Source organism: Ramlibacter sp. Leaf400 (assembly GCF_001424545.1).
In the GTDB taxonomy this organism is placed as follows: Bacteria; Pseudomonadota; Gammaproteobacteria; order Burkholderiales; family Burkholderiaceae_C; genus Ramlibacter.
On sequence record NZ_LMQL01000008.1, the window covers coordinates 107,193 to 162,166 of the forward strand.

General features: G+C 70.1%; 52 protein-coding genes and 1 riboswitch (2 of these 53 cut by a window edge). Of the genes, 25 read left to right on the forward strand and 27 right to left on the reverse strand.

Annotated features, from left to right (window positions below):
• Nucleotides 1-529, forward strand: the 3' portion of a protein-coding gene (locus ASG30_RS06735; protein ID WP_156385447.1) for a hypothetical protein. The gene continues 140 nt to the left of window position 1, outside the view; only the last 529 of its 669 coding nucleotides appear in the window; its start codon lies off the left edge, out of view; its stop codon occupies nt 527-529.
• A 104-nt stretch (nt 530-633) separates the two neighbouring features.
• Here the strand turns inward: ASG30_RS06735 and ASG30_RS06740 are convergent, their stop codons facing one another.
• From ASG30_RS06740 to ASG30_RS06750, 3 genes are read right to left on the reverse strand one after another with little or no spacing between them, the layout of a single operon-like run.
• Nucleotides 634-2,157 (reverse strand): ammonium transporter, encoded by a 1,524-nt coding sequence (locus ASG30_RS06740; RefSeq protein ID WP_055894257.1) that lies wholly within the window; start codon nt 2,155-2,157, stop codon nt 634-636.
• A 30-nt stretch (nt 2,158-2,187) separates the two neighbouring features.
• Nucleotides 2,188-2,526: a P-II family nitrogen regulator gene (glnK, locus tag ASG30_RS06745; RefSeq protein WP_055894259.1), complete on the reverse strand. Its 339-nt coding sequence runs from the start codon at nt 2,524-2,526 to the stop codon at nt 2,188-2,190.
• A 31-nt stretch (nt 2,527-2,557) separates the two neighbouring features.
• Nucleotides 2,558-3,286: a TorF family putative porin gene (locus tag ASG30_RS06750; RefSeq protein WP_055894260.1), complete on the reverse strand. Its 729-nt coding sequence runs from the start codon at nt 3,284-3,286 to the stop codon at nt 2,558-2,560.
• 218 nt (nt 3,287-3,504) lie between these two features.
• On the opposite strand from ASG30_RS06750, the gene ASG30_RS06755 reads away from it, so the two are divergent.
• Nucleotides 3,505-5,031: a YifB family Mg chelatase-like AAA ATPase gene (locus ASG30_RS06755; RefSeq protein ID WP_055894262.1), complete on the forward strand. Its 1,527-nt coding sequence runs from the start codon at nt 3,505-3,507 to the stop codon at nt 5,029-5,031.
• Nucleotides 5,032-5,111: 80 nt separating this feature from the next.
• Here ASG30_RS06755 and ASG30_RS06760 read toward each other — a convergent pair whose 3' ends face one another.
• The 3 genes from ASG30_RS06760 to metH form a co-directional block, all read right to left on the reverse strand.
• Entirely contained in the window at nt 5,112-6,395 is a 1,284-nt protein-coding gene (locus ASG30_RS06760) for an NHL repeat-containing protein (RefSeq protein ID WP_055894264.1), read from the reverse strand.
• Between the two features lie 158 nt (nt 6,396-6,553).
• Nucleotides 6,554-7,552 (reverse strand): YihY/virulence factor BrkB family protein, encoded by a 999-nt coding sequence (locus ASG30_RS06765; RefSeq protein ID WP_082521936.1) that lies wholly within the window; start codon nt 7,550-7,552, stop codon nt 6,554-6,556.
• Nucleotides 7,553-7,646: 94 nt separating this feature from the next.
• Nucleotides 7,647-10,400 carry a methionine synthase gene (gene metH / locus ASG30_RS06770; protein ID WP_268793571.1) on the reverse strand — a complete coding sequence of 918 codons (2,754 nt, stop codon included), beginning with the start codon at nt 10,398-10,400 and terminating at the stop codon, nt 7,647-7,649.
• 8 nt (nt 10,401-10,408) lie between these two features.
• Nucleotides 10,409-10,478: riboswitch (S-adenosyl-L-homocysteine riboswitch) on the reverse strand.
• 68 nt (nt 10,479-10,546) lie between these two features.
• On the opposite strand from metH, the gene ASG30_RS06775 reads away from it, so the two are divergent.
• A complete protein-coding gene (locus ASG30_RS06775; protein WP_082521938.1) occupies nt 10,547-11,524 on the forward strand; it encodes a Bug family tripartite tricarboxylate transporter substrate binding protein in 978 nt (325 codons plus the stop codon).
• A 108-nt stretch (nt 11,525-11,632) separates the two neighbouring features.
• Nucleotides 11,633-11,815, forward strand: a complete 183-nt coding sequence (locus tag ASG30_RS06780) for a hypothetical protein (protein ID WP_055894265.1) — start codon at nt 11,633-11,635, stop codon at nt 11,813-11,815.
• Nucleotides 11,816-11,852: 37 nt separating this feature from the next.
• On the opposite strand, the gene ASG30_RS06785 is transcribed toward ASG30_RS06780, so the two are convergent.
• Nucleotides 11,853-12,899, reverse strand: coding sequence for a homocysteine S-methyltransferase family protein (locus ASG30_RS06785; RefSeq protein ID WP_055894267.1), 1,047 nt, complete (start codon nt 12,897-12,899; stop codon nt 11,853-11,855).
• On the opposite strand from ASG30_RS06785, the gene recQ reads away from it, so the two are divergent.
• Nucleotides 12,889-14,811, forward strand: coding sequence for a DNA helicase RecQ (gene recQ, locus ASG30_RS06790; RefSeq protein ID WP_442965671.1), 1,923 nt, complete (start codon nt 12,889-12,891; stop codon nt 14,809-14,811). The two genes, ASG30_RS06785 and recQ, sit on opposite strands and share 11 nt — an antisense overlap.
• Nucleotides 14,812-14,946: 135 nt before the next feature.
• On the opposite strand, the gene ASG30_RS06795 is transcribed toward recQ, so the two are convergent.
• Nucleotides 14,947-17,247, reverse strand: a complete 2,301-nt coding sequence (locus ASG30_RS06795) for an ATP-binding protein (protein WP_055894271.1) — start codon at nt 17,245-17,247, stop codon at nt 14,947-14,949.
• Between the two features lie 114 nt (nt 17,248-17,361).
• Here ASG30_RS06795 and ASG30_RS06800 point away from each other — a divergent pair, with 114 nt between their 5' ends.
• The 4 genes from ASG30_RS06800 to ASG30_RS06810 all read left to right on the forward strand — a co-directional run bounded on the left by ASG30_RS06800 (nt 17,362) and on the right by ASG30_RS06810 (nt 21,387).
• On the forward strand, nt 17,362-18,561 hold the full coding sequence (locus ASG30_RS06800; protein ID WP_055894272.1) for a threonine ammonia-lyase: 1,200 nt from the start codon (nt 17,362-17,364) through the stop codon (nt 18,559-18,561).
• 25 nt (nt 18,562-18,586) lie between these two features.
• On the forward strand, nt 18,587-18,991 hold the full coding sequence (locus ASG30_RS06805) for a PaaI family thioesterase (protein WP_055894274.1): 405 nt from the start codon (nt 18,587-18,589) through the stop codon (nt 18,989-18,991).
• A 54-nt stretch (nt 18,992-19,045) separates the two neighbouring features.
• The gene (locus ASG30_RS22850) at nt 19,046-19,198 is read left to right on the forward strand and encodes a hypothetical protein (protein WP_200947263.1); all 153 of its coding nucleotides are present in this window, start codon (nt 19,046-19,048) and stop codon (nt 19,196-19,198) included.
• A 338-nt stretch (nt 19,199-19,536) separates the two neighbouring features.
• Entirely contained in the window at nt 19,537-21,387 is a 1,851-nt protein-coding gene (locus tag ASG30_RS06810) for a phosphoenolpyruvate carboxykinase (GTP) (RefSeq protein WP_055894276.1), read from the forward strand.
• Nucleotides 21,388-21,456: 69 nt separating this feature from the next.
• Here ASG30_RS06810 and ASG30_RS22455 read toward each other — a convergent pair whose 3' ends face one another.
• On the reverse strand, nt 21,457-21,609 hold the full coding sequence (locus ASG30_RS22455; protein WP_156385448.1) for a hypothetical protein: 153 nt from the start codon (nt 21,607-21,609) through the stop codon (nt 21,457-21,459).
• A 9-nt stretch (nt 21,610-21,618) separates the two neighbouring features.
• Entirely contained in the window at nt 21,619-22,059 is a 441-nt protein-coding gene (locus tag ASG30_RS06815) for a hypothetical protein (protein WP_055894277.1), read from the reverse strand.
• A gap of 109 nt (nt 22,060-22,168) precedes the next feature.
• Between ASG30_RS06815 and ASG30_RS06820 the strand changes: the two genes are divergently transcribed.
• Complete coding sequence (locus ASG30_RS06820; RefSeq protein ID WP_055894805.1) at nt 22,169-23,134, forward strand: LysR family transcriptional regulator; 966 nt, start codon at nt 22,169-22,171, stop codon at nt 23,132-23,134.
• 25 nt (nt 23,135-23,159) lie between these two features.
• Here ASG30_RS06820 and ASG30_RS22460 read toward each other — a convergent pair whose 3' ends face one another.
• On the reverse strand, nt 23,160-23,306 hold the full coding sequence (locus ASG30_RS22460; protein ID WP_156385449.1) for a hypothetical protein: 147 nt from the start codon (nt 23,304-23,306) through the stop codon (nt 23,160-23,162).
• Nucleotides 23,307-23,538: 232 nt separating this feature from the next.
• Here ASG30_RS22460 and ASG30_RS06825 point away from each other — a divergent pair, with 232 nt between their 5' ends.
• A complete protein-coding gene (locus ASG30_RS06825; protein ID WP_055894807.1) occupies nt 23,539-24,381 on the forward strand; it encodes a metallophosphoesterase in 843 nt (280 codons plus the stop codon).
• On the opposite strand, the gene ASG30_RS06830 is transcribed toward ASG30_RS06825, so the two are convergent.
• Nucleotides 24,359-24,973, reverse strand: a complete 615-nt coding sequence (locus tag ASG30_RS06830) for a TetR/AcrR family transcriptional regulator (RefSeq protein ID WP_055894279.1) — start codon at nt 24,971-24,973, stop codon at nt 24,359-24,361. The genes ASG30_RS06825 and ASG30_RS06830 overlap by 23 nt on opposite strands.
• Nucleotides 24,974-24,983: 10 nt before the next feature.
• On the reverse strand, nt 24,984-25,898 hold the full coding sequence (locus ASG30_RS06835; protein ID WP_055894280.1) for a LysR family transcriptional regulator ArgP: 915 nt from the start codon (nt 25,896-25,898) through the stop codon (nt 24,984-24,986).
• Nucleotides 25,899-25,971: 73 nt separating this feature from the next.
• On the opposite strand from ASG30_RS06835, the gene ASG30_RS06840 reads away from it, so the two are divergent.
• Both ASG30_RS06840 and ASG30_RS06845 read left to right on the forward strand, forming a co-directional pair.
• A complete protein-coding gene (locus tag ASG30_RS06840; RefSeq protein ID WP_055894282.1) occupies nt 25,972-27,297 on the forward strand; it encodes a D-amino acid dehydrogenase in 1,326 nt (441 codons plus the stop codon).
• A 57-nt stretch (nt 27,298-27,354) separates the two neighbouring features.
• Nucleotides 27,355-28,362 carry a metal-dependent hydrolase gene (locus ASG30_RS06845; protein WP_055894284.1) on the forward strand — a complete coding sequence of 336 codons (1,008 nt, stop codon included), beginning with the start codon at nt 27,355-27,357 and terminating at the stop codon, nt 28,360-28,362.
• Nucleotides 28,363-28,372: 10 nt separating this feature from the next.
• On the opposite strand, the gene ASG30_RS06850 is transcribed toward ASG30_RS06845, so the two are convergent.
• From ASG30_RS06850 to ASG30_RS06865, 4 genes are all read right to left on the reverse strand, one after another.
• Nucleotides 28,373-30,715 (reverse strand): xanthine dehydrogenase family protein molybdopterin-binding subunit, encoded by a 2,343-nt coding sequence (locus tag ASG30_RS06850; RefSeq protein WP_055894286.1) that lies wholly within the window; start codon nt 30,713-30,715, stop codon nt 28,373-28,375.
• Between the two features lie 177 nt (nt 30,716-30,892).
• On the reverse strand, nt 30,893-32,149 hold the full coding sequence (locus ASG30_RS06855) for an acyl-CoA dehydrogenase family protein (protein ID WP_156385450.1): 1,257 nt from the start codon (nt 32,147-32,149) through the stop codon (nt 30,893-30,895).
• 43 nt (nt 32,150-32,192) lie between these two features.
• Nucleotides 32,193-32,981 carry an alpha/beta fold hydrolase gene (locus tag ASG30_RS06860; protein ID WP_055894287.1) on the reverse strand — a complete coding sequence of 263 codons (789 nt, stop codon included), beginning with the start codon at nt 32,979-32,981 and terminating at the stop codon, nt 32,193-32,195.
• Nucleotides 32,978-34,021, reverse strand: coding sequence for a hypothetical protein (locus ASG30_RS06865; RefSeq protein ID WP_055894288.1), 1,044 nt, complete (start codon nt 34,019-34,021; stop codon nt 32,978-32,980). The genes ASG30_RS06860 and ASG30_RS06865 overlap by 4 nt, the downstream gene beginning before the upstream one ends.
• A gap of 50 nt (nt 34,022-34,071) precedes the next feature.
• Between ASG30_RS06865 and ASG30_RS06870 the strand changes: the two genes are divergently transcribed.
• The 4 genes from ASG30_RS06870 (at nt 34,072) to ASG30_RS22075 (ending at nt 37,269) form a co-directional block, all read left to right on the forward strand.
• Nucleotides 34,072-34,581: a flavin reductase family protein gene (locus tag ASG30_RS06870; protein WP_055894290.1), complete on the forward strand. Its 510-nt coding sequence runs from the start codon at nt 34,072-34,074 to the stop codon at nt 34,579-34,581.
• On the forward strand, nt 34,578-35,030 hold the full coding sequence (locus ASG30_RS06875; protein WP_055894292.1) for a MarR family winged helix-turn-helix transcriptional regulator: 453 nt from the start codon (nt 34,578-34,580) through the stop codon (nt 35,028-35,030). The genes ASG30_RS06870 and ASG30_RS06875 overlap by 4 nt, the downstream gene beginning before the upstream one ends.
• A 62-nt stretch (nt 35,031-35,092) precedes the next feature.
• Nucleotides 35,093-35,995, forward strand: a complete 903-nt coding sequence (locus tag ASG30_RS06880) for a DMT family transporter (RefSeq protein WP_055894293.1) — start codon at nt 35,093-35,095, stop codon at nt 35,993-35,995.
• Nucleotides 35,996-36,279: 284 nt separating this feature from the next.
• A complete protein-coding gene (locus tag ASG30_RS22075; RefSeq protein WP_162243717.1) occupies nt 36,280-37,269 on the forward strand; it encodes a lactonase family protein in 990 nt (329 codons plus the stop codon).
• Between the two features lie 126 nt (nt 37,270-37,395).
• On the opposite strand, the gene ASG30_RS06885 is transcribed toward ASG30_RS22075, so the two are convergent.
• Genes ASG30_RS06885 through ASG30_RS06895 form a run of 3 tightly spaced genes read right to left on the reverse strand, consistent with a single transcriptional unit; the run spans nt 37,396 to nt 40,491 of the window.
• The gene (locus ASG30_RS06885) at nt 37,396-38,379 is read right to left on the reverse strand and encodes a Bug family tripartite tricarboxylate transporter substrate binding protein (protein ID WP_055894295.1); all 984 of its coding nucleotides are present in this window, start codon (nt 38,377-38,379) and stop codon (nt 37,396-37,398) included.
• A 44-nt stretch (nt 38,380-38,423) separates the two neighbouring features.
• A complete protein-coding gene (locus ASG30_RS06890) occupies nt 38,424-39,374 on the reverse strand; it encodes a PDR/VanB family oxidoreductase (protein WP_055894301.1) in 951 nt (316 codons plus the stop codon).
• Between the two features lie 7 nt (nt 39,375-39,381).
• Complete coding sequence (locus ASG30_RS06895) at nt 39,382-40,491, reverse strand: aromatic ring-hydroxylating dioxygenase subunit alpha (protein WP_055894302.1); 1,110 nt, start codon at nt 40,489-40,491, stop codon at nt 39,382-39,384.
• 118 nt (nt 40,492-40,609) lie between these two features.
• On the opposite strand from ASG30_RS06895, the gene ASG30_RS06900 reads away from it, so the two are divergent.
• Entirely contained in the window at nt 40,610-41,515 is a 906-nt protein-coding gene (locus ASG30_RS06900) for a LysR family transcriptional regulator (protein WP_055894304.1), read from the forward strand.
• Nucleotides 41,516-41,522: 7 nt separating this feature from the next.
• Here the strand turns inward: ASG30_RS06900 and ASG30_RS06905 are convergent, their stop codons facing one another.
• Both ASG30_RS06905 and ASG30_RS06910 read right to left on the reverse strand, forming a co-directional pair.
• The gene (locus ASG30_RS06905; protein ID WP_055894306.1) at nt 41,523-42,068 is read right to left on the reverse strand and encodes a GNAT family N-acetyltransferase; all 546 of its coding nucleotides are present in this window, start codon (nt 42,066-42,068) and stop codon (nt 41,523-41,525) included.
• Nucleotides 42,065-44,164: an acetoacetate--CoA ligase gene (locus tag ASG30_RS06910; protein WP_055894307.1), complete on the reverse strand. Its 2,100-nt coding sequence runs from the start codon at nt 44,162-44,164 to the stop codon at nt 42,065-42,067. The genes ASG30_RS06905 and ASG30_RS06910 overlap by 4 nt, the downstream gene beginning before the upstream one ends.
• A 105-nt stretch (nt 44,165-44,269) precedes the next feature.
• Between ASG30_RS06910 and ASG30_RS06915 the strand changes: the two genes are divergently transcribed.
• The 4 genes from ASG30_RS06915 (at nt 44,270) to ASG30_RS06930 (ending at nt 47,784) form a co-directional block, all read left to right on the forward strand.
• Nucleotides 44,270-44,872 carry a TetR/AcrR family transcriptional regulator gene (locus ASG30_RS06915; protein WP_055894308.1) on the forward strand — a complete coding sequence of 201 codons (603 nt, stop codon included), beginning with the start codon at nt 44,270-44,272 and terminating at the stop codon, nt 44,870-44,872.
• Nucleotides 44,873-45,073: 201 nt separating this feature from the next.
• A complete protein-coding gene (locus tag ASG30_RS06920; protein WP_055894310.1) occupies nt 45,074-45,958 on the forward strand; it encodes an alpha/beta hydrolase in 885 nt (294 codons plus the stop codon).
• A gap of 69 nt (nt 45,959-46,027) precedes the next feature.
• On the forward strand, nt 46,028-47,362 hold the full coding sequence (locus tag ASG30_RS06925; RefSeq protein WP_055894313.1) for a solute carrier family 23 protein: 1,335 nt from the start codon (nt 46,028-46,030) through the stop codon (nt 47,360-47,362).
• Complete coding sequence (locus ASG30_RS06930; RefSeq protein ID WP_055894314.1) at nt 47,362-47,784, forward strand: hotdog fold thioesterase; 423 nt, start codon at nt 47,362-47,364, stop codon at nt 47,782-47,784. The genes ASG30_RS06925 and ASG30_RS06930 overlap by 1 nt, the downstream gene beginning before the upstream one ends.
• Before the next feature lie 11 nt (nt 47,785-47,795).
• Here ASG30_RS06930 and ASG30_RS06935 read toward each other — a convergent pair whose 3' ends face one another.
• Nucleotides 47,796-48,368, reverse strand: a complete 573-nt coding sequence (locus tag ASG30_RS06935; RefSeq protein WP_055894316.1) for a cob(I)yrinic acid a,c-diamide adenosyltransferase — start codon at nt 48,366-48,368, stop codon at nt 47,796-47,798.
• Between the two features lie 157 nt (nt 48,369-48,525).
• On the opposite strand from ASG30_RS06935, the gene ASG30_RS06940 reads away from it, so the two are divergent.
• The 3 genes from ASG30_RS06940 to ASG30_RS06950 all read left to right on the forward strand — a co-directional run bounded on the left by ASG30_RS06940 (nt 48,526) and on the right by ASG30_RS06950 (nt 51,300).
• The gene (locus ASG30_RS06940) at nt 48,526-49,401 is read left to right on the forward strand and encodes an EF-hand domain-containing protein (protein WP_055894317.1); all 876 of its coding nucleotides are present in this window, start codon (nt 48,526-48,528) and stop codon (nt 49,399-49,401) included.
• Nucleotides 49,402-49,472: 71 nt separating this feature from the next.
• On the forward strand, nt 49,473-50,897 hold the full coding sequence (locus tag ASG30_RS06945) for an FAD-binding oxidoreductase (protein WP_055894319.1): 1,425 nt from the start codon (nt 49,473-49,475) through the stop codon (nt 50,895-50,897).
• A 7-nt stretch (nt 50,898-50,904) separates the two neighbouring features.
• Entirely contained in the window at nt 50,905-51,300 is a 396-nt protein-coding gene (locus ASG30_RS06950; protein ID WP_055894322.1) for a glycine zipper 2TM domain-containing protein, read from the forward strand.
• Nucleotides 51,301-51,468: 168 nt separating this feature from the next.
• Here the strand turns inward: ASG30_RS06950 and ASG30_RS06955 are convergent, their stop codons facing one another.
• The 4 genes from ASG30_RS06955 to ASG30_RS06970 all read right to left on the reverse strand — a co-directional run.
• Nucleotides 51,469-52,911, reverse strand: a complete 1,443-nt coding sequence (locus ASG30_RS06955; RefSeq protein WP_055894324.1) for a tetratricopeptide repeat protein — start codon at nt 52,909-52,911, stop codon at nt 51,469-51,471.
• Nucleotides 52,912-52,974: 63 nt separating this feature from the next.
• On the reverse strand, nt 52,975-53,832 hold the full coding sequence (locus tag ASG30_RS06960) for a hypothetical protein (protein ID WP_055894325.1): 858 nt from the start codon (nt 53,830-53,832) through the stop codon (nt 52,975-52,977).
• A 26-nt stretch (nt 53,833-53,858) separates the two neighbouring features.
• The gene (locus tag ASG30_RS06965; protein ID WP_055894327.1) at nt 53,859-54,341 is read right to left on the reverse strand and encodes a hypothetical protein; all 483 of its coding nucleotides are present in this window, start codon (nt 54,339-54,341) and stop codon (nt 53,859-53,861) included.
• 11 nt (nt 54,342-54,352) lie between these two features.
• Nucleotides 54,353-54,974, reverse strand: partial view of a penicillin-binding protein activator LpoB gene (locus ASG30_RS06970; RefSeq protein WP_055894330.1) — the 3' portion only. Its footprint extends 17 nt past the window's final position; only the last 622 of its 639 coding nucleotides appear in the window; the start codon falls outside the window, past its right edge; the stop codon is at nt 54,353-54,355.

The following is a 54,974-nucleotide window of genomic DNA, read 5'->3' on the forward strand; positions in this document are numbered from 1 at the left end:
GCTGGAGCGCCGCCTGCGCATGCCCACGCCCGACATGGCCCAGGTGAACGACAGCGTGGCCAAGATCAACGGCCTGTCCAAGGCCGCCGCGCAGGACTCGCTGGACGTCATCACCTGGATGGCGCCCGAACCCGGGGCGACCGCGCCGCTCGACACGGTGGTCAAGGACACCGTGTCCCTGCTGCGCGGCAACTTCAGCTTCCGCGGCTTCTCGCTCAAGAGCGAGGGACCGGACCTTTCCCAGCCCGTGGGCCGCGCCGCGGCGCGCATGCTGCTGCCGGCCGCGCTGCTGGCGCTGACCGACCCGCGCGAAGGGCCGGCCGAAGTGGTCATTTCCGCGCGGCCCGGCGAGGACGTCGTGGTCGTCGAACTCGAAGTGCGCCGTGGCGAGGGCGAAGGCGGCTTCGAGAACCAGCTGTCGTACCGCGCCATCCAGTGGAACGAAGTCCAGGCCCTGGCCGGCGCCGAGGACGTCGAGGTCTCGCACACCGAAGACCGCGCGACCCTGACCTTCAACGTCCTGGAGTGAAGCTCCCCGGATGAAAAAAAGGGCCCGCCGAAGCGGGCCCAACATCCAAAGGAGAACTTGCTTTTCTCTCAAGCGCCCCGCCCTCGGCGGGACGCACCTGCCTCTCAGCGGTTGTACGCCGTCTCGCCGTGCGACGAGATGTCCAAGCCCTCGCGCTCTTCCTCTTCGGACACGCGCAGGCCGATCACCAGGTCGACGATCTTGTAGGCGATGAAGGCGACCACGGCGGACCAGACCACGGTGGTGAGCACGCCCTGGAACTGGATCCACACCTGGCCGGCGATGGAGTAGTCGGGGTTGACCTTGTTGGCCACGTAGTCGTACACGCCCGAGCCGCCCAGCGAGGGCGAGGCGAACACGCCGGTCAGCAGAGCGCCCAGGATGCCGCCCACGCCGTGCACGCCGAACACGTCCAGCGAGTCGTCGGCGCCCAGCAGGCGCTTGAGGCCGTTGACGCCCCACAGGCACAGCAGGCCGGCCAGCAGGCCGATCACGATGGAGCCCATCGGGCCGACGAAGCCGGCGGCCGGGGTGATGGCCACCAGGCCGGCGACGGCGCCGGACGCGGCGCCCAGCATCGAGGCCTTGCCCTTGGACAGCGCCTCGCCGGCGATCCAGGACAGGGTGGCGGCCGCGGTGGCGAACAGCGTGTTGACGAAGGCCAGGGAGGCGACACCGGTGGCTTCCAGGTTGGAGCCGGCGTTGAAGCCGAACCAGCCCACCCACAGCAGGGACGCACCCACCATGGTCAGCGTGAGGCTGTGCGGGGTCAGCGATTCCTTGCCGTAGCCGATGCGCTTGCCCAGCACGTAGGCGCCCACCAGGCCCGCCACGCCGGCGTTGATGTGCACCACGGTGCCGCCCGCGAAGTCGAGCGCGCCCTTGGCCCACAGCCAGCCGGCATTGGCCGTCACGGTCTCCAGCGTCTTGGCGTCGGTGATCGCATCCGGGCCGTCCCAGTACCAGACCATGTGCGCGATCGGCAGGTAGCTGAACGTGAACCAGAGGACCACGAAGAACAGCACCGCCGAGAACTTGATGCGCTCGGCGAACGAACCGACGATCAGCGCGCAGGTGATGGCCGCGAAGGTCGCCTGGAAGGCCACGAAGCTCAGCTCGGGGATGACCACGCCCTTGCTGAAGGTCGCGGCCACCGAGTCCGGCGTGATCCCGGCCAGGAACAGCTTGCTGAAGCCGCCCATGAACGCGCTGCCGCCCGTGAACGCGACGCTGTAGCCGTAGACGGCCCACAGCACGAAGATCAGGCAGCTGACGACGAACACCTGCATCAGCACCGACAGCATGTTCTTGCTGCGCACCAGGCCGCCGTAGAACAGCGCCAGGCCGGGCAGGATCATCAGCAGCACGAGGACCGTGCTGAACGTCAGGAACGCGGTGTCACCCTTGTTGGGCACGGGGGCCGCGGCAGCGGGGGCGGCCGCCCCCGGAGCAGCCGCGGCGGCGGCCGGGGCCGCCGTCGATGCCGCCGCCGGCGCCGCAGCGGCCGGTTCGCTGGCCGCTGCCGCGGGCGCGGTCGCGGCAGGAGCGGCCGGTGCCTGCGCCATCACGGCGGCGGACCCGGCCAGCAGACCCAGGCCCAGGGCCAGGGATGCGAGAAGCTTTCTCATGGTGGTCGTCTCTTTTCTGGGGATGGGGGACTACAGGGCGTCCTTGCCGGTCTCGCCGGTGCGGATGCGCACGACCTGCTCGAGGTCGTAGACGAAGATCTTTCCGTCGCCGATCTTCCCGGTGCGGGCAGCGCCCTCCACCGCTTCGATGACCCGGTCGACCAGGTCCTCGGACACGGCGGCTTCGATCTTCACCTTGGGCAGGAAATCGACCACGTACTCGGCGCCGCGGTACAGCTCCGTGTGGCCCTTCTGCCGTCCGAAGCCCTTGACCTCGGTGACCGTGATGCCCTGCACGCCGATGGCCGAGAGCGACTCGCGCACCTCGTCCAGCTTGAAGGGTTTGATGATGGCGGTGACCAGTTTCATGCGTTCTCCTTTCGGCAGTGGCTGCCGGAAATCAGAAGGAGTACTTGACGCCCAGCACCACGCCGGAGCGACCGAGGTTCTTGCCGTTGGGCGCCAGGTAGACGCCGCTGCTGTCGGTGTCGACCAGCGCCGCGCTGGCGGCCAGGCCGTTGCCGAAGTCCTTGTTCAGCGTGACCGAGTAATCGGTGTAGTCGGCCGCGCTGGTGTTCTTGACCTTCTGGTAGCCGATGTGCGGCACCACCGACCAGCCGCTGCCCATGTCGAAGGTGGCCGACAGGTCGACGTAGTAGCTGTTCTTGCTGTCGGCGAAGCCGAACAGGTTGCTGAAGGAGTGCGAGTACTTCAGCGTGGCCGGGCCGAAGGTGCCGGCGATGTAGCCTTCCTGCGTGTTGGGGCTGGTGGCCAGGCTGTGGTCGGGGTAGTTGTAGGTCAGCACGCCCACGTCCAGGCCCAGCGGGCCGGCGCCGAACTTGTAGCCGCCGTACACGTCGATCTCGACGTCCGCGCTGCCGCCGGCGTCCTTGATCCACTTGATGGTGGACGCCCAGGTGCCCACGTAGAAGCCGCTCTTGTGCGCGAAGTCGGCGCCGCCCTGCAGGGCTGGCTTCAGCCGCGACTGGGAGATGCCGCGGTAGCGGTAGTCGGTCACTGCGCCGACGTTGAAGGACAGGGTGTAGTCGGGTTCGGCCGCCTTCTGGGCGAGCGCGGCGCCGGACAGCACCAGGGAGGACAGCAGCACGGTGGCCTTGAGTTTCAGCATTGGGGTTCTCTCTCCGTCTTGAAAAAGTTTGTGCCTGCCCCACAAGCACGAGCCGTGCCACTCATCACAAGCCGGGTTGCAAAGACCAGCCCGACCGCAGCACGATCCTTAATGGGGCGTGTGACGGCCGCCTTCGGCCGGTCGCACCACGCAAGTGCGGCAACGCGCCTTGGTGCGCACCAACCGCGCCCATGCACGGAAAACGGGAGGATTCAAAGATGAGCTTGGCGCTGGTGCGCAGCCGCGCACTGCTGGGCCTGGAGGCCGCGCGGGTCGAGGTCGAGGTCCACTTGGCCAACGGGCTGCCGAGCTTCAGCCTGGTCGGGCTGGCCGATGTCGAGGTGAAGGAAGCGCGCGAGCGGGTGCGCTCGGCGCTGCAGACCTGCGGGCTGGATTTCCCGCACAACAAGCGCATCACGGTGAACCTGGCGCCGGCCGACCTGCCCAAGGATTCGGGCCGCTTCGACCTGCCGATCGCGCTGGGCATCCTGGCCGCGAGCGGGCAGCTCGACGGTGCGCGGCTGGCGGACTACGAGTTCGCGGGCGAGTTGTCGCTCTCGGGCGAGCTGCGGCCGGTGCGCGGCGCGCTGGCGATGAGCCTGGCCCTGCACGGCGCCGGTGAAGGCGCGCAACTGGTGCTGCCCTCGGGCAGCGCGGAGGAAGCGGCGCTGGTGCCCGGCTCACGCGTCTGGCGGGCGCGGCACCTGATGGATGTCGTGGGCCGGTTCCAGAACGGCGAGCCCGCCGAGCCGGGCGAGGGCTGGGTGCGGGTGGAGACACGGCCCCCGCCGGGACATGCCACCTATCCCGACCTTTCGGACGTCAAGGGCCAGGGCGGTGCCAAGCGCGCGCTGGAGATCGCCGCGGCCGGAGGGCACAGCGTGCTGCTGATCGGGCCGCCCGGGTCGGGCAAGTCCATGCTGGCGCAGCGTTTCGCGGGGCTGCTGCCGCCGATGGAGGTAGGCGAGGCGCTGGAGAGCGCGGCGCTCGCGAGCCTGGGCGGGCGGTTCAGCCTGGAGCGCTGGTCGGTGCGGCCGACGTGCAGTCCGCACCATTCGGCCAGCGCCGTGGCCCTGGTCGGCGGCGGCTCGCCGCCGCGGCCGGGCGAAATCTCGCTGGCGCACCGGGGCGTGCTGTTCCTGGATGAGTTGCCGGAGTTTCCGCGCGCGGCGCTGGAGGCGCTGCGCGAACCGCTGGAGACGGGGCACATCACCATCGCACGGGCGGCACGGCGAGCCGAGTTTCCGGCGTGCTTCCATTTGATTGCGGCGATGAACCCTTGCCCGTGCGGCTGGCTGGGGGCGCCGCACCGCAACTGCCGCTGTGCGCCCGATCAGATCAGCCGGTACCAAGGCAAGCTTTCGGGTCCCCTGCTGGACCGGATCGACTTGCATGTGGAGGTGCCGGCGATCGCGCCGCAGGAGTTGCTGTCGGCGACGGCGGGCGAATCGACGGGGCAGGTGCGGGCGCGCTGCATTGCGGCGCGCAACCGCGCGCTGGTGCGCCAGGGAAAAGCGAACCACGAGCTGCAAGGCGCGGAAGTCGACCAGCATGTGCGACTGGATCCCGCCGCGGCCGCGTTCGTGGACCATGCCGCGGCACGCCTGGCGTGGAGTGCGCGGGCGACGCACCGGGCGTTGAAGGTGGCGCGCACGATCGCAGACCTGTGCGCTTGTGATCGGATCGAAGTCGCGCACGTCGCGGAGGCGGTTCAGCATCGGCGAGGCTTGCTGGCCGCCCAGTAGCCTCCCCAAAAACCGACGCCCGGCGCACATCGCGTGCGCCGGGCGCCAGCAGCCACCGGATCGGGCGGCTATCGAGCCACTCAGTTCTGCTTGAAGACGAGAAGGCGGTTGTTGCCTTGGTCGATGACCAGAAGCTTGCCCTGATGGAAGGTGATGCCGTAGGGGCTGTCCAGCGACTGGGCCGACTCGAACGAGTTATCGAGGTCGTTGCGCAGGAAGTCTCTCTGGCCAAGGACGACGTTGGCCGCTTGCCCGTCCTGGGCGGGCCACCCATTCCAGATCAGGACCCGGTTCTGGCCGTCGGAGACGGCAAGGTGCTTCTCGTCCGCGGCGACCGCGCGGGGGAACTCCAGCGAGTCGTCCTGGGGTCCATTCCTGACCGCCGAGTCGAAGTCCGCCTGACCCAGAACGCGACTCGCGTTCTGGCCAAGCTGGATCCCGCGGATGTCGTCCCAGAGCAGCACCCGATGGTTGCCCGAGTCCACCACGGCCAGCCGGGTGTCATCGCTCCAGATCCCGTCCGGAGCACGAAGGGTGTTCCTATGGGGAGTGAAGCCGCCGCCACGGTTCGGGGCACAGTTGCCAAAGCTGCTCTGTCCGAGCACCGTGTCCGCGCGCCGGCCCTGTTCTTCGACCGTGGGGACACTGTTCCAGATCAGCACCCTCGAGTTTCCGGTATCGGCCACGATCAGCTTGCCTTGGGGCGTGACATACGCCGCCCGGGGCCCGTTGAGGCTGAAGCCATCGCATTCCGGATCACGCGAGTCCATGTTTGGCTGGCCGACAACCACCGTCGGCCTCGCGCCGAAATCCGTCGGAACGGCTTCGTAGATGAGGACGCGGTGCGCCGAGGTGTCCGCCACCACCATTCTTCCCGCGCGCACGGAGACGGAATTCGGCGAGGCAAAGCCGTCCGGCAGTCCGTTGTCCCCTCCGCTGAGAGCGTCCGGCTGTCCCACTACGAATGCCGCACCTTGCTGCTGCCCGTCCGGAACCTGCGCGAGGACCAGCACACGCTGGTTCGCGGTGTCGGCTATGAACACCTTTCCATCATCGGCCACGGCGATGCTGGCCGGATCGAACAGTGTCGCCCCGCTCGGCATGTCCGCGCCCCCATTCGGACCGGCGGACTCGAAGCCTTGCTGTCCAAAGACAGCCGCGGCGGCCGCGAAACTCTGGAAGCTCGTTGCCGGAGGCTCCACGGGCGGCGGGGCCACGGGGGGCGGAGCGCCAGCCCCGCCATCGCCGCCCCCATCCCCCCCACCGCCGCCGCCACATGCGGTGACGGCAACGCTCAAGCCGACGGTAAGGAAAAGCAGGCTGAGGGCCGACGCTGTGGTCCGCCGGGCTACCGACTTCTGCATGGGAGGACTCCTGTGAATGAAAAGCCCAGGAGCTTCTTTGCCGCTGGCCCTCTCCCCAAGTCAGAAGGTCACGGCGACGCGCGCGAGCGCTCGGCAAAGGCGCTCAAGAACGACGCCAGAGGAGCCGCAGAGGGGGAATGCCGACGAAGCGAATCCCGTCAGCGGTAGCGAGCGTCTCGCCGGGACTGTGCACGCGCTCCAGCCAAGCGAGTGCCACCCACCGCTCGCAGGTGCGGCTTCCCGCCTGGCGCCAGCGGAGGCTCCTCCCGCGAGTGCGAGGCCGTGTTCCGCCTCCACGTCTCCTGCGACGCCTTCGCGCAACTCGCCGCGAACAGCAGCACGGCCGAAGAGAAGTAGATCCACATCAGCAGCACCACCAGCGCCCCTGCCGCGCCATAGGCCGACACCACGGCCGCCGTCGCCAGGTACAGCGCCAGCAACTGCCGCCCGACGCTGAACAGCACCGCCCCCATCACCGCGCCTAGCACCAGAAACCGCAGGCGCGGCTTGGGTCCCGCGCTCAGCCGCATGAGCGACACGAACAGCGCGGTGCACAGCCCGAACGCCACCGCCTCGTTCACCACGCGCAGCAAGGTCTCCAGCAGGAAGAACCGCCCCAGCCAGCCGGAGAACACGGTGATCAGCGTGGACACGACCAGCGACACCAGCAGCAGGAACCCGAAGGCGAGGATGTAGGCCACGCCGCGCAGCCGCAGCGAAGCCGAATGCCGCCAGCCCGGCCGCGCGGGGGGCCCGCCATCGGCCCACACGCGCGCGAAGGCCTCCTGCAGTTCGCCGAACACGCCGGTCGCGCCGAACAGCAGCACGCCGAAGCCGGCCAGCGTCGCCACCAGGCCCTCGGAGGGTTGCTGCGCACTGTCCAGCGCCTGTTGCACCACGGCCGCGCCCTGCGGCCCGACGATCGAGCCGATCTGGGCCACCAGGGTCTGCGCCAGCATCTGCCGGTCCATCCACCAGCCCAGCACGCCCACCATCACCAGCAGCAGCGGCGCCAGGCTGAGGATGCCGTAGAAGGACATGGCGGCGCTCATGCGCATGCCGCCGGCGTCGCTCCAGAGCTGCGCCGCGTGGTACAGCGGCTGGGCCGGGCGCGCCGCGCGACGCAGCCAGGGGGGCACGAGATCCTTCGGAGCCATGCCGCAGCTTGCGCGGCACGCGGGGGGCACGCTATCGGCGGTGGCTAGGGGATCGAGTCGGACCGCGCCGACGCCAGCGGCGCGCCGGGGCGCGTCAGAGGTTGGGCGCCAGCATCCGCTCGAGCTGGGCCATTTCCTCGCCGCGGCGGCGGGCCTGGTCTTCCAGCTGGTCGCGGCCGATGCGGCCCACGTTGAAGTACGTGCTGTCCGGATGGCTCAGGTAGAAGCCGCTGACGCTGGCCGCGGGCGTCATCGCCATGCTCTCGGTCAGGCCCATGCCCACGTCCTGCGCCTGCAGCAGGCGGAACATGTCGCCCTTGACGCTGTGGTCCGGGCAGGCCGGGTAGCCCGGCGCGGGGCGGATGCCCTTGTACTTCTCGCCGACCAGGTCCTCGTTGGACAGGTGCTCGTCGGCCGCGTAGCCCCAGAGATCCTTGCGCACCCGCTCGTGCAGGCATTCGGCGAAGGCCTCGGCCAGCCGGTCGGCCAGGGCCTTGAGCATGATGGCCGAGTAGTCGTCGTGGTCCTTGAGGAAGTACTGCTCCTTGGCGTCGGAGCCGATGCCAGCGGTGACCGCGAAGACGCCGACATAGTCCTCGCGCACGCCCCGGGGCGCGACGAAGTCGGCCAGCGACCGGCTCGGGCGCATCACGCCGTCGATCGCCTGCTTCTCGGCCTGCTGGCGCAGCCCGTACCAGGTGAGCGCGACCTGCTCGCGCGACTCGTCGGTGTAGAGCTGGATGTCGTCGTCGTTCACGCTGTTGGCCGGCCAGAAGCCCATGACGGCGTTGGCCGTGAGCCAGCGGCCCTCGACCAGCCGCTTGAGCATGCGCTGGCCGTCGGACAACACCCGCACCGCCTCGCTGCCCACGACCTCGTCCTTGAGGATGCCCGGGAACGACCCCGCCAGGTCCCAGGTCTGGAAGAACGGGCCCCAGTCGATGTACCTCACCAGCTCGGCCAGGTCGAAGTTGCGGAACAGGCGCCGGCCGATGAACTTGGGCCTGGGCGGCGTGTAGGCCGACCAGTCCACCGGCGTCTTGTTGGCGCGCGCCTTGGCCAGCGGCCACAGCGGCACCTGCTTCTTGCTCGCGTGCAGCTGGCGCACCTTCACGTAGTCGGCCTCGACCTCGGTGATGAACCGGGCCGCCTGCTCGGACAAGAGGTTCTGCGCCACGCCCACGCTGCGCGAGGCGTCCGGCACGTAGACCACCGGGCCTTCGTAGTGCGGCGCGATCTTCACCGCCGTGTGCACGCGGCTGGTGGTGGCGCCGCCGATCAGCAGCGGGATCTTGCGCAGTCGGAAGTGGTCGTCCTTCTGCATCTCGCTGGCGACGTACTGCATCTCCTCCAGCGAGGGCGTGATCAGGCCCGACAGGCCGACGATGTCCGCGCCCTCGACCTTGGCCCGGGCCAGGATCTCGTGGCAGGGGACCATCACGCCCATGTTCACGACTTCGAAGTTGTTGCACTGGAGCACGACGGTCACGATGTTCTTGCCGATGTCGTGCACGTCGCCCTTGACGGTGGCGATGATGATCTTGCCCTTGGCCCGCACGTCCTGGCCCGCGGCCTCCTGCTGCTGCTTCTCTTCCTCGATGTAGGGGATGAGGTGCGCCACCGCCTGCTTCATCACGCGCGCCGACTTCACCACCTGGGGCAGGAACATCTTGCCGGCACCGAACAGGTCGCCCACGATGTTCATCCCGTCCATCAGCGGCCCCTCGATCACGTGCAGCGGGCGCCCGCCGTCCTTGAGCACGGCCTGGTAGACCTCTTCCGTGTCCTCGACAATGTGGTCGGTGATGCCGTGCACCAGCGCGTGGGACAGGCGCTGGCCCACCGGCAGCTGGCGCCACTCGTTGCGCTTGCCCTCGTCGCGCGCCGCGCCCTTGGCCTGCTCGGCGATCTCCACCAGCCGCTCTCCGGCGTCCGGGCGGCGGTTGAGGACCACGTCCTCGACCCGCTCGCGCAGCTGCGGCTCGACGTCGTCGTACACGCCCACCATGCCGGCGTTGACGATGCCCATGTCCATGCCGGCCTGGATCGCGTGGTAGAGGAAGACGGTGTGGATGGCCTCACGCACCGGGTCGTTGCCGCGGAAGGAGAAGCTCACGTTCGACACGCCGCCCGACACCTTGGCGCCGGGCAGGTTCTTCTTGATCCAGCGGGTGGCCTCGATGAAGTCCACCGCGTAGTTGTTGTGCTCCTCGATGCCGGTGGCGATGGCGAAGACGTTGGGGTCGAAGATGATGTCCTCGGGCGCGAAGCCCACTTCGTCCACCAGGACCCGGTAGGCGCGCTCGCAGATCTCGATCTTGCGTTCGTAGCTGTCGGCCTGGCCCTTCTCGTCGAAGGCCATCACCACGGCCGCGGCACCGTAGCGCCGCACCAGCGTGGCCTGGCGCCTGAACTCGGCCTCGCCTTCCTTCATGGAGATCGAGTTGACGATGCCCTTGCCCTGCAGGCAGCGCAGGCCGGCTTCGATCACCTCCCACTTGGAGCTGTCGACCATCACCGGCACGCGGGCGATGTCGGGCTCGCTGGCGATCAGGTTGAGGAAGCGCACCATGGCCGCCTTGCTGTCCAGCATGGCCTCGTCCATGTTGACGTCGATGACCTGGGCGCCGTTCTCCACCTGCTGCCGCGCCACGGCCAGCGCCTTCTCGAACTCCCCCGCCAGGACCATGCGGGCGAAGGCCTTGGAGCCGGTGACGTTGGTGCGCTCGCCGACGTTGACGAACAGGCTGCCGGGGCCGATGGCGACCGGCTCCAGGCCGGCAAGCTTCAGCGGGGGGGCGTGGGGGGTTGGGGACATCTTGCTCACCTTCGTCTGGACCTGCGGCAGGCGCCGCGTCGAGGTGAGCGTCGTTGTGGGTCTCAAGCCTGACGCCGGCGGGACCGGCGCTGCAACGCTCCTTGAGAGCCCGTCATTTTAGCTACAGGGTCGGCGTGCAGAATCCGGCGCAGTCTTTGTCCCCAGGAGCCTCAATCATGTCCTTTCGCATGGGCCGCCGCCGCCTGCTCACCGCCGCCGCCGCCACGCTCGCGCTGCCCGCCTTCGCCCAGTCGGGTGGCAGCGGTTCGCCGATCCGCATCCTGGTGGGCTTCCCGCCTGGCGGCGGCACCGACGCCATCGCCCGCACGCTGGCCGACAAGCTGAAGGACTCGCTCGGCCAGCCGGTCGTGGTGGACAACCGCGCCGGCGCCGGCGGGCAGATCGCCGCGCAGGCGCTCAAGGCCGCGCCCGCGGACGGGCATACGCTTTTCCTGTCGCACGACCACACCATCTCCATCCTGCCGCTGGTGACGAAGAACCCGGGGTTCGACCCGGCGCGCGACTTCGTGCCGGTGGCCGGCTTCGCCACCTTCGTGAACGCGCTGGCGCTGTCGGGCGGCACGCCGGCGAAGACGATGCCCGAGTACGTGAGCTGGGTGAAGTCGCAGGGCGGCCGCGGCAACGTGGGCGTGCCCGCGCCGGCCTCGGTGCCGGAGTTCGCGGTCAAGGTGATCGGCCAGAAATACGGCCTGGACCTGCAGGCCGCGCCCTACCGCGGCAGCGCGCCCATGATGGCCGACATGCTGGGCAACCAGATCGGCGCCGGTGTCGGCTCCATCCCCGACTTCATCGAGAACCACAAGGCCGGCAAGATCCGCGTGGTGGCGGTGATGGGCAGCGCCCGCCAGGCCGCCGTGCCCGACGCACCCACCTTCGCCGAGCTGGGCATTTCCGGCTTCAAGAACGTGCCCTACTACGGTCTGTTCGCGCCCGCGGGCACGCCGCAAGCGGCGATCGATCGCGTAGGCGTGGCGTTGTCCGAGGTGATCGCCATGTCCCAAGTGCGCGAGCGCCTTACCGGCATGGGCCTGAACGTGGGCTACCAGTCGCAGCAGCAACTGGCCAGCCGCGAGCGGGCCTACACCGAGGCCTGGGCCAGGATCATCAAGGCCAGCGGGTTCCAGCCACAGTGAGGCTCGCCGGCGCGGGCGCCGCAAACGGCCTCGTCGTCGGCGGACCTACAGCGCCGCCCGACGCCGCCTGACAGACGTTTTCAGGGCCGCGGCCAGAGACTGGCCCCCATGGGTCTCCCCGACCTGCCCACTTACGCCTGGCCGTTCATCCTGGCCGTGGTGGCGGCTGTGTACGGAAGGCTGGTTGCGGATCGGGTGGACGACGACACCGGCTCCCTGCCGGGCTGGATCCTGTACGCCGTCGCGGTGGGGTGCCTGGTCGCCGGCCTGGCCACGTGGTGGCTCAGCTAGCACGCATAGTCCCGGCCCGCGGGCCGGGACGGCCAGATCAGGCCGCTTCCTTGTAGAAGAATTCGCGCTGCCGGCTGCGCGCCGGCAGCGGCGCGACGGCCTCGCCGATCGCCGCGATGTGCTCGGGCGTGGTGCCGCAGCAGCCGCCCACGATGTTGACCAGCCCCTCGGCCGCGAACTCGCGCAGCAGCCGAGCGGTGACGTCGGGCGTCTCGTCGAAGCCGGTTTCGCTCATCGGGTTGGGCAGGCCGGCGTTGGGGTAGCAGCTGATGAAGGTGTCGGGCGCGGCCTTGGCCAGCTCCTGGATGTAGGGGCGCATCAGGGCCGCCCCCAGCGCGCAATTGAGGCCCACGGCCAGCGGCTGCGCGTGGCGAACGCTGTACCAGAACGCGGTGACCGTCTGGCCGCTGAGGATGCGGCCCGAGGCGTCGGTGACCGTGCCGCTGATGATGACCGGCAGGCGCTCGCCGCTGCGCTCGAAGTACTCGTCGATCGCGAACAGCGCCGCCTTGGCGTTGAGCGTGTCGAAGATGGTTTCCACCAGCAGCAGGTCGACGCCGCCGTCCACCAGGCCTTCGACCTGCTCGTAGTACGAGGCGCGCAGCTGCTCGAAGTCGACGTTGCGTGCGCCGGGGTCGTTCACGTCCGGGCTGATGCTGGCGGTGCGCGGCGTGGGGCCGAGCGCGCCGGCGACGAAGCGGGGCTTGTCCGGGGTGCTGAACTTGTCGGCGGCCTCGCGCGCGATGCGCGCGGACTCGAGGTTCAGCTCGCGCGACAGGTGGCCCAGGCCGTAGTCGTCCTGCGCCAGCGCGTTGGCGCCGAAGGTGTTGGTCTCGATGATGTCCGCGCCCGAGGCCAGGAAGCCTTCGTGGATGTCGCGGATCACCTGCGGCCGCGTGAGCACCAGGATCTCGCCGTTGTTCTTCAGGTCCTTGGCGTGGTCGCGGAAGCGCTCGCCGCGGAAGTCGGCCTCGGTGAGCTTGAAGCGCTGGATCATGGTGCCCATCGCGCCATCCAGGATGAGGATGCGCTGCTCGAGCAGCGCCGGCAGGGTCTGGCCGCGGGTGTAGGCGATGGACTTCATGTTGCCACCGATTGTAGGAAGACGGCATCGACCACGCCGCAGCAGGGAGAATCGCGCCATCGTGACCACCGCCTCCACCGTCCTTCGCGAAGTCTTCGGCTACGAGAGCTTCCGCGGCCCGCAGGCCGAGATCGTCGACCACGTCGTCGCCGGCGGCGACGCCCTCGTGCTCATGCCCACCGGCGGCGGCAAATCGCTGTGCTACCAGGTGCCGGCCATCGTGCGGCAGCGCGCCGGCCAGGGCGTGACCATCGTGGTCTCGCCCCTGATCGCGCTGATGCACGACCAGGTGGGCGCACTGCACGAGGCGGGCGTCGCCGCGGCCTTCCTCAACTCGTCGCTCGGCTACGAAGAGGCGGCCGACGTCGAGCAGCGCCTGACCCGCGGCGAGATCACGCTGCTGTACGCGGCGCCCGAGCGGGTGACCACGCCGCGCTTCCTGGCGCAGCTGGACGCGTTGCAGTCGCGCGGGCAGCTGGCCCTGTTCGCCATCGACGAGGCGCATTGCGTCAGCCAGTGGGGCCACGACTTCCGGCCGGAGTACCGCGGCCTCACGGTGCTGCACGAGCGCTACCCGCGCGTGCCGCGCATCGCCCTGACCGCCACCGCCGACGCGCTCACGCGCGAGGACATCGTCGAGCGGCTGCAGCTGCAGGAGGCGCGCAAGTTCGTCAGCAGCTTCGACCGGCCCAACATCCGCTACCGTATCGCCGAGAAGAAGGAGCCGTCGGCCCAGCTGGCGCGCTTCATCGCCGAGGAGCACGAGGGCGACGCCGGCGTCGTGTACTGCCAGTCGCGCAAGCGCGTGGAGGAGACGGCGCAGATGCTGTGCGAGCGGGGCGTGGACGCCCTGCCCTACCACGCGGGGCTGGACGCCGCGGTGCGCCAGCGCCACCAGGACCGGTTCCTGCGCGACGACGGCGTGGTGATGGTGGCCACCGTCGCCTTCGGCATGGGCATCGACAAGCCCGACGTGCGCTTCGTCGCGCACCTGGACATGCCCAAGAACATCGAGGGCTACTACCAGGAGACCGGCCGCGCCGGGCGCGACGGCCTGCCGTCCCAGGCGTGGATGCTGTACGGGTTGCAGGACGTGGTGAACCAGCGCCGCATGATCGACGAGAGCCCGGCCGGCGAGGAGCACAAGCAGGCCATGCGCGGCAAGCTCGATGCGCTGCTGGCGCTGGCCGAGGCCACCGACTGCCGGCGCGTGCGGCTGCTCGCCTATTTCGGCGAGGCATCGCAGCCTTGCGGCAATTGCGACAACTGCCTGGCGCCGCCGCAGGTGTGGGACGGCACGGATGCGGCCCGCAAGCTGCTGTCGACCGTCTACCGCGTGCAGCAGGCCAGCGGCATCGGCTTCGGCGCCGGCCACATCATGGACATCCTGCGCGGCAAGACGACCGAGAAGGTGACGCAGTACGGGCACGACCGCGTCTCCACCTTCGGCCTGGGCGCCGCCTTCAGCGAGCAGCAGCTGCGCGGCGTGATGCGCCAGCTGATCGCGGTCCGTGCGCTGGCGGTGGATTCGGAGGCGTTCAACACGCTGCGGCTGACGGAAGGATCGCGCGCCGTGCTGCGCGGCGATCTTCCGGTGCTGCTGCGGGAATCGGTGGCCCAGCCGGGCGGGCGCAAGCGGCGGGAGCGCACGGGGTCTTCGCCAGGCAGCGCCGTGGCCGCGGGCCTGAGCGACAGCGGCCAGGCGCGCTTCGCGGCGCTCAAGGCCTGGCGCGCGGAGGTGGCGCGCTCGCACAACCTGCCGGCGTACGTGATCTTCCACGACGCGACGCTGGCGGCCATCGCGGCGCTGGCGCCGACGTCGGTGGAGCAGCTGGAAGGTGTCAGCGGGATCGGGGCGCGCAAGCTGGAGGCGTATGGGGAAGAGGTGATACGGGTGCTGCAGGGCGTTTGAAAAACACCGTCGCCCCCTGATCCGTCATTCCCGCGAAGGCGGGAATCCAGGGGGCGCAGGGCACAAAAAGTCGGAAGCACTGGATGCCCGCCTTCGCGGGCATGACGGGGAGTTGGGACGGACCGAAGCCGAACCTCAGCTCGTGAACCCGATGCTGCGCGACTCGCGCACTTCCGGCTTGATGCGGTGCTCGGCCTCGAGCTGTTCCAGGAATTCCAGCGGCCCGAAGTCGGGGGCCGCCAGGATGTCCACCTGCCGTTTCACCGCCGCGAAGTCGCCGGGGCACAGCTGGTCCAGTCGCGCGAGCCGGCCGCGGATCTCCCCGTTCAACGCATCGACGTCGCCGCCCAGCGCCTCGTTGATGAACATGGTTTCGCGCTGGGCCGCCGTCAGCGGCTTGAAGCGGATCTTGAAGGTGAAGCGCCGCAGCGCGGCCTGGTCGATGCGGTCCAGCAGGTTGGTGGTGCAGACGAAGATGCCGGCGAAGCGCTCCATGCCCTGCAGCATCTCGTTCACTTCCGTCACCTCGTAGGTGCGCTGCGCGCCGCGGCGGTCCTGCAGGAAGCTGTCGGCCTCGTCCAGCAGCAGCACCGACTTCTCGTCCTCGGCCTCGCGGAACATGGCGGCCATGTTCTGTTCGGTCTCGCCGACGAACTTGCTCATGAGGTCGCTGGCCTGCTTGACCAGCAGCGGCCGGTCGACCTGGCGCGCGATGTGTTCGGCCAGCGCTGTCTTGCCGGTGCCCGGCGCGCCGTAGAAGCACAGGGTGCCGTGGCCGCGCGCCTTGAGCGCCTCCACGATGCGCGTCACCTCGAAGCGGCTCTCCACGTTCAGCATCCCCAGGTCGTAGGTGGTGACACTGGGGCGCTGGGCGCCCGGCGCGCGGTTGCCCAGCGCCTGGTCGGCGTTGCGCAACTGGCGCTCGATCAGCTGCTCCACCGGCGTGGCCGTCCCCGAGGCGAGACCCGCGAAGCGCACCGCGGTGCGGATCTGCGCCGGCGTCAGGCCCTTGCGTTCCGTCAGCTTGGCGACGAAGTCGTCGGACACGGCCACGCCCTCCAGCGTCTTGCGCACCAGGCCTTCGCGCGCGCCGGGCGGCGGCGACGTCAGCTCCAGGTGGTAGGCGAAGCGGCGGCGGAAGGCCGGGTCGATCTGCTCGATGCGGTTGGTGACCCACAGCGTGGGCACCGGGTTGGACTCCAGGATCTGGTTGACCCAGGCCTTGCCGCTCACGCTGCCGTTGGACGGCGCGGCCACCTGCTCGGCGCGCGCGATCAGCTGCGCGGCCTCGGAGCTGATGGGCGGGAACACGTCCTCGACCTCGTCGAACAGCAGGGCCGCCTGAGCGCTGCCCTTGAGGAACACCTGCGCGATCTGCAGCGAGCGGTAGCGGTCGCGGCCGGACAGCGAATTCCCGTCGCGGTCCGCGTACTCCACCTCGAACAGCTCCAGCCCCGCGGCCTGCGCCACCACCTTGGCCAGCTCGGTCTTGCCGGTGCCGGGCGGGCCGTACAGCAGCACGTTGACGCCCGGTTCCTTGCGGTCGACCGCGTTGCGCAGCAGCGCACACAGCACCTGCGCGTCCTCCTGCACGAAGGCGAAGTCGGCCAGGGCCAGGTCGCTCTTGGCGCTGGGGCGGGTGAACACCGCCATCAGCTCGCTCTGGTCGCGGTATTCGCGCATCAGCACCGGTGGCAGCTTCTCGCTGACCTTCATCAGGTCGGCCAGGTCGGTGATGTTGTGCTCGGAGATCAGGTTCTCCACCAGCCCGATGCGCTCCAACCGCGAGCCGGCCCGCAGCGCCTCGCCGACGTCCGCGGCGTTGACGCCGGCGATGTCGGCGATGGCGGCATAGGCCTCGGGCGCGTTGTTCACCTTGAACTCGACCAGGATGCTGCGCAGGTCGCGCTGGTAGCGCGCCAGCGTGCCGTACAGCAGCAGCGCCCGCTCGGCCTTGTTGAGCTGCAGCAGGCCGGAGAGCGCGTCGATGTTCTTCTCCACCAGGGTGGACTGCTTCTTCAGCGCATGGGTCAGCCATTCGCCGGTGACGGTGAGCACCGAAAGCAGGTCCTTGGGCTGGTCCTTGGCGTACTCGTCCAGGTAGAAGAAGAGCGTGCCTTCCTCGTAGGGCCCGCGCCAGACGCCGTGGCGGTCCAGGAACTCGGGGGTGGACAGCTGCTCGTGGCCGCGCCAGAACTCGTTGTCCTTGCAGCGGCGCCCCAGGAATTCGCGCAGCCGGCCCAGCGCGGGGGCCGGCCACACCAGGTGCCGGCCGGCCAGCGCCAGCAGGCCATTGAGGTCGCGGCGCACGTTGAACTTGCCGCCCTGCTTGGCCGCCAGCGTCAGCACGAAGTGCGAACACATGAGGTCGAGCACGGGCGCGTCCTTCAGCCCCGGCGAGGGAAGCATCTGCAGATCGACCGTACGCTTGACCATGAGGCCGGGCTCCAGGGTTCAGGATTCGCGACGCCTACGATAACTCGGCTTCACCCCGCGTGGAAGGCATTCGCCGCCGCCGGTCGCCCCGCCCGGCCGCACGACAATGCGGCCATGCTCGAACTCGCCGACATCCGCGCCGCCGCCGGCCGCCTGCAGGGCCAGGTGCTGCGCACGCCCTGCGTCGCTTCGCAGACGCTTTCACAGCTCACCGGGGCCCGCGTCTTCCTCAAATTCGAGAACCTGCAGTTCACCGCCTCCTTCAAGGAGCGGGGGGCCTGCAACAAGCTGACCCAGCTCAGCGAGACGGAACGCGCCCGCGGCGTGATCGCGATGAGCGCCGGCAACCACGCGCAGGGCGTGGCGTACCACGCGCAGCGGCTCGGGCTGCGGGCGGTGATCGTCATGCCGCGATTCACGCCCGGCGTGAAGGTGGAACGCACCCGGGGCTTTGGCGCTCAGGTGGTGCTGCATGGCGACACGCTGGACGAGGCGCGCGGCCATGCGCTGAAGCTGGCCGAAGAACAGGGCCTGACCTTCGTCCACCCGTACGACGACGAGGCCATCGTCGCCGGCCAGGGGACGGCAGCGCTGGAGATGCTGGAAGACGTGCCGGAGCTCGAGACCCTGGTGGTGTCGGTGGGCGGCGGCGGGCTGATCGCGGGCATGGCGCTGGCCGCCAAGGCCCTCAAGCCCGGCATCGAGGTCGTGGGCGTGCAGACCCTGCGCTTTCCCAACATGTACAACGCGGTCAAGCAGGCCACGCTGCCGCAGGGCGTGTCCACGATCGCCGAGGGCATCGCGGTGGGCACGCCGGGCAAGATCCCGCGCGCCATCATCGAGCGCTTCGTCGACGACATCCTGCTGGTGGACGAGGGCGACATCGAGCAGGCCATCGTGCTGCTGCTGGAGATCGAGAAGACCCTGGTCGAGGGCGCCGGCGCCGCGGGCCTGGCGGCGATGCTCAAGCACCCCGAGCGCTTCCGCGGCCGCACCGTCGGGCTGGTGCTGGGCGGCGGCAACATCGACCCGATGCTGCTGGCGGCCATCATCGAGCGCGGCATGGCCCGCGCCGGGCGGCTGGCCCGCATCCGGGTCTGCGCCCGCGACGTGCCGGGGTCGCTGGCGCGCATCACGGCCACGGTGGCCGAGGCCGGCGCCAACGTCGACGAGGTCCACCACCAGCGCGCCTTCACCATGCTGGCGGCGCAGAACGTGGAGATCGAGCTGGTGATCCAGACCCGCGGCCCGCAGCACATCGAGGCGGTGCTGGACGCCCTGCACGCCGCAGGCTTCGAGGCCGAGCGCCAGTAGGCGCACCTGCTTATCATCCGCCGCCATGACGCTCGACCAGCTGGATGCCGCCCTTCCCGAGTACTTCGCGCCCTGGGTGCAGGCGCTGGGCCTGCGCGCCGAGGCCTTCGACGCCGACAGCGTGACGCTGCGCCTGCCGCAGAGCGACCAGCTCTCGCGCACCGGCAACATGCTGTGCGGCCAGGCCATGATGGCCGCGGCCGACACGGCGATGGTGCTGGCGCTGATCAACCAGTCCGGCGGCTTCCGCCCCTGCACCACGGTGCAGATGAACACCAGCTTCCTGCGCCCGCTGTCGGGCCAGGACGCCCTGGTGCAGGCGCGGATCGTGCGCGCCGGCAAGGCGCTGGCCTTCGGCGAGATCGACATCCGCGGCGCGCAGGACGGCAAGAGCGTCTGCCGGGCCAGCACCACGTACGCCCTGCTCTAGCGCCGCGCGCGGATTAGAATCGTCGGTTTCCGAACCCCCAACCGCACGACAGCAATGGCCAGCACCGAACACCGCCACAGCCACGGCGAATCCCACGAGCCCGAGGACACCGTCGAAGCCATCGTCCCCCTGATGCCGATCGTGCTGCCCGTCGTGGGCGGCGTGCTGATGTTCCTGCTGGCGTTCATCGCCATCTACATGGCCTGATCCGCGCCCCCGACAGACTCTTCCGTGGACAGCCCGGACCGTGCAAACGGCCGGGCTGTTTGCTTTTGACTGCCGCGCTTCGGCGTTGCGCATAACCCCATGCATGTTTTGCATGGTTTCGGGCAGTTGCGGAAGCCAAGTCCAGTTGCCCCTCCCTAGAATCCACGATTCCAGCCGACCCGCGGACGGTGACTGAAGCCCTTGCAGCGACCCTGTCGCCCTGGGCGAACACCCCGCACGCCGACTGAGCCAAGCCCGGTTTCAAAAAGGCGCGCCCGGCCCGATTGCAGAGCTCCACCTTCCTGAAACCCGGTTTTCAATTCAGGAGCTTTGTGCCAATGAACTCACCCGTGATGCAGGGGTTGAACCTCAACGCCCCTTCGTACGTCCGAAACGCCCGGCTCATCGCCTGGGTCGCGGACATGGTCGCCCTGTGCAAGCCCGACTCCGTCTACTGGTGCGACGGCAGCCAGGAGGAATACGACCGCCTGTGCCAGCAGCTGGTGGACGCCGGCACCTTCAAGAAGCTGGACCCGGTCAAGCGCCCCGGCTCCTACCTGGCCTGGTCGGATCCCAGCGACGTCGCCCGCGTGGAGGACCGCACCTTCATCTGCTCGCGCACCAAGGAAGAAGCCGGCCCCACCAACAACTGGATGGACCCGGCGCAGATGCGCGCCACCCTGCAGCCCCTGTTCGACGGCTGCATGCGCGGCCGCACCATGTACGTGGTGCCGTTCTCCATGGGCCCGCTGGGCTCGCCCATCGCCCACGTCGGCATCGAGCTGTCCGACAGCCCGTACGTGGCGGTGAACATGAAGATCATGACCCGCATGGGCAAGGCGGTGTACGAGGTGCTGGGCGTGGACGGCGAGTTCGTTCCCTGCGTGCACACCGTCGGCGCGCCGCTGGAGCCGGGCCAGCAGGACGTGTCCTGGCCCTGCAACAAGACCAAGTACATCGTCCACTACCCGGAGACGCGCGAGATCTGGTCGTACGGCTCGGGCTACGGCGGCAATGCGCTGCTGGGCAAGAAGTGCTTCGCCCTGCGCATCGCCTCCACCATGGGCCGCGACGAAGGCTGGCTGGCCGAGCACATGCTGATCCTGGGCGTGACCAACCCCGAGGGCCGCAAGTACCACGTGGCGGCGGCCTTCCCCTCGGCCTGCGGCAAGACCAACTTCGCCATGCTGATCCCGCCCAAGGGCTTCGAGGGCTGGAAGGTCACGACCATCGGCGACGACATCGCCTGGATCAAGCCGGGCCCGGGCGGGCGCCTGTACGCCATCAACCCGGAAGCGGGCTACTTCGGCGTGGCGCCGGGCACCAACACGGACACCAATCCGAACTGCATGGCCAGCCTGGACAAGAACGTCATCTTCACCAACGTCGCCCTCACCGATGACGGCGACGTGTGGTGGGAAGGCATGGGCCCGGCGCCGGCGCACGCCGTCGACTGGCAGGGCAAGGACTGGACGCCGGCGCTCTCCAAGGAGACCGGCGCCAAGGCCGCCCACCCGAACGCGCGCTTCACCGTGGCGGCCATCAACAACCCGGCGCTCGACCCGGCCTGGGACGATCCCAAGGGCGTGGCGATCGACGCCTTCATCTTCGGCGGCCGCCGCTCCACCACCGTGCCGCTGGTGACCGAGGCGCGCGACTGGGTCGAAGGCGTCTACATGGCCGCGACCATGGGCTCGGAAACCACCGCCGCGGCCTTCGGCCAGCAGGGTGTGGTGCGCCGTGACCCGTTCGCCATGCTGCCTTTCGCCGGCTACAACATGAGCGACTACTTCCAGCACTGGCTGCAGCTGGGCACCAGGCTCAAGGCGTCCGGCGCGCAGCTGCCGCGCATCTACACGACCAACTGGTTCCGCAAGGGCGAGGACGGCAAGTTCGTCTGGCCCGGCTACGGCGAGAACATGCGCGTGCTCAAGTGGATGATCGACCGCATCGAGGGCAAGGCCGACGGCCAGGAGCACGTGTTCGGCGTGAGCCCGCGCTACGAGGAGCTCAACTGGACCGGCCTGGACTTCTCGCAGGAGCAGTTCACCTCCGTCACCAGCATCGACAAGGCCGCCTGGCAAAAGGAGATGGTCCTGCACGCCGAGCTGTTCCAGCAGCTGGCGTACCACCTGCCGCAGGAGCTGGGCGAGACCAAGGCGAAGATCGAGAAGCGCCTGGCCGCCTGATCCCGGCACGACGCCCAAAAGAAAACAGCCGCCCGAGGGCGGCTGTTTCGTTTCCGGGACGCGCCCGGATCAGCGGTGGGCGGCGTCCAGGCGCTGGCGGCGGCGCTGGGCCTTGCGCCGGGCCTGGCGCTGGGCCCAGCCGTCGAGGCGGGCCAGCACCGGCGCCGGCAGTGCCGCCAGCAGGCCCCGCCAGACCAGGCGGACGGCGCGCAGCAGCAGCACGGGAGCAGCTCAGTAGTAGCTGCGGACGCTGCGCGACGCTTCGGCCGACATGGCGCGGCTGAGGTCGGCCATCACGCGGGCGTCGGTCAGGGCCACGTCCCAGTACTTGCGGTCCTCGGCGACCTGGCGGCGGGCGGCGGCGCCGGCCTTCACGCGGCCGCTCACGGCGCGCACGAAGCTGCGGGCCGGGCCGGCCAACAGGGCCATCCCGGCGAACGCGATGGTCCACAGGATGATCCAGGCGGCCAGCAGGTGGCCTTCGGTCCAGGTGTCGACCACTTCGTTGGCCACGACCACCAGGGCGGATACGACAGCGGCCAGCAGCAGCGTCGCGGCGCCGCGGGCGCCGTTGAAGCCTGAGGCGATCTCCCGCAGGGCGCCGGCGGCGCGCTGGACGCGCTCCACTCCGGGGTGCTGGGTGGGATGGTCGATGTGAGCGAATTGGGTCATGGTGTTTTCCTCCTGATAGGCGCGTGCCGTTTTGGCACAGGGCATAGATTAGGGTTGACCCTGATATTTTTCAAATCACAGTTTGTTATGCCAAACATTCAGGAGAATGATGGTAATGCCGAACTTCCGAACCTTTGACCTGAATTTGTTGCGGGTGTTCGACCAGGTCATGGCCGAGCGCAACCTCACCCGTGCCGCCGAGAACCTGTCCATGACCCAGCCGGCGGTGAGCAACGCGCTCAACCGCCTGCGCGATGCCCTGGGCGACAAGCTGGTGGTCCGCAGCGGCTACGGGGTCGAACCCACGGCACGCGCTCTGGCATTGTGGCCGGCGGTAAGTGATGCCTTACGTCAGCTGGAGGGCGCCCTGTCCCCGGGCCAGTTCATCGCCTCCGAAGCCGGCAACACTTTCGTGCTGGCCATGGCCGATGCGACCGCGGCCGAGCTCATGCCGGGCCTGGTGGAGATCATCGAGCGCGACGCCCCCGGGATCTCCATGCGCGTGCTGCCCCTGGCCACCCGGGACCCGCGCCGCCTCCTGGACCAAGGCGAGATCGACCTGGCCGTGGGATTCTTCCCGGCCGTGCTGGCCGACCTCACGGCCCAGTCGCAAGCCGGCAACAGGCCGGCTTTCGACCACCAGCGGCTCTACGACGGCCGCTACGTCTGCGTGATGCGCCGCGGGCATCCCCTGTCCGCCGGTCCGCTGACACTGGACCGGTTCTGCGCCGCCCACCACATGCTGGTGAGCTTCTCGGGCCGGCCCTACGGGTTCATCGACGAAAGCCTGGCCGCGCTCGGGCGCAAGCGCCGCATCGTGCTGACCGTCAACCAGTTCTTCACGGCCGGGCGGGTGGTGGCGCGGTCCGACCTGCTCACGGTGCTGCCGCGCCACTTCGTCGGCGTGACCGGCATGGAGTCGGACCTGGTGGTGCGCGAGCTGCCGTTCGACGTGCCGCTGGTGCACGTCGACTCGCTCTGGCACCACCGCCAGGGCCAGCGCAGCGAGCACGCCTGGTTGCGGCTGGCGGTCTGGGCGGCCGCCCGCAAGGCTTTCGAAGGCGAGCGCGAGTAACGCCTTCCTCAGGCGGAGCGACCGGTCAGCGGACCACGCGCAGCCAGGCGGCGGCGTTCTGGCGCAGCTCGCGGGCCTGGCCCGGGTTGCGGCCGGCGCGGGCACCGGCCTGCTCGAGGAGGCGCTGCACCGGGTCGGCGGGCCGGGTGGCGGTACCCGGCAGGGAGAACATTCGGGTGATAGAGGTGAGGACGGACATCATGGCGAGGGTCACCGGGAAGGTGCGTTTGGCGGGGATGTAGGAAGACTAAGGGTTTTCCCTAGAACTACAACCCCAGCGGGTTTTTTCGTCCATGCCCGTTCCGCATGGGGCCACCTGGCCGGGAACATGACGCGGCCGTTCCGCCGCCCCTTTCGGGTGCAGCCGGCCCCGGCGGCCCGGTCGCCCGCCGACAATGGCGCCCGTGAAGTTCCAGCTGCTGTCCGACCTCCACCTCGAAACCCAACCGGACCGGCAGTTCTCCCCCGCCCCCGGCGCCGACCTCCTGCTGCTGGCCGGCGACGTCGGTTCGTACCAGCCCGGCAGTGCCCTGCCCGGCGGCGACTTCGGCCTCGAGCGCTTCTCCCCCCGCAACGGCTGGCCGGTGCCGGTGCTGTTCGTGCCCGGCAACCACGAGTACGACAACCTCGACTTCGATGCCACCCACGCCCGGCTGCGCGAGACCTGCGACCGGCTGGGCATCACCTGGCTGGAGCGCGAGGTGCTGGTGCTGGACGGCGTGCGCTTCGTCGGCACCACGCTCTGGACCGACTTCGATGCGCTGGCTCTGCAGGCGCCGGACACCACCCGCGCGCTGCGGCGGCGCGAGAAGGCCTTCCGCGCCGCGAACTTCTACCTGACCAAGACCGGCGCCACCCGGCGCGGCGAACCGCTGCTGGCCGAGGCCTGGCGCGAACTGGGCGTGGAAAGCCAGCAGTGGCTGCGCGAGGCCCTGGCCCAGCCTTTCGACGGGCCGACCGTGGTCGCCACCCATTTCGCGCCTTCGCTGCGCAGCGCCGATCCGCGCTACGGTCTCACGCCCGGCACCGCGGGCTTCTGCAACGCCCTGGACGAGCTGCTGCCGCTGGCGGACCTGTGGGTGCACGGGCACCTGCACTGCCCGCAGGACTACGTGGTTGGTGGCTGCCGGGTCGTGGCCAACCCGCTGGGCTATGCGCGCAAGGGCGAGCAGGACGCCTTCCGGCCGCACATGGTGCTGGAGGTGCCGGCGCTGCCGGCGGCGCTCAACGCGCGCTCAGGCCGTTGAAGCAGGTGCCCACCACCAGCTCGACGATCTCCTCGTCGTCGTGCTGGCCGCCGGAGCGCAGGAACTCCACCACCGGATCGCACGCACGGGCGTAGAGCGTGTAGAGCACGGCCTCCCGCGGCAGCCGCGCGTCGATCGTGCCCTCGCGCTGCCCCGCATCGATCCACACACCGAGCTGCTCGCTGATGCGCGTCATGGCGTCGATGTAGTCGCGGTTGGACGTCAGCGCCGCGCGCAGCGACGAGTTCTGGCTTGGCAGCGAAGGCATCTGGCCGGCCAGCCGCACCTGCAGTGTCCAGCGAACGAGGGCCTTGAGCTTGTCCTGCACCGGCAGCTGGGGATCGATCTCCGACAGGAACTGCTGCGCGCGCCGCATGACGCGCACCATCGCCGCGGCGGCGAGGTCTTCCTTGCTGGGAAAGTGCTTGTACAGGCTGGCCTTGGCGATGCCGACGGCGGCGGCGACCTCGTCGACCGTCATCGCATCGAAGCCTTTTTCGGCCAGCAGCCGGTTGACGTTCTGGATGATGGCCTCCTCGCGCGCGGCCAGCATCTGCTCCTTGAAGGAAGGCCGGGCGGCGACGGTGCTCATGCCGGAAATTCTAATGCTGGGTCAGTGCACGTCCGGCGGTGGCTTGCAGTGCCTTCGTCAACGTGTCCAGCACTTCGGACTCCAGGTTCCAGCAATGCCAGTACAGCTGGATCGCGGGCGCATGAGCAGGCAGCACGTTGACGAGCTGCCCCTGCTCGAGCAGCCCTTCCACCAGCAACCGCGGGACGACCGCGAGGCCCCAGCCCGCGAGCACCGCCCGCACCTGCCCCTCCGAGCTGGGGACGAACACCTGGCGCAGCGAGACGCGGCGCAGCCCGAACGCCTTGGCCACGAACTCGCGCTGCATGTCGTCCTTGCGGTTGAACGCGATGAAGGGGAGCTCGTGGAAGTTGTGCGCCGTGAGCCCGCGAGGCGCGTTCGCTTCGAGGTAGGCCGGCGCGGCGATGGCGATGTACGCCATCGCGCCCAGCCCCGCCACCCTGCAGCCGCGCAGCGCCTGGCGCACCGTGGTGACGCAACCGAGCACCTGGCCTTCGCGCAGCCATTCGTGGGTGAAGTCCTGGTCGTCGGTGATCACCTCCAGCGGCAGCCCCTGCCGCACCAGTTCGCCCAGCGCCGGCAACGCCCAGGTGGCGATGCTGTCGGCGTTGACGGCGATGGAAACCCGCTCCTCCTCGCGCAGCCCCGCGGCCGAGCTGGGCGCCAGCTCGTGCAGGTCGCGCTCGAGGTCGGCCCGCAGCAGCCGCAGCTGCCGCGTGTGCTTGAGCAGCAGCTGGCCGGCCGCCGTCGGCCGCAGCGGGCGGCTGCGCACGATCAGCACGGTGCCCACCTGCGCCTCCAGCGCGCGCAGGCGCTGGGAGACGGCCGACTGCGTGACCGACAGGCGCCGGGCCGCGCGTTCGAAGCCGCCCTCCTCCACGATGGCGGCCAGGCACTCCAGCGCGGCGGGGTCGTAGGTGCTCATTAGCGTTCCTGATGGATTCGCTGAGAGTTTAATTTGGCTTCATTTCCGCGCGCTCCCGGCCGACACTGGGCGCATGAACATCCTCGTCCTGGGCGCCGGCATCATCGGCGTCAGCACCGCCTGGCACCTGCTGGAACGCGGCCACGCCGTCACCATCGTCGACCGGCAGGACGCCGCCGCGCGCGAGACCAGCTTCGCCAACGCCGCCCAGATCTCGGTGAGCTACTGCGAGCCCTGGGCCAACCGGCAGGCGCCGGCCAAGCTGCTCAAGTGGATGTTCCGCAACGACGCGCCGCTGCTGTTCCGCCCGCAGCTCGACTGGCAGCAGTGGCGCTGGGGCCTGCAGTTCCTGGCCCAATGCAACGACGGGGCCTTCGAGCGCAACGTGCGCCAGCTCGTCGCGCTCGGCTCGTACAGCCACGCGGCGCTCAAGGACGTGGTGCGCGCCACCGGCATCGAGTACCACCGCCTGCAGCGCGGCATCGCCCACTACTACACCGACGAGGCGGCGTTCGCCGGCGCCGCCGACGCCGCGCGCCTGATGCAGGAGTTCGGCGTCGCGCGCCGCGTGGTCTCGCGCGAGGAGCTGCTACGCATCGAGCCGGCCTTCCGATCTTTCGCCCACCGCATCGTCGGCGGCACCTTCACCGCCAGCGACGAGAGCGGCGACGCCCGCGTGTTCACCGAAGCGCTGGCGGCGCGCTGCGCCGCTCGGGGCGCGCGCTTCCTCTACGGCCATGACATCGAGCGCCTGGAAAAGGCCGGCGGCGCGATCGCCGCGGTGCAGGTGCGCGACCGCGCCAGCGGCGCCCGGCAGCGCCTGCAGGCTGACGAGGTGGTGGTGGCCTGCGGCTCCTACAGCGCGCCCCTGCTGCGCAGCGTGGGCGTCGACCTGCCGATCTATCCCGGCAAGGGCTACAGCGCCACCTTCCGCATCCGGCGCCCCGAGCTCGCGCCCAGCGTCAGCACCATCGACGACGAGGTGAAGTGCGCCATCTCCCGCCTGGGCGACGAGCTTCGCGTGGCCGGCACCATCGAGCTGGGCGGCTACGACACCTCGCTGGACAGCCCCGTCGCGCAGGCCCGCTGCCGGATGCTGGCCGAGCGCATCGAGCAGGTGCTGCCCGGCGTGTGCGACACGCGCAGCGAAGCCGAGGGCGGCAATCCGCGCTACTGGACCGGCCTGCGGCCGGCCACGCCGACCAACATCCCCTACATCGGGCGCACCCGCGTGGGCCGCCTGTGGGTGAACGCGGGACACGGCACGCTGGGCTGGACGCATGGCGCCGGCTCCGGCAAGGCGATGGCCGAGCTGATCAGCGGCGAGCAACCCTCGCTCGCCTTCCGCTTCCACGGCTTCGACGCCCCGCGCGAAGGCTGGCGCACGCGCGCGGCCTGAGCCGCAAAGCCCACACGACGCCGCACTGCCGCCGGGACCCGGTAGGCTGCGGTCCCCATGGATTCCGTTACGCAACTGGCGCTGGGCGCCGCCGTCGGCGTGGCCGTGATGGGCCGCCGCACGGCCGTGTGGAAAGCCGCGCTCTGGGGTGGGATCGCCGGCACGCTGCCCGACCTGGACGCCTTCATCGACCACGGCGATGCGGTGCGCAACATGACGCTGCACCGGGCCTGGACCCACGCGCTGTTCTGGGAGACGCTGGCCGCGCCGGTGCTGGCCTGGATCGCGAGCCGGGTGCACGGCGAGCGCGATCACTTCCGGCGCTGGTGGCTGGCGCTGTGGCTGGCCCTGGTCACGCATCCGATGCTGGACACCATGACGGTGTACGGCACGCAGATCCTGCGGCCTTTCACGGACCACCCGTTCGGCCTGGGCAGCATCTTCATCATCGATCCGCTCTACACGGTGCCGCTGGGGTTGGGAGTGGTCGTTGCCCTCGCCCGCCGCGCACCGGCCGGCCTGGCCTGGAACCGCTGGGGCCTGGTCCTCTCCACGGGCTACCTGGCCTGGAGCGCGATCGCCCAGGCCCATGTCCGCGGGGTCGCCGAGGAAGCACTGGCCGCGAGCGGCGCGCCGGCGCAGCGGCTGCTGGTGACGCCTACCCCGTTCAACACCCTGCTGTGGCGCGTGGTGGCCATGCGCGAGGACGGCTACGACGAGGGCTACTACTCGCTGCTGGACGGCCCCAGGCCGATGCGCTTCGAGCGCTTCCCCACCGACCGCGCGCTCGAGCGTTCGCTGCAGGACGTCTGGGCCGTGCGGCGCATGGCCTGGTTCACGCACGGCTTCTACAAGGTGCACTCGCAGGACGGCCAGGCGTTCATCACCGACCTGCGCATGGGGCAGGAGCCCTGGTACTCGTTCAACTTCCTGGTGGCGCGGCAGGAAGGCGGCGCGTGGGCCCCTGTGTCGCCGCGCAACCTCGGCGCGCGCGTCGACCTGGAGGCCGGCCTGGGCTGGCTGGGCCGGCGCATGCGCGGCGAGGACGTGCCGCCGCCGCGCTGACGCGTGTCGCTCAGGCGGGTTGCGCGGCCTGCAGCAAAGCCCACAGCCGGTGGCCCGTCAGCGGCATCTGCAGCCGCGGTGCGACGGCCGCGTAGCCCCCGCGCGCCAGCGCATCGGCCACCGCATTGACCACGCAAGGCGTCGCCCCGATCGTGCCGAGCTCGCCCACGCCCTTCACGCCCAGGGGGTTGTTGGTGCAAGGCGTGGATTCGTCCATGCGCGTGACGAATTCGCAGGCCAGCAGGTCGGCCCGCGGCGCCGCGTAGTCCATCAGGCTGCCGGTGATCGGCTGGCCGCTGCCGGCGTCGTAGACCAGGTGCTCCAGCAGCGCCTGGCCCAGGCCCTGCACCGCGCCGCCATCGAGCTGGCCGCGCACGATGGTGGGGTTGACCACCCGGCCCACGTCGTTGACGCTGCTGTAGGCGACCACGCCCACCTCGCCGGTCTGGGGATCGACTTCCACCTCGCAGACATGGCAGCCGTTGGGCCAGCTCGGGCCCGCGACGGTGGTGCTGCTCTCCAGGAAGATGCGCCCCTGCGGCTGCTTGGCCGCCACGGCGAAGAGGTCGACGGAGAGATCGGTGCCGCGCACCTTGAAGCGTCCCGCCGCGTACTCGATGTCCTGCGCGCTCGCCTCCAGCGACTGGGCCGCGAGCCGGCGCGCTTCCTCCAGCGCCTTCTGCGCGCCTTCGCGCAGCGCCGAGCCGCCGGTGAAGATCGAACGCGATCCCGCGCTGCCGAAGCCTTCGCCACGGTCGGTGTCGCCCAGGACCACGCGCACCCGGTCCATGTCGACGCCGAACACGTCCACCACCAGCTGCGCCAGCGTGGTGGCGATGCCCTGCCCCATCGCGTTGACCGCGGAGAACACCTCGATCACGCCGTCGGCCAGCACGGACACGGTCACCCGCTCCTGCAGCGCGAGGCCGCCGGTCCATTCGAGGAACGTGGCCAGGCCCAGGCCCCGCAGCCGGCCGCGCGCGCGGCTCTGCGCCAGCCGCGCCTCGAAGCCGTTCCACTCCGCCAGCGCCAGGCCCTGGTCCATCACGTGCTCGAAGCGGCCGACGTCGTAGACCTGGCCCATCGGGTTCGTGTAGGGCATCTGCTCGGGCCGGATGAAGTTGCGCCGGCGCAGCTGCACGCGGTCGATCCCGCTCTGGCGTGCCGCCTCGTCCATCAGTCGCTCGATGGTGTAGATCGCCTCGGGCCGCCCCGCACCGCGGTAGGCCCCGGTGGGCGCGGTGTTGGTCATCACGGCCTGGTAGTGGAAGTCCACCACCGGGATGTCGTACACGCTGGTCTGCACCCAGGGCCCGATCAGCAGCTGGATCGCGCAGCCGGTGCCGGTGGCGTAGGCGCCGACGTTGGCCAGCGAATGCAGGCGCAGCGCGAGGACGCGGCCATCGGCGGCCAGCGCCAGCTGCGCGCGCGTGCGCACGTCGCGGCCGTGGTGGGACGAGACGAATTCCTCGCCGCGCTCGGCCGTCCACTTGACCGGCCGCTTGAGCTGCCAGGCGCACCAGGCCAGCGCCACGTCTTCCGGGTACGCGCCGGTCTTCATGCCGAAGCCGCCGCCCACGTCCCCCACCGTCACGCGCAGCTGTTCGGGCTTGAGCCCGAGCAGGTCGGACAAGGTGCTGCGCACGCCCGAAGGCATCTGCGTGCTCATCTGCAGGGTCAGGCGTCCGTCGTCGGCGGTCCAGGCCAGCACCGCGCGCGGCTCCAGCGACAGGGCCGCCACGCGCTGGTTGTCCAGCGCCAGCCGGACCACGTGCGCGGCGCGCGCGAAGGCGGCGTCGACGGCGGCCGCGTCGCCGTAGCGCGTCTCGGCCGCGATGTTGTCGGGCGCGTCGTCGCACAGCACGGCCGCGCCCTGCACCGCCTGGTGCACGTCGACCACGTTGGGCAGCTCCTCGTACTCGACCCACACCGCCTCGGCCGCGTCCCGCGCCTGCTGCAGCGTCTCGGCGATCACCACCGCGACCGGCTCGCCGACGAAGCGCACGCGGTCGTGCGCCAGCACCGGCCGCAGGTGCGACACCCCGGGCGCACCGCCCGCCCGCTTGAAGCCCGTGTTCACCGGCATCGGCTTGACGCCGGCCTGCAGCAGGTCGGCGCCGGTCGTCACCTGCACCACGCCGGGCAGGGCCCGCGCGTTGGAGGTGTCCACCGACACGATGCGCGCATGCGGATACGGCGAGCGCACGAAGGCCACGCGCAGCGGCGTGCCCGGGTGCACGTCGTCGGTGAAGCGGCCCTGGCCCCGCAGCAGGCCCTCGTCCTCGATGCGGGGCACGGCGCGGCCGCTGCCGAAGCGGCCCACGGCGTCGGAGATCGGGAGGTCTGCGCTCATCGGGAGAGTCCTTCGCAAGATGTGGCGAGGCATTGTGCCCGGCACGCGAATTTGCCGCTGGTGCGGCGCAGTCTGCGGGCACCCACCTCGTCATTCCCGCGAAGGCGGGAATCCAGGTGGCGGGCGGTGAAGACGGAAGCAGTGGATGCCCGCCTCCGCGGGCATGACGGCCTTGGCTCACTCGTCCTTCTCGCCCGGCTCGTACAGCGTTTCGCGGCCCATGCGGTCGAGCACCAGCTCCGCCGTCCAGGGCAGCATCAGCGAGCCGCAGCGGCTGTCGCGGTAGATGCGCTCCAGCGGCAGGTGCTTCATCATGCTCTGGCCGCCGCAGGTGCGGATGGCCAGCCGCGCGATGTCGTTGGCGCCTTCCATCACCGTGTACTGCGCGGCGTACAGGCGCATGCGCTCGTCCTTGGACGGATTGGGACGGGCCTCGCGGATCGCGCGCAGGAAGATGCTCTTGAGGTTCTCCAGCTGGATGCGCATCTGCGCCACCGCCACCTGCTTGGTGGGGTACATGCGGCGCTTGACCGGGGGCTCGCCGGGCACTTCGCCGCGCAGGTACTGCACCGTGAAGTCGTAGGCCGCGTTGGCCAGGCCCAGGTAGGTGGGCGCGAGCGTGAAGAACATCGCCGGCCAGGTCTGCGCGCCCTTGAAGTAGACGCCGCGCGGCATGAGCTGCTCGTCGTCGGGGACGAACACCTCGGTGAAGGTCAGGTTGCGGCTCACCGTGCCGCGCATGCCCAGCGGGTTCCAGTCACCGCTGATCGCGAAGCCCTGGCTCGTGGCCGGCACCGCCAGGTACAGCGTGTCGCGCGGGTCGTGCCGCACGCCCTCGCGGTCCTCGGTGCACAGGATGCCGTAGTAGTCGGCCGCGCCGGAGAGCGACGCGAAGATCTTGCGGCCGTTGACCACCCAGCCGCCCTCGACCTTGCGCGCCGTGGTGCCGAAGGGTGCGCGCCCGGCCGCGGCCGCGCTGCCTTCGGAGAACGGCTGCGCGTAGATGGCACCGTCATTCACCACGCGCCGGAAGTGCAGCTCGCGCCGGCGCGCGTGCTCCTCGCGCTCGGCATCCGTCATCGGGATGCCGTCGGCCAGCACGCCGGTCCACATGGTGGAGCAGATGTGCATGTTCCAGGTGAGCGCGGTGGCGCCGCAGAAGCGTCCGATCTCGGCGGCGACCATCATGTAGGTCGCGAAGTCCGCCCCGCCGCCACCCGCCGCCTTGGGCACGCACAGGGCCAGCAATCCGGCCTCGCGCAGGTCCTCGTAGTTGGCGAACGGGAAGCTGGCCTCTTCGTCCCACTGGGCCGCACGCGGCGCGAATCGCGTGCGTCCCAGCTCGTTCGCCAGCGACAGCAGCGAGCGCTGCTGCGGGGTGAGGTCGGTGTCGCCGACGGCGGGCGAAAAGCCCAGCGAGGTCAGGGCGTCCATGCGTCTCCTGTCGTCGGCGCGGCCGCGGGCCGCGCCTGCGTTGTTAGTGCAACAGCTGCCGCGGCAGCGAAAGGAAGTTGAGCACCGCCGCATCGAAGGCGTCCGGTGCTTCCAGGTTCTGCAGGTGGCCGATGCCGGGCAGCTCCAGGTAGGTGCTGCCGACGATGGCCTTGGCCATCTTCTTCATCACAGCCGGCGGGGCGTTGCGGTCGTGCTCGCCGGCCACCAGCAGCGTGGGCACGTGGATGTGCTCCAGGTTGGCGCGACGGTCGAACGTGAGCAGCGCCTCCAGCGCACGCCGGTAGGTGGACGGGTTCACCTGCGACATGCAGTGCAGCGCCAGCCGCACGCCCTCGGGCAGCGACGCCGGGCCGATCATCTGCGGCACCAGCTGCTCGGCGAGCTGCGTCATCGTCTGGCCGGCGTCCAGCGGCGCGGTGCGCTGCGCGAGGAACTCGCGCTGCCAGTCGCCGTCGGGCTTGCCGAAGGCCGGCGAGGTGCCGCACAGCACCAGCCGGCTCACCAGCTGCGGCCGGCGCGCCACCACTTCCTGCGCCACCATCCCGCCCATGCTGTGGCCCACCAGCACCACGTGCTCGCAGCGCAGGCTCTCGATCAGCCTGATGCAGCTCTCGGCCAGTCCCTTGAAGGTGTAGGGCTCGATCGGCGCGCTGTGGCCGTAGCCGGGCATGTCCCAGGCCACCGCGCGGTAGCCGCTGGAGGCCAGCGTCTCGACCTGCGGGGCGAAAGCCAGGTGGCCGCCGCCGATGCCGTGCAGCATCAGCACCGTGGGGCCGGAGCCCAGCGAGGTGAAGGTGGGCAGCGTGCTCATTCGACCAGCCTGCCCTCCTCGACCACCTTGGCGCCGTCCAGCGTCACGGTGCAGTGGCGCAGCGGCAGGTCGAAGTGGCCCAGCGTGTGCCGGCCCGCCACTTCGTTCGCACCGGTGCTGTACAGGAAGTTGCCGGCGAAGGCGCGCAGCTCGGTGCCGTTGAAGTCGCGCTTGTCGTACAGGGCCATGCTGTCCCAGCGCGCGGCCGGGTTGAGCCCGTAGCCGACGTGGCTGACCGCGTAGGCCTCGCGGTCGCCCCAGGCCGCGATGTAGCTGCGCATCAGCTCGGCATCCAGGCCGGTGCCTTCGATGCGCTGCACGTAGTCGGATTCCACGGTGAGCGTGACGGGCTGCTCGACGTAGCGCTTGAAGGTCAGGTTCACGTCGCCGTGCGAGAGCACCAGCCGGCCGTTGACGCTGCCCGCGGCAGGGAAGGCCAGCGCCAGCCCGCCGGGCCAGTGGGTCATGGTGCCGGGCCGCGTGGTGTAGCCCCAGTTGCCGCCGACCACAGCGCGCTCCAGCGAGATCGTGAGGTCGGTGCCGCCGGGCGAAGTGACGTGCATCTGTCTGGCCGAGCGCAGCCGCTTGACGTGCTCCTTCACGCGTAGCTCCAACGAGCCATCGTCCGAAGGAGCCAGCCGGGCCAGCGCCTCGGGATGCTCGTTGCTGACGTAGACCACGCGCGCGCCGCCCTTGAGGATGGCGGGCAGCTCCGGCGCATGCATGAGGCCCTCCACCGTGCAGTCCACCACCAGGGTGCTGCCGGCCAGCGCAGTGACCACGGGCGCTATGTTTTGCAGAGCGTCGGAAGCGCCGGTGGAGCGGGCCTGCGGCGCGCCCCTGGCAAAGCGGGTGGGCAGGGTGAGGCCAAAGACGCGGGCGCCCAGGCGGGCCGCGGCGAGCTGGGCCAGTTCCACCAGGACCGGCCGGCTCTGGCTTTCGCTCAGCACGGCCACGGTGTCGCCGGGTTGCACGGCGCAACGCCGGAGCACGGCCTCGAAGGCCTCCAGCCACGCGGGTTCGATTTTTTCCTGCAACATGGGCGGCAAGGTTTGGTCCATACTACATGAAATTTCATGCAAACCCGCTGATGAGCCCGCCCACACAGGCCCAACCGCCGGCCTTCTCGCTGAGGGAGTTCCGCTCGGCGCTGGGCATGTTCGCGACCGGCGTCACCATCGTCACCGCGACCACGGCCGAGGGCAAGCCGATCGGCCTGACGGCCAACTCCTTCAACTCGGTCTCGCTCGAGCCGCCGCTGGTGCTGTGGAGCCTGGCGCGCGCCGCCGCCTCGCTGCCGGCCTTCAGCACCGGCTCGCACTACGCCATCAACATCCTGGCGGCCGACCAGAAGCTGCTGGCCGAGAAGTTCGCGCTCAAGGGCGCCGACCGCTGGAACGGCGTGGAGTTCACGCGCGGCTGCGGCAATGCGCCGCTGCTCACCGGCGCGGCGGCGGTGTTCGAGTGCTTCAACCGCAGCCGCTACGAGGAAGGCGACCACGTCATCTTCGTGGGCGAGGTCGAGCGCGTGTCGTCCCGGCCGGGCGCCGCCCCACTGCTGTTCCACGGCGGCCGCTTCTACACGGAGCTGCCCCTGTGACCGCGGCGACAGGCGAGCGCTTCGTCGACAACTACCTGGGCTACCTGCTGGGGCAGGCCAACCACGCGCTCTACAAGGACTTCGATGCCCAGGTGCGCGCGCGGGGCCTGAGTTCCATCGAGTGGCGGGTGCTCGCCACGCTGCACGACGGCGGGCCGCTCACGGTGAGCCAGCTGGCGCAGGAGGTGCTGTCCAAGCAGCCCACCGTCACCAAGCTCGTGCAGCGCATGGCCGACCAGGGCTGGGTCGCGCTGCAGGCCTCCCCCGCCGACCAGCGCCGCACCATGGTGTCGGCCACCGCGGCCGGCCGCCGGCTGGTCAAGCCGCTGGTGGAGGAAGCCAAGGAGCACGAGGCGCGCCTCTTGCGCGCGCTGGGCGCCACCGAGAAGAAGGCGCTGCGCCAGCTGCTGGAAAAGCTGGTGGCGGCCCAACCGGAGCGCCGGCTGTAGCGCGCCGCCCGGGTGCCCCGCCGGGAGCGGAGATCGCACCGCGCGGCTAGCATCGCCGGGCGATGATCCAACGAAAAGAACACCTGGACGGCCTGGCCGTCTCCCTGCTCCTGGCCTGCTGCCTGTTCTGGGGCTTCCAGCAGATCCTGATCAAGACCACCGTCGGCGAGGTGCCGCCCCTGTGGCAGGCGGCCCTGCGTTTCATCGGCGCGACCGCGCTCCTTTGGCTCTGGTGCGTGCTGCGCAAGGTGCCGCTGTTCGAGCGCGATGGCACGCTGGGTGCGGGGCTGGTGGCGGGGGCGCTGTTCGCGAGCGAGTTCGCCTGCATCTACGTGGGAATGCGCGACACGACCGCTTCGCGCCTGACGGTGTTCCTCTACACGGCGCCTTTCGTGGTGGCGCTGCTGGTGCCGCGCTTCGTGCCGTCCGAGAAGCTGCGCCCCGTGCAGTGGATCGGCCTGGTGGTCGCCTTCGCGGCGGTGACCGTGGCCTTCAGCGAAGGCTTCGACGGCGGGACCACCCTGCGGCAGCTGCGTGGCGACGCGCTGGCGCTGGCCGCCGGCACGCTGTGGGGGCTGACCACGCTGGTGATCCGCACCTCGAAGCTGGGGTCCACCTCGGCCGAGAAGATCCTGTTCTACCAGGTGGCCGTCACCGCGGTGGCGGCGCCGCTGCTGTCGCTGGTGCTGGGCGAGTCCTGGTCGCTGCGCTACTCGGCCTACGCGTGGGGATCGATCGCGGCCCAGACCGTGATAGGCGCCTTCGCCAGCTTCCTGGCCTGGATGTGGCTGCTGCGGCACTACCCGGCCACGCAGCTGTCGTCGTTCTCGTTCCTGACGCCGGTGTTCGCGCTGGTGTTCGGCGTGGTGCTGCTGCGCGAGCCGCTGACGCTGCAGCTGGTGCTCGCACTGGCGGGGGTGGCGGCGGGGATCGTGCTGGTCAACCGGAAGCCGGCGGCCAGATAGCGGCGGGGGCCCTCCTTGCGTCTTCCCGCGGCGAAGTGACCCCGCGAGAGCATTCCCAATCGATGCAGTGGGAACGCCAGACGTCACTTCGCAATGGAGCCCGCCTGAATGAGAGTCCCTTCGTTCTTACGAAAGGACTACCTGTGCGACGTTCTCACTTTCTGCGTGTCGCGGCCTCGATGGCCGCTGTGACGGCGACCTTCCCCCTGACCGGCTGCGGCGGCGGAGGGTCGGGGGAGCCAGCGCCTGCTCCCGCACCTCCCGAACCACTGCCAGCACCGACCGTGCGGACGTTCGCCTATGTGGCAAACCACGACTCCGGTGATATTTCGGTCTTCGAAGTGGCTGCCAATGGTGCTCTGAAGCTTGTAGATTCGACGCTCGCTGAAAGCGGCGTGTACTCCATTGCCATCCATCCGTCCGGGAGATTCGCCTATGCCACCAGCATGGGGCCGCAGCGGAACATCCTCATCTACGCGGTCGATGCCGCGACTGGTTCACTTTCGCCAAGCCCAGCCGGACACCTTGCAGCAGGACACAAGACAAAGCAGATTCGAATCCAGCCGTCTGGAAGATTCTTGTATGTGAACTCGGGCAGCGACGGCACATTCGGCATCTACTCAGTTGCTCAGGATACGGGTGCATTGGAAGAACTCGACCGCGTGCTGGTGGGTGCCAGCAGCAGTACTGAAGACCTTCAACTCGACGCTTCCGGTCGCTTCCTTTTCGCCACGACATCCGACGGCAGCGTTTCATCGTTTGCCATAGAAGAGGACGGCTTGTTGAGATTGATCGATTCCGCGCCTTCGGGCGAGTCACCGAAAGCTATTGCGGTTGCGCCTTCCGGAAGCAGCCTCTACATCTCCAGTGAAAGCGGCAACATCTCCGCTCATGCGATCGACCCCGAAGGCTTTTTGGGAACCGCACGCTCTGTGGCCGCCGGAACCGAGGCGAGTTCGATTGCGATCGACCCTTCGGGCCGATTCGCATACGTACTGTCTCCGGAGGTTTCCTCGGTGCGGGTGTTGGCTTACTCGATCCATTCACAAACCGGCGAACTCACCTCCGAGGAGAGCCCGACGGCTCTACCGGGCTACGCAACCTCGTTGGCGATCAGTCCCGATGGCCGCTTCCTCTATTGCACGGACACCACTGGCGCGGCGGTGTCCGGATTCGAGATCAACCGAGATCACGGTGCACTGGCCGCCATGACGGAGTCGTTCGTCGCTGGCACCAGTCCGGTGGGCATAACCGTTGTGAGCCTCACAGGCTAGTTTTCTGCCTAGTCGACTGAAGGGCCCGATGTCTCGGGCCCTTTTCCTTTCTCTGCCAGCGTGTTCTTGGCGGCTGTGCTGGATGACGACGGCCTGTGGGCTTCCGCTCAGTTGGGGAGAAACAACCTACTCCACCGAGAACCCCACCGTCTTCACCAGCCCGGCCCAGAACTCGGTCTCGGTCTTGAGCATCTGCGCCATCTGCGCCGGCGCCGTGGGCAGGGGCTCCATGTAGGCCGTGGCCAGGCTGTCGACCACGTCCTGCTGCGCCAGCGCCTGCCGGATGCCGCCGTTCAGGCGCTGCACCACGTCCGCCGGCGTCCTGGCCGGCACGAAGAAACCGAACCAGCCGACGTAGGCCAGGTCCTTGAAGCCCTGCTCGGCCATCGTCGGCGTGTCCGGCGTGAACTTGCCGCGCTTGGGGCCGCTGCTGGCCAAGAGGCGGATCTTGCCGGCCTTGACGTTGGGCATGAACTCGCCGGTGGGTCCGACCACCGCCGCGATCTGCCCGCCGATCATGTCGGCCAGGGCCGGCTGCGAGCCGCGGAACGCGATGTGCCGCAGGTCGGCGTCGCCCATGCGGCCGAGCGCCGCGCCGATGAAGTGGGCCGCCGAGCCCTGGCCGGCGGAGCCGAAGTTGGCATGCGCCGGGTTGGCCTTGCACCAGGCCAGGAAGTCCTTCACCGAGCGAACCGAGGCCGGGACCAGGGGGCCGACCGCCAGCGAGTAGTCGAACATCACCGCGCCGGAGACCGGCGTGAAGTCCGCCACCGGGTCATACGGCAGCTTCTTATAGGTGAAGAGGTGCAGGCTCATCGGCGAGGTCGGCGTGAGCAGCATGGCGGTGCCGTCAGGCGCGGCACTCTTGACGCCCTGGGCCGCGATCTGGCCGCCGGCGCCGGTGCGGTTGTCGACGATCACCGCCTTGGCGAAGGAGGGCTGCAGCTTCTCGGCGATGCGGCGGCCGGCCAGGTCGATGGTGCCGCCGGGCGCGAAGCCGATGACGACGCGCGCCGTGTCGGGCGTCTGCGCGTAGGCGGGCACGACCGCCCCGCCGGCGGCAAGCACGGCGGCGGTGGCCTGGATGAACTGGCGGCGATCGAACGTCATGGGCGTTGCTCCTGCAAGGATGGGAAAGGTCGAGGGATGTTGTTTCACAGGTCCAGCACCAGGCGCTCGGACTTCGCGCGGCTCACGCAGACCAGCATCGTCCTGAGGCCTTCGCGCTCGGCGGGCGGGTAGACGTAGTCCAGGTGCTCGGGCTGGCCTTCGCACACTGTCGTCTCGCAGGTGCCGCACAGTCCTTCGCGGCAGGAGAACGGCACCTCGTGCCCGTTCTCCTCCAGCACCTCCAGGATGCTGCGATCCGGCGGCACCGTGTAGCAGCCGCCGCTGCGGCGCAGCTCGATCGCGAAGCCTTCGGCGGCCGGGGCCTCGGACGCGGGCGCGGCCGGTGCGGAGAACCATTCGAAATGCAGGGCATCGGCCGGCAGGTGCGCGCCGTGCAGCTGCACCGCGTTCATCAGCGGCGCCGGGCCGCAGCAGTACACGTGCACGCCGGGCGTCCAGTCGGCCAGCAGCAGCGGCACGGCGATCGGCGCGCCGGCCTCGTCGTCGCAATGGAACCGCACGCGGTCGCCCCACTGACGCAGCTCCTCGTAGAACGCCAGCCGCTGGCGGCTGCGGACGCCGTAGACCAGGCTCCACGGCTTGCCGTTGGCTTCGCACCAGCGGACCATGGCCAGCAGCGGCGTGATGCCGATGCCACCGGCGATGAACAGGTAGCTGTCCGCCTCCACCAGGCGGAAGTTGTTGGCGGGCCGGCTGCAGCGCAGGTCCATGCCCTCGCGCACCTGGCCGTGCACGTAGTCGGAGCCGCCGCGGCCGCCGGCCGCGCGGCCCACGCCCAGCACGTAGCGGCTGCGGTCGCGCGGGTCGCCGCACAGCGAGTAGTGGCGCAGCATCGCTCCCGGCAGTTGCACCGCCAGGTGGGCCCCGGGCTCGAAAGGCGGAAGCTGCGCGCCGGCGGGGTCCACCAGCTCCAGGCGCAGCACGTCCCTTGCCTCGGCCTCGACGCGCGAGACCCGCAGGTTGAGTTCGGTCATCGCAGGATCAGGTCGCCAGGCCGGCCTGGTGCGGGGGCTTGATGACGTGCACGGGCGTCGCCGCCTTGTTCGTGGCTTCCTCGGCGCGCTCGGCGGCCACCAGCTTGTCGAAGGTCCAGCGGAAGTGCGACAGCGCGGCGTCGGCCGCCACGGCCAGCATCTTGAACTCGGGGTCCGCGTCCAGCACCTTCTGCTGCGCCTCGATCAGGTGCTTGTCCTCCATGAAGCCTTCGATCAGGCTCTGGTGCAGCGAGCGCGAGATGTTGTGGTCGTCGCCCTCGAAGTTGTTCAGGTAGGTCCAGAAGAAGTGCGACGTGCGGCGCGTCTCGGGCGTCATGAACTGGCAGTTGCGGTACTCGCGGCTGCCTTCGCGGTTGCCCTTCTCGCTGCCGCTGCCGGCCGGCGAGAACATCGACTCCAGGAAGAAGATGCCCGGGATGTGCATGTGGCCGATGTTGCGGCGGTCCACGTGGCTGTCCTTCTCCTGCGCCGGCAGCACCTTGCGGTGGAAGGGCGGCGGCGCCGCGTCCATGTGCCAGCGCTCGACGCGAAAGCCGCGCGGCTGGCGTTCGACGGCCACCGGCTTGGTGACGTACGCGTACTCCTCGGAGCCGCCCAGCGTCTTGGTGTGCACGAAGGCCAGGTGCGCGAAGTCCGACAGGTTGTCCACGATCAGCAGCCAGTTGGCGTCGTAGTGCATGTAGTCGTGGATGCCCTTCCACTGCGGGTCGCGCAGGTAGGGGAAGTCGATGATCTGCGCGGGATCGGCCTTGGCCGGATCGCCCATCCAGATCCACACCAGGTGGTCCTTCTCGACGACCGGGTAGCTCTTGACGCCCAGCTTGGGCGGCACGACCTCCTGGCCGGGGATCTGGATGCACTTGCCGGTGGGGTCGAACTTCAGGCCGTGGTACATGCAGCGCACGCAGTCGCCTTCGCGTCGGCCCAGGTGCAGCGGCACGCCGCGGTGGCAGCAGCGGTCCTGCAGCGCCACCACCTTGCCGCTCTCGCTCTTGTAGAGCAGCACGGCTTCTTCCAGGAGGGTGCGGGGCAGCATCTTGCCGTCGAGCAGTTCGTGGTCCCAGGCGGCCACGTACCAGCAGTTCTTCAGAAACATGAAAGTTCTCCCGGCCGCGCGAGCGCGGCCATGCGTGTGTCGAGATGGGACAATGCTAGGCAGCACGTTGACCTGGATCAATGCGCCCCTCTGACTTCTGTGTTCCGAATCCTGAACAATGAACTGGGACGACTTCGACGCTTTCTGCCAGGTCGTCGAGCACGGCGGCTTCACCGCCGCGGCACGTGCACTGGACCGGCCCAAGTCCAGCCTGAGCGCCTCGGTCGCCCGGCTGGAAGAGCAGCTGAGTGCCCGCCTGCTCGAGCGCACCACCCGGCGGCTGCGGCTCACCGACGCCGGTGAATCGCTCTACCGCGACATCTCCAAGCCCTTCGCCCAGTTGCGCGAGCTGGCGGTCGACGCGGTGGCCAAGGGCGCGCAGGTCCAGGGCACGCTGCGCGTCGCGGCGCCCTACGAATTCGGCGCGCACCACCTCGCGTCCGTCACCTGCCGCCTGCTGGCCCAGCATCCGCAGCTGAAGGTGCAGGTCGACGTGGAACACGCGCGGGTGGCGCTGTTCGAGCGGCACTACGACATCGTGTTCTCCGCCATCGAGCACAGCTTCGCGCCATCCACCGTGGTGGCCAAGCGCGTGTACTCGCTGGAGCGCGGACTGTTCGCCTCGCCCGAGCTGATGGTGCGGCACCCGGAGTTCGCGGCGCCCGAGGACCTCAACGCCCTGCCCTTGCTGGCGGGCGGCGAGGACACGACCTGGTCCTTCGCGGGCCCCGATGGCTCGGCCGACGTGGAGGTGCGCAACCCGCCCCTGCGCAGCGGCAACGCCGAGGTGCGCATGCGGGCCGCGATGGCCGGCCTGGGGGTGGCGCGCATCACCGCGACGTTCTGCGCGCAGGCGGTGGCGCAGGGCCGCCTGGTGCGGCTGTTGCCGCAGTGGGAGTGCGCGCCGCTGCGCATCTATGCGCTGCTGCCGGGACGCCGGCTGGTGCCGGCCAAGGTGCGGGCTTTCCTGGACGGCCTGGAGGAAGAGGCCGCGTCGCAGGGCAGCGTGACGGCGGCGGTGTAGCGCCGCGTCAAGCCGCGGGCCGATCGAGCCGGTAGATGAAGTGCTCCGGCGTGTCCACCGGGTTGTCCGGCTCGAACTCGCCTCGCGCGACGCGCCGGTAGCCGTTGCGTTCGAGCACGCGCCACGAAGCGCGGTTGTCCGCATGCACCGGCACGATCACCGCCGTGGCCTCTTGCGCATGCGCCCAGATGCCTTCGGTGAGCTGGCCGACGAGCGCCGTGCCCCAGCCGCGCTGCAGCGTGCCGGGCTCGCCCAGGAAATAGTCCAGGCTCCACGCTTGCAACGGCACGTCGGTCCACTGGGCGATCTCCTCGGCGTACGGCGGGTAGCCGGCCAGCGCGAAGCGCTGCACCAGGCCGACGGGGCGGCCGTCGCGGTACGCGATGAAGACCTGCGCGGGCTCGGTGCCGTCGATCACGCCGCCGTATTCGGCTTCCACGGCCTCGGGCGCGGGGTCGTCGCACCACCAGCGCCGCACGTGGGGCTGGCGCAGCCAGGAGGAGATCAGGGGGTAGTCGCCGCGGGTGACCGGGACGAAGCCGAAGGGGCTCACGCGCGCGCGTGATGGCGCTCGCGCGCCAGCTGCACGTACCAGTCCAGGCAGCCGGGGTTGGCCATGGCGTCGAGGTTGACCACCTTCTCCGGCGCCTGCCCGAGCAGCATTTTCTTGACCGGCAGCTCCTGCTTCTTGCCGGTGAGCGTGCGCGGGATCTCCGCCACCTGGTAGATCTGGTCGGGGATGAAGCGCGGGCTGAGCGCCGTGCGGATCGCGTCGTTCAGGCGCTTGCGCAGGCCGTCGTCCAGCTGCAGGCCGGGCCGCAGCACCACGAACAGCGGCATCCAGCTTTCGCGGCCCAGGTACTCCAGGTCCACCACCATGGAGTCGAGCACCTCCGGCAGCGACTCCACCGCGCTGTACAGCTCGCTGGTGCCCATGCGCAGGCCGTGGCGGTTGATGGTGGCGTCGCTGCGGCCGTAGATGATGCAGCCGCCGCGCGAGGTGATCTTGAGCCAGTCGCCGTGGCGCCAGACGCCCGGGTAGGTGTCGAAGTAGGACGAGAGGTAGCGCTTGTGGCCCTCGTCGTTCCAGAAGTAGAGCGGCATGGAGGGGATGGGCCGCGTGCACACCAGCTCGCCCACCTCGTCCACCACGGGGCGCCCTTGCTCGTCCCAGGCCTCGACCGAGCAGCCGAGCAGGCGGCACTGCATCTCGCCGGGCACCAGCGGCAGCTCGCGGTTGCCGCCGATGAAGGCGCCGGCGAAGTCGGTGCCGCCGGAGATGTTCGACCACCAGATTCCGCCCCCACGCTCCCCCGCTTCGCGTGGCGCGCTGCCCCCCGAGGGGGCGCGCGCGCCTAGGGGCGGCCCGTCGTCGCGCGTGCCCGGCTTGCCCAGGCGCTCGAACTGCGCATTGGTCCAGCGCTGCACCTCTTCCGAGAGCGGCGAGCCGGTGGTGCCCAGCGCGCGCACGGACTGCAGGCGCGGCATGGACGACAGGTCCAGCCCCGCCTTCATGCAGTTGGCGAAGAACGCCGCGCCGGCGCCGAAGAAGGTGACGCCCAGCTCGGCCGCGAAGCGCCACAGCGTGGACCAGTCGGGCGCGTCCTTGGCCCCCGCGGGATTGCCGTCGTAGAGGCAGCAGGTCGTGCCGTTGAGCAGTCCCGCCATCTGCGCGTTCCACATCACCCAGCCGGTGGAGCTGTACCAGTGGAAGCGCTCGCCCCAGGTGTTGGGGTGGTAGCTGCAGCCGACGTCGCTGTGCAGCACCAGGTGGGCCAGCATCACCAGCAGGATGCCGCCGTGGCCGTGCACGATGGGCTTGGGCAGGCCGGTGGTGCCGCTGGAGTAGACGATCCAGATCGGGTGGTCGAACGGCAGCCACACCGGCTCGAAGGCCGCGGTGGCCTGGTCGTCGCGGGCCGCGGCCTGGTCGAACCACGCATCCGCCGCCAGCGCTGCCGCGGCGTCGCCGCCCAGGTTGCGCAGCGCCAGCAGGTGCTGCACCGTGGGCAACTGCGCGCGCAATTCGGCGACCACCCCGCTGCGGTCGAACGCCTTGTGGCCGTAGCTCACGCCGTCGCAGGCGATCAGCACCTTGGGCTCGATCTGGCGGAAGCGGTCCAGCACGGCATGGGTGCCCATGTCGGGCGCGCAGATGCTCCAGATGCCGCCCAGGCTCACCACCGCGAGGAAGGCGACGATGGCCTCCGGCACGTTGGGCAGGTAGGCCGCGACGCGGTCGCCCGGCTGCAGGCCCTGCGCCTTCAGGTGCAGCGCGACCGACGCCACCTGGCGGCGCAGCTCGGGCCAGGACAGCTCGCGGTGCTGGCCCTGTTCGTTGCGGCTGACCAGGGCGGGGAACCCCGCGGCGTGCGCGGCGTCGGCATGGCGCAGCACCTGCCGCGCGTAATTCACCTGTGCGCCGGGGAACCACTGCGCGCCCGGCATCGAGGCCTTCGCCAGCACCGCCCGGTGCCGGGTCGGCGACTCGATCCGGAAGGCGTCCCAGATGCTCTGCCAGAAGCCGTCCAGGTCCTGCACCGACCAGCGCCAGAGCTCGTCGTAGTTCGCGAACGAGCGCCCGGTGCGCTCTTGCAGCCACTCCTGGTAGAGGCGGATCTGGGGGATTCGGTCGGGCACGGTGCGCATGGCGGGCTAGCGTAGCAGCGGCGCCCCGGCCGATGCATCGGGCGAACACCCGGATGAAAAACCGCTCGGCTTGCGTTTTCGCACACCCGTGCTAAAGTGCCTCGCATGGAAGCCAAGACCCAGCGCAGCGAACTGACCCGCGCCGCCATCATCGGTGCGGCGCTGGACCTGGCCGCGGCCGAAGGGCTGGAATCCATCACCCTGCAGGCGGTCGCCGACCGCATCGGGCTCTCGAAGAGCGGCGTGTTTTCGCGAGTAGGTTCGCGCGAGACGCTCCAGAAGGCGGTGGTGGAGGAATTCGGCCGCCGCTTCATCGACGACGTCTTCGTGCCCGCGATGCAGCAGCCCAAGGGCCTGCCGCGGCTGGACACCATCGTGCAGCGCTGGATCGTGCGCACGCGTGACGTGGAAGCCAAATCGGGCTGCGTGTTCTCGGCCGGCGCCTTCGAGCTGGACGACCGCGACGGCCCGCTTCGTGACCACCTGCACAGCGAGATCCTGCGCTGGCGCTCGGCGCTGCGGCGCACCGTGCAGCAGGCCGTCGAGGCCGGGCACCTGAAGACCGACACCGATGCCGAGCAGTTCGTCAGCGAGATCTACTCGCTGATGCTGGGCATGGTGCACGACGTGCGCTTCCTGCGAGAGCCGCGCACGGCCGAGCGCGTGCAGTCGACCTGGCGCCGGCTGCTCTCCACCTACATCGCCTGAGTTCCCCCAGAAGAAGATGCCCCTCGCCCTTCGCTCAACCACATTTCGCACAGCCGTGCGAAGAAAGGAACCGCCATGCTGATCCTCCTCGCCATCGCCCTCGCCTGGGGCGGCATCGCCGGCGGCCGCGCCGCCCTGCGTTCGCTGCGCAGCCTGCCCCGGCGCAACGAAGACATGGTCTTCTACTGAAAGGACAACGCGATGACACGCACCGCCGTGCAGGCCACGTCCGACTTCTACCAGGCCGGCCCCGGGCTGCGCCTGTTCCGCCTGGCGCTGGGCGCGTCCCAACGCATCTGGCCGTCGCTGGCCGTGCGCGCCTCGCTGCGCCTGTTCGGCACGCCGCTGCCGCCCAAGTGGCTGCAGCGCAAGGGCGCCTGGGACAGCGACTGGCACATCGAGGCCTGGCCCTTCGAGGACGCGAGCCTGACGCTCTACTCGCGACCCGTGGCGCCGCACGCGCCGGTGGTGCTGCTGGTCCACGGCTGGGGCGGCCATGCGCGGCAGATGCTGCCGCTGGCCGACGCCGCGATCCGCGCCGGGCTGCGGCCGGTGATCGTGGAGATGCCGGCCCATGGCCGCAGCGCCGGCGCGGTCAGCAACCTGCCGCAGTTCGCCCGCGCCATCGAGTACGTGGGCGCCCGCCTGCTGCAGCAGGGCCACCAGCTGCGCGCGCTGGTGGCGCATTCGCTGGGCGCCAACGGCGCGGCCTACGCCACCAGCCGCGGCCTGCCGGTGGAGCGGCTGGTGCTGCTGGCGCCGCCGGCCTCGCCGCGCGAGTACACGCGCCTGTTCGCCGCCGTCTTCGGCCTGTCGGAAGGCACGCGCTCGCGCATGCAGGCGCGCATCGAGGCGCGCGAAGGCGTCCTGATGGCGCAGTTCGAGCCGCAGGCCGTGGGCGCGCGCATCGACTTGCCCACGCTGGTGGTGCACGACCGCGGCGACCGCATCAACCGCTTCGCCGACGGCCAGGCCTTCGCCAGCGAGATCGCCGGCGCGCGGCTGCTGGCCACCGAGGGCATGGGCCACCGCAAGCTGCTCAAGGAACCGCCGGTGCTGCGCGAGGTGGCCGACTTCCTGCGCTGACGCGCCGCTTGTCGCCCGCAGGGGCGGCGCTTAGCATCTGCTGCTTCAACACAAGAAGGAGCGGAGAAGATGGGAATGTTCACCTGGACGGAGCGGCCTGCGCAGGTCCTGCAGCAAGGCGGAGTGATCGGGCCGGAGGAACGCCTGCCCTGGCCGCAGACGGCCGCCATGGGCGTGCAGCACGTGATCGCCATGTTCGGCGCCACCGTGCTCGCGCCCATCCTCATGGGCTTCGACCCCAATGTCGCCATCCTCATGAGCGGCGTGGGCACGCTGATCTTCTTCCTGATCACCGGCGGCAAGGTGCCCAGCTACCTCGGCTCCAGCTTCGCCTTCATCGGCGTGGTGATCGCTGCCACCGCCTACGCCGGCAAGGGGCCCAACGCCAACATCGGCGTGGCGCTGGGCGGCATCATCGCCTGCGGCGTGCTCTACACGCTGATCGGCTTGGTCGTGCAGGCGGTGGGCACCGGCTGGATCGAGCGCTTCATGCCGCCGGTGGTCACCGGTGCGGTGGTCGCGGTGATCGGCCTGAACCTGGCCGGCATCCCGATCAAGAACATGGCCGCCAGCAGCTTCGACTCCTGGATGCAGGCCGTCACGTTCGTCAGCGTGGCCGTGGTCGCGGTGTTTACCCGGGGCATGGTGCAGCGTCTGCTGATCCTGGTCGGCCTGATCGTCGCCAGCGTGATCTACGCGGTGCTCACCAACGGGCTGGGCATGGGCAAGCCGATGGACTTCAGCGGCATCATCGCCGCGCCGTGGTTCGGTGCCCCCGCTTTCGCCGCGCCGGTGTTCAGCGGCCCGGCCATGCTGATGATCGCGCCGGTGGCCATCATCCTGGTGGCCGAGAACCTGGGCCACATCAAGGCCGTGACCGCCATGACCGGCCGCAACCTGGACGCCTACATGGGCCGGGCCTTCATCGGCGACGGCGTGGCCACCATGGTCAGCGGCGCTTCCGGCGGCACGGGCGTGACCACGTACGCCGAGAACATCGGCGTGATGGCCGCGACCAAGATCTACTCGACCGCCATCTTCGTGTTCGCCGCCGCCATCGCCATCGTGCTGGGCTTCTCGCCGAAGTTCGGCGCGGTGATCCAGGCCATCCCGCTGCCGGTGATGGGCGGCGTGTCCATCGTGGTGTTCGGCCTGATCGCGGCCGCCGGCGCCAAGATCTGGGTCGACAACCGGGTGGACTTCTCGGACAACCGCAACCTGATCGTGGCGGCGGTGACGCTGGTGCTGGGCACCGGCGACTTCACGCTGAAGTTCGGCGGCTTCGCGCTGGGCGGCATCGGCACCGCGACCTTCGGCGCCATCCTGCTCTACGCCCTGCTCAGCCGCGGCGGCAGCCGCCCCGCCGCGCAGACCACGGCCACGGCCACGCCGGTGCAGCGCTGATGCCGATCTGGAAGCAGCCGATCTCGGTGGAGCGCCTGACCGAGATGCATGTCGGCACCGCGGTGGAGCACCTGGGCATCGAGTTCCTGGAGGTCGGCGACGACTTCATCCGCGCGCGCGTGCCGGTGGACACGCGCACGCGCCAGCCCTACGGCATCCTGCACGGCGGGGTGTCGGTCGTGCTGGCCGAGACGCTGGGCTCCTGCGGCGCGGCGTTCACCGCCGAGACGGGGACGCGTGCGGTGGGCCTGGACATCAACGCCAACCACCTGCGCAGCGCCAGCCAGGGCTGGGTCACCGGCATCGCGCGGCCGGTGCACATCGGCCGCAGCACGCAGGTGTGGGCCATCGAGCTGAGCAACGACCAGGGCCAGCCCACCTGCGTGTCGCGCATCACGATGGCGATGCTGCAGGGGCGCTGAAGCGCTGCGGCTTATTGCGGATCGGCGCCGCCGCGCGCCATCCGCTCGCTCTTCCAGTAGACGTCGTCGCCGCCGTCTATTCGGTTGAGCACGCGGGCCAGCACGAACATCAGGTCCGACAGGCGGTTGAGGTAGCGACGGGGCGTGTCGTTGACCTGCTCGGACTGTCCGACCGCCACCACCGAACGTTCCGCCCGCCGCGCCACCGTGCGGCAGACATGCGCCTGCGACGCGGCCCGCGTGCCGGCCGGCAGGATGAACTCCTCCAGCTTGGGCAGGCGCCCGTTGTGCAGCGCGAGCGCGTCGTCCAGCACGGCCAGCGCCTCGGGCTTGATCAGCTCGTAGCCCGGGATCGACAGCTCGCCGCCCAGGTTGAACAGCTGGTGCTGCACCTCGACCAGCAGCGTGCGCACCTCGTCCGGCAGCTTCTCGCACAGCAGCAGACCGATGTGCGAGTTGAGCTCGTCCACGTCGCCCATGGCCTGCACGCGCGCGCTGTGCTTGGGCACGCGGGTGTTGTCGCCCAGGCCCGTGGTGCCGTCGTCGCCGGTGCGGGTGGCGATCTGCGTCAGGCGCTTGCCCATCTTTGGCTCCTCTTGGAATGTGGGGCGGATTGTCCCATCGCGGCCCCTGACGGCCTCGGCCATGGCCGGGTGCGAGCCGTCCTACGCCGACTCTCGCGATAGCGCGACACGCACGTGGCCCAGCCGCGCCACCATGGGGAAGCTCCAGGAGTCCGCCATGAAGCAGCCTTCCGCCTCCTCCTTCCTCCTGCCCAGGCCGCGCGCCGTGCTCGCGACCCTGGTCCTCACCCTGTGCGCAGGCTTCGCAGCCGCGCAGGCACCGGTGCGCAGCGCCACCTCGCCGCGGGCGGCGGGCATCGGCATCTCCGGCGGCAACGCGGGGGGCGCCACGGTACCGGCCACGCGCAACCCGATCGCGGTCGCGCCTGGCGCCGGCACGGGCACGCTGCCCCTGGGCGCGCCCTCGCCCTCGGGCCTGGCGTCGCCTTCACCCTTCCCGGCCGGCATCTCCTCCACCAGCATCGCCGCGCCCGGCACCAGTGCCGCGATCACCGCGCCGACCGCGATCGCCCCCAGCGTGGCCGGCACCGTGGGCACGGCCGGCGGCGTGACCAGCAGCACGCGCGGCGTGGTGAACCCGCTGGGCACGACGACCACGGGCCAGCCGATCGATGCCGGCGTCATCGGTCCCGCCGGCGCGGCCGCCGCGGTGCTCGATCCGAACGGCGCTGCCGCGGCGGGCAACGCGGGCGCGGCCGTCAGCGTGGGGACGCCCGGCGCCGCACCCGGCACCGCCGGGATCGGCGCGACGCCGGGCGCCACCGGCGTGGTCCAGGGCGCCTCGGTCGGGAGCGCGGGCGGGCTCACCGGCGGCGTGCCGTCGGTGTCGCCGGGGGCCGTGGTGGCGCGGGGCGGGCCGCTCACGGCCCTGCAGGTGGCGCAGTTCTTCCTGCAGGCCGACGGCAACGGCGACGGGCTGCTGTCGCGCGCCGAGGCGCTGCGGCTGCCGCTGGTGACGATGACCTTCGAGGACATGGACACCAACCGCGACGGTTCGGTTTCGCGGTCCGAATACGACGACAGCCTGCGCTAGCAGAGCGCGGCGCGACCGTTGGGCCGCGCCGCGGCCTCGGCGTAAACTGGCCGGCTCCAGGAGACTTGCCCATGAACGCGCCCACCGCCGTGTCCCACCTCGTTCCCGAATTCCATCCGCGGCCAGTGCCGCAGGCGCTGCTGGATGCGCTGCAGGCGCGCTTCGGCGCTCAGTGCTCCACCGCGGCGGCGGTGCGCGAGCAGCACGGCCGTGACGAGTCCTCCTTCGAGGTGCCTCCGCCCGCCGCCGTGGTGTTCGCCGAGAAGACGCAGGACGTGGCCGATGCGGTCGCGCTCGCCTCGCAGCACGACGTGCCGGTCATCCCGTTCGGTGTCGGCTCCTCCCTGGAAGGCCACCTGCTGGCCGTGCAGGGCGGCATCAGCATCGACCTGGGCCGCATGAACAAGGTGCTGTCGGTCAATCCCGAGGACCTCACCGTCACCGTGCAGGCCGGCGTCACCCGCAAGCAGCTGAACGACGAGATCCGCAGTACCGGCCTGTTCTTCCCGATCGACCCGGGTGCCGACGCCACCCTCGGCGGCATGAGCGCCACGCGCGCCTCCGGCACCAACGCCGTGCGCTACGGGACCATGCGCGAGAACGTGCTGGGCCTGGAAGTCGTCACCGCCTCGGGCGAGGTGATCCGCACCGGCACGCGCGCCAAGAAGTCCTCGGCCGGCTACGACCTCACGCGGCTGATGGTGGGCAGCGAAGGCACGCTGGGCGTGATCACCGAGATCACGCTGCGGCTCTACCCCATCCCCGAGGCGATCTCGGCGGCGGTGTGCTCCTTCCCGAGCATCGAGGCCGCGGTGCGCACCGTCATCCAGGTCATCCAGCTGGGCGTGCCGATCGCGCGGGTGGAACTGATCGACCACCACACGGTGCGGATGGTCAACGCGCACAGCAAGCTGGGCCTGCGCGAAGAGCCGATGCTGCTGATGGAATTCCACGGCTCGCCGGCCGGCGTGAAGGAGCAGGCCGAGACGGTGCAGGAGATCGCCAGCGAGTTCGGCGGCAACGCCTTCGAGTGGGCCACCACGCCGGAGGAACGCACCCGCCTGTGGACCGCGCGGCACAACGCGTACTTCGCCGCCATCCAGTCGCGGCCGGGCTGCCGCGCGATCTCCACCGACACCTGCGTGCCGATCTCGCGCCTGGCCGACTGCCTGCTCGACTCGGTGAAGGAAGCCGATGGCAGCGGCATCCCCTACTTCCTGGTCGGCCACGTGGGCGACGGCAACTTCCACTTCGGCTACCTGCTCGACCCCAACGAGGCGCGCGAACGCGAGGTGGCCGAGGACCTGAACCACAAGCTGGTGACGCGCGCGCTCAACCTGGGCGGCACCTGCACCGGCGAACATGGCGTCGGCCTGCACAAGATGGGCTTCCTGGTCACCGAGGCCGGCGCCGGCGCGGTGGACATGATGCGCACCATCAAGCGGGCGCTGGACCCGAAGAACATCCTCAACCCCGGGAAGATCTTCTCGCTCTGAGCCCGCGATGAAGCCCACCACGCCCCTGCTGCTCGCCGCCTGCCTGATGGTCGGCGCCTGCGCACACCGACCGGCTTCACAGGTGAACTACGGCCACCCCGCGCTCAACGCGATGGTGCCGGTGCCGCAGGTGCAGAACGACCCGGCTCGTGTCGGGCTGGGCGCGCTGGTCGGCGGTCTGGCGGGCGCGCAGGTGGGATCGGGCAACGGGCGGCTCGCGGCCGCCGGGGCGGGTGCGGCCATCGGCGCGATGGCGGCCCAGGGCCAGTACAGCCCCGAGGCCGCGCTGGGCGGCCTGGCCGGTGGCCTGATCGGATCGCAGGTCGGCGGCGGCAGCGGCCGTGTCGCGGCCACTGCACTGGGCGCCGGCCTGGGCGCCTGGCTGGCCGTGCCGCGCGACTGACTTCACCCGTCATTCCCGCGAAGGCGGGAAGCCAATGCGTCCGCTTTCGCGGACTGCCGAAAGCCCTGGGTCCCCGCCTCCGCGGGGATGACGAGAGTTGGCCTCCCCGCCTTTCGCGGGGACGACGAGGGTTGGCCTCCCCGCCTCCGCGGGGATGACGTAACCGGCTTACTGCGCGAACAGCGCCTGCACTTCCTGGCGGAACGCGCCATCGCGCTGGTGCTCGCCCGGCTCCAGCGGGCCGGCCTCGGACAGCAGCGACATCGGCGCCAGGTTGCGGCCCCAGTACAGCTGGCAGCGCTGCGAGTTCACCAGGCGCGTGGCCGGCACCACCGAGGTGTTGCCCTCGGACTCCAGCGTCACGCCGACCTTGGCCGCAGTGACCTTGCGGTCCGCGCTGCCCAGCCACACGGTGCCGGGCAGCTGCTCCCACTCGCGGATGTCGGCCTGGGCCTGGGTGGACTGCGCCACGCCCTGGGCCACCAGCCCCGCGAACATGCCGACCATGCCCAGGCCGGCGGCGTCGCGGTTGCCGGTGGCCAGCGCGGTCTGCAGGCCCACCGCGCCGATCGTGCTCGCCACGTCCGAGACGGTCTGGGCGCCTTCCTTGAACGAGGCCTTGCCGCCCAGCACCGCGTCCACCGGACGGCCGCCGCGCGTCGTGGCCTGGTAGCCGACGTCGGCGCCGACGGTGAACTGCTCGGACACGCAGGCGCCGCCGCCTTCCGGGCAGGCCTTCTTCACGGTGGTGTCGGCCAGCTTGTGCGACTGCCACATCAGCGCTTCGCCGAACTTGCCGCCGCCGTACTTGAACGGCACGCGGCCGGTCTCGAACAGCACCAGCACCGGCCGGTCGGCCGACAGGCCCTCGTACGCCTTGTCGCCCTTGGCGGCCTGCTGCACGAACTCCTTGGACAGCTGCGTATTGCCGTCGCAGTAGCTGGCCCAGCCCGCCATGTAGGGCATCAGGCCGAAGTCGCCGGCGTACTGCTCGGCCTCGGCCACCGTGTCCTGGTAGTCGGCCTGCTTGAACATGGCGCGCGCGTTCTGGAAGTCACCTTTCGCCGCCCACACCAGGCCGCGGTAGAAGTAGGTCATGGACCGCTCGTAGGGCTCGCCCTTGAAGTCCTTCACCTTCTCGGCCGACCAGAGCGATTTGGCCTTCTGCGCCTCGGGGTTGTCGGCGTAGATCATCTCGATGCGGGCCACGGCCGCCTCGAAAGCCTTCTCGGCCAGGTCCACGTTGCCGGCGGCCAGCGCCGCCATGCCGATGCGCTGCAGGTTGAGCGTGGCGTTGCGCTCGCCCTCGATGAAGAGGCGCTCCATCAGCGGCCGCAGGTCGGCCGCCGGCACCTTGCCCGCGAACTCGGTGGCCGCCGCCTGCACTTCGGGCGCCACCGGCTTGGAGGCGCCCCACTTCTTGGTCGGGTTCGCGGCCTGCTCGGCCGCCTGCTTGGCCTGCTGCTGCTGTTGTTGCTGCATCTGCATCTGCATGATGTTCTGGAACAGCCCGCCGAACTGGGCGTGGGCCGGCACGGCCCACAGGCCGCCGCAGGCAAGCGCCACCGAGACGCAGGAGGCGCGCAGGCGCGAAACGGGACGAGCACTCATGGTCATCACTCCAGGAAGGGAACGAAGGAAGAAGAAGGGATCAGGGAACGCGGGCCGGGCGCGTCAGAGGGCGCCGGCCAGGCGCGCCAGCGTCTGCTGCGCGACCAGGCGGCCCACATCGGTCACCGTGCGCTGCGGGGCCGCCACCTGGCGGAAGCCCCCGCGCGGGTCGGCTTCGAACTTCGGCGGCGCCGCCGGCGTGCCTTCGGGCAGCTGGCCGTTCATGTAGCCCTCGGCCAGCACCACGCCATCGGCCAGGCGCTTGATCGACACGTAGGTCGACCAGCCGGTGGCGGCCGCCGGGTCCCGGGTGTTGAGCACTTCCATGATCAGGCGCGCATGCTTGGACAGCGCCTGCGTCTCGACCTGCTGCGTGTCGAGCGAGCCGCCCTTGCCGGCCGCGGCCGTGGTGCGCATCACCACGTTGCGGTCGACCAGCCGCACGCCCGTCGACGTGATGGTCTGCATGAAGGCGCTGCGCATCTCCAGGTCGGTGCGCTCCACCGGGCCTGCGCGGCGCGCCTGCTCGGTCTTCACCTGGCGCGTGGTGATGGTGGTGTTGCTCACCGCCATGCCGGCCGCCTCGCTGCCGATGTAGCCCGGCGCGGCCGCCGTTTCGCGGCTGGCCATGCCGGCGCGCGCGGTGCTGCTGTTGATCTGCCAGGCCGAGTCCTGCTGCAGCATGTCGGCGAACTCGCGGTTCCACAGCACGGCGATGGTCGGCCGGCCCGCCCGGGCATAGGCCGCCATGAACGCGGCCCGGTCGAAGTCCGGATGCGCCGCAGGCGCGACCGGGGCCGGCGCGGGCGTGGCCACTTCGGGCATCCCCTGCCGGTAGGCGCTGGGCGGGATCTGGGGCGTTTGCGCGAAGGCGGCGGTGGCGAGCACCGGCACGCCAAGCAGGGCAAGGCGACGCAGCATGGCAGGACCTTTCGGATGAAGCCGGCTCAGCGGGCCGGCGGCGTGACGGCGGGGATCTGGTAGGTCTGGCCCGGCGCGAACTGCGACTGCCCGCGGTTGGCGTCGTAGATGTCGACCGCGACACGGCTGGTGGCCTGCGAGATGGCCGACTCGCCGTACACGGCCTGGCCGCGCGGCGGCAGGAACACGGTCTTCCACGCGCTCGGCGGCTCGGTCTGGCCGCGGTCGCCAGTGAAGCGCGTGCGCACGCTGAGCACCACGTCCACGTCGCTGCAGTTCTGCACCGTGGTCTGCACCGAGGCCATCCCGGTGCCGGTGCGCGAGGTCACCACCTCGTGCACGCCGATCACGCGAGCGAGTTCGGGCGACAGCACCGACACCGCGCCCAGGTTGCCCTGCCCCGCCTGCTGGTCCCAAGTGCGGCAGCCGGCGAAGGTGGGCGGCGTGGTCTGCGTGGTGGCGCAGCCGGCCAGGACCGTGGCGGCGAGGAGCGCGAACAGCGTCTTCATGTTCGCTTCCTTCAACGGTAGATGACGTCGTCGGCGCCGGCGCGCGAGAACTCGTAGATGCCGGACCAGACGATCTCGCCGGTCTCCAGGTCGGTCATCTCGAAGGAGATCTGGGTGTAGCGCTGCACCATCCCGGTCTTGACGTTGCGGCTGTCCAGCGAATTGATCTTGCCGGACAGGCGGTAGTCGGCACCCAGCTGCGCCTTGGTCAGGCCGGTGGTGCCCAGGTCAGTCGTGCCGGTGCGCTTGAGCTGGCGCTCCTGTTCGACCATCGCCGTGTTCTGGCGGTTGACGAACTGCATGCGAGCCTTGGCCGCGCGGTTGAGGTTGACCATCAACCGCTGCGTGATGATGTTGCGGTTGATCGCCTGCGAACTTTCGTTCACGAAGTGCGCGCTGTCGATGATCACGCGCGGCCGCTTGCCGGTTTCCGCGAAGATGGACTCGGCCAGCATGTCCCGCATCATCTGGTCGGTCATGGCCACGATGTCCTGGCCCTCCACGCCGACGCCCGACACGGGGCCCTTGCGGCTGGAGTCGACCTCCATGGACGACACGCCGGTGGCGTTCTGCAGTGGGGGATTGGTCTGGCAGCCGGCCAGGACGGCGACGATCGCGAGCAGCGCCGTCGAT

Excerpts from the sequence above, each read along its gene's own strand:
- ASG30_RS06940 (WP_055894317.1), top strand. The coding sequence starts at position 48,526 with ATGAAGCAGCCTTCCGCCTCCTCCTTCCTCCTGCCCAGGCCGCGCGCC.
- ASG30_RS06960 (WP_055894325.1), bottom strand. The coding sequence starts at position 53,832 with ATGCTGCGTCGCCTTGCCCTGCTTGGCGTGCCGGTGCTCGCCACCGCC.
- ASG30_RS06895 (WP_055894302.1), bottom strand. The coding sequence starts at position 40,491 with ATGTTTCTGAAGAACTGCTGGTACGTGGCCGCCTGGGACCACGAACTG.
- ASG30_RS06935 (WP_055894316.1), bottom strand. The coding sequence starts at position 48,368 with ATGGGCAAGCGCCTGACGCAGATCGCCACCCGCACCGGCGACGACGGC.
- ASG30_RS06925 (WP_055894313.1), top strand. The coding sequence starts at position 46,028 with ATGGGAATGTTCACCTGGACGGAGCGGCCTGCGCAGGTCCTGCAGCAA.
- ASG30_RS06785 (WP_055894267.1), bottom strand. The coding sequence starts at position 12,899 with ATGAAGTCCATCGCCTACACCCGCGGCCAGACCCTGCCGGCGCTGCTC.
- ASG30_RS06965 (WP_055894327.1), bottom strand. The coding sequence starts at position 54,341 with ATGAAGACGCTGTTCGCGCTCCTCGCCGCCACGGTCCTGGCCGGCTGC.
- ASG30_RS06760 (WP_055894264.1), bottom strand. The coding sequence starts at position 6,395 with ATGCAGAAGTCGGTAGCCCGGCGGACCACAGCGTCGGCCCTCAGCCTG.
- ASG30_RS06920 (WP_055894310.1), top strand. The coding sequence starts at position 45,074 with ATGACACGCACCGCCGTGCAGGCCACGTCCGACTTCTACCAGGCCGGC.
- ASG30_RS06845 (WP_055894284.1), top strand. The coding sequence starts at position 27,355 with ATGGATTCCGTTACGCAACTGGCGCTGGGCGCCGCCGTCGGCGTGGCC.
- ASG30_RS06890 (WP_055894301.1), bottom strand. The coding sequence starts at position 39,374 with ATGACCGAACTCAACCTGCGGGTCTCGCGCGTCGAGGCCGAGGCAAGG.
- ASG30_RS06835 (WP_055894280.1), bottom strand. The coding sequence starts at position 25,898 with ATGAGCACCTACGACCCCGCCGCGCTGGAGTGCCTGGCCGCCATCGTG.
- ASG30_RS06950 (WP_055894322.1), top strand. The coding sequence starts at position 50,905 with ATGAAGCCCACCACGCCCCTGCTGCTCGCCGCCTGCCTGATGGTCGGC.
- ASG30_RS06755 (WP_055894262.1), top strand. The coding sequence starts at position 3,505 with ATGAGCTTGGCGCTGGTGCGCAGCCGCGCACTGCTGGGCCTGGAGGCC.
- ASG30_RS06870 (WP_055894290.1), top strand. The coding sequence starts at position 34,072 with ATGAGCCCGCCCACACAGGCCCAACCGCCGGCCTTCTCGCTGAGGGAG.
- ASG30_RS06795 (WP_055894271.1), bottom strand. The coding sequence starts at position 17,247 with ATGGTCAAGCGTACGGTCGATCTGCAGATGCTTCCCTCGCCGGGGCTG.
- ASG30_RS06850 (WP_055894286.1), bottom strand. The coding sequence starts at position 30,715 with ATGAGCGCAGACCTCCCGATCTCCGACGCCGTGGGCCGCTTCGGCAGC.
- ASG30_RS06840 (WP_055894282.1), top strand. The coding sequence starts at position 25,972 with ATGAACATCCTCGTCCTGGGCGCCGGCATCATCGGCGTCAGCACCGCC.
- ASG30_RS22460 (WP_156385449.1), bottom strand. The coding sequence starts at position 23,306 with ATGTTCTCCCTGCCGGGTACCGCCACCCGGCCCGCCGACCCGGTGCAG.
- ASG30_RS06955 (WP_055894324.1), bottom strand. The coding sequence starts at position 52,911 with ATGAGTGCTCGTCCCGTTTCGCGCCTGCGCGCCTCCTGCGTCTCGGTG.
- ASG30_RS06820 (WP_055894805.1), top strand. The coding sequence starts at position 22,169 with ATGGTAATGCCGAACTTCCGAACCTTTGACCTGAATTTGTTGCGGGTG.
- ASG30_RS06830 (WP_055894279.1), bottom strand. The coding sequence starts at position 24,973 with ATGAGCACCGTCGCCGCCCGGCCTTCCTTCAAGGAGCAGATGCTGGCC.
- ASG30_RS06805 (WP_055894274.1), top strand. The coding sequence starts at position 18,587 with ATGACGCTCGACCAGCTGGATGCCGCCCTTCCCGAGTACTTCGCGCCC.
- ASG30_RS06945 (WP_055894319.1), top strand. The coding sequence starts at position 49,473 with ATGAACGCGCCCACCGCCGTGTCCCACCTCGTTCCCGAATTCCATCCG.
- ASG30_RS06740 (WP_055894257.1), bottom strand. The coding sequence starts at position 2,157 with ATGAGAAAGCTTCTCGCATCCCTGGCCCTGGGCCTGGGTCTGCTGGCC.
- ASG30_RS06930 (WP_055894314.1), top strand. The coding sequence starts at position 47,362 with ATGCCGATCTGGAAGCAGCCGATCTCGGTGGAGCGCCTGACCGAGATG.
- ASG30_RS06750 (WP_055894260.1), bottom strand. The coding sequence starts at position 3,286 with ATGCTGAAACTCAAGGCCACCGTGCTGCTGTCCTCCCTGGTGCTGTCC.
- ASG30_RS06900 (WP_055894304.1), top strand. The coding sequence starts at position 40,610 with ATGAACTGGGACGACTTCGACGCTTTCTGCCAGGTCGTCGAGCACGGC.
- ASG30_RS06765 (WP_082521936.1), bottom strand. The coding sequence starts at position 7,552 with ATGGCTCCGAAGGATCTCGTGCCCCCCTGGCTGCGTCGCGCGGCGCGC.
- ASG30_RS06780 (WP_055894265.1), top strand. The coding sequence starts at position 11,633 with ATGGGTCTCCCCGACCTGCCCACTTACGCCTGGCCGTTCATCCTGGCC.
- ASG30_RS06915 (WP_055894308.1), top strand. The coding sequence starts at position 44,270 with ATGGAAGCCAAGACCCAGCGCAGCGAACTGACCCGCGCCGCCATCATC.
- recQ (WP_442965671.1), top strand. The coding sequence starts at position 12,889 with ATGGACTTCATGTTGCCACCGATTGTAGGAAGACGGCATCGACCACGC.
- glnK (WP_055894259.1), bottom strand. The coding sequence starts at position 2,526 with ATGAAACTGGTCACCGCCATCATCAAACCCTTCAAGCTGGACGAGGTG.
- ASG30_RS06860 (WP_055894287.1), bottom strand. The coding sequence starts at position 32,981 with ATGAGCACGCTGCCCACCTTCACCTCGCTGGGCTCCGGCCCCACGGTG.
- ASG30_RS06775 (WP_082521938.1), top strand. The coding sequence starts at position 10,547 with ATGTCCTTTCGCATGGGCCGCCGCCGCCTGCTCACCGCCGCCGCCGCC.
- ASG30_RS06910 (WP_055894307.1), bottom strand. The coding sequence starts at position 44,164 with ATGCGCACCGTGCCCGACCGAATCCCCCAGATCCGCCTCTACCAGGAG.
- ASG30_RS06885 (WP_055894295.1), bottom strand. The coding sequence starts at position 38,379 with ATGACGTTCGATCGCCGCCAGTTCATCCAGGCCACCGCCGCCGTGCTT.
- ASG30_RS06815 (WP_055894277.1), bottom strand. The coding sequence starts at position 22,059 with ATGACCCAATTCGCTCACATCGACCATCCCACCCAGCACCCCGGAGTG.
- ASG30_RS06865 (WP_055894288.1), bottom strand. The coding sequence starts at position 34,021 with ATGTTGCAGGAAAAAATCGAACCCGCGTGGCTGGAGGCCTTCGAGGCC.
- ASG30_RS22850 (WP_200947263.1), top strand. The coding sequence starts at position 19,046 with ATGGCCAGCACCGAACACCGCCACAGCCACGGCGAATCCCACGAGCCC.
- ASG30_RS06800 (WP_055894272.1), top strand. The coding sequence starts at position 17,362 with ATGCTCGAACTCGCCGACATCCGCGCCGCCGCCGGCCGCCTGCAGGGC.
- ASG30_RS06880 (WP_055894293.1), top strand. The coding sequence starts at position 35,093 with ATGATCCAACGAAAAGAACACCTGGACGGCCTGGCCGTCTCCCTGCTC.
- ASG30_RS06855 (WP_156385450.1), bottom strand. The coding sequence starts at position 32,149 with ATGGACGCCCTGACCTCGCTGGGCTTTTCGCCCGCCGTCGGCGACACC.
- ASG30_RS06810 (WP_055894276.1), top strand. The coding sequence starts at position 19,537 with ATGAACTCACCCGTGATGCAGGGGTTGAACCTCAACGCCCCTTCGTAC.